Here is a 57,671-nt window from a genome sequence, read left to right as displayed (position 1 = left end):
AGCTCAACGCGTTGCCCGCGGTCTGAGCACGCCGTCCCCCGGGCGGGACGGGAAGAGGTCGCGCGTGTCGCGGCCGGAACCCGTACCGTTCGGGGGGCAGTGCCGGGAGTGACGAGCGAGTCGAGCGCCCCCGGCGCACCGGGGCGTCGGAGTCCCGCGGCGTCGGTGGCGGCAGGTACGGTCGGCGAGCGCCCGATCCTCGGCCGGCAGCGCCGGGAGGGTCGTCCTCGCGGCACCCGCCACCAGCGGGACCAACACGGGCACTTCAGTGACACATCATCCGCAGGTCCGTACCCCGGAGGACCTGCTTCCCCCGAGGTGGAGGTCAGCAGGTGGCACGAATCGGTGAGAGCGGTGACCTGCTCAAGTGCTCGTTCTGCGGGAAGAGCCAGAAGCAGGTCAAGAAGCTCATCGCTGGGCCCGGCGTCTACATCTGCGACGAGTGCATCGACCTCTGCAACGAGATCATCGAGGAGGAGCTCTCGGAGTCGTCGGACCTGAAGTTCGACGAGCTGCCGAAGCCCCGCGAGATCCACGACTTCCTCGAGCAGTACGTCATCGGCCAGGAGAAGGCCAAGCGCACGCTCGCGGTCGCCGTCTACAACCACTACAAGCGGGTGCAGGCCGGCGGTGAGCGCTCGGGCCGGGACGACTCGGTCGAGCTCGCCAAGTCCAACATCCTGCTGATGGGCCCGACCGGCTGCGGCAAGACGCACCTCGCGCAGACCCTCGCCCGGATGCTCAACGTCCCGTTCGCGATCGCCGACGCCACGGCGCTGACCGAGGCCGGCTACGTCGGCGAGGACGTCGAGAACATCCTGCTCAAGCTCATCCAGGCCGCCGACTACGACGTCAAGCGGGCCGAGACCGGGATCATCTACATCGACGAGGTCGACAAGATCGCCCGCAAGAGCGAGAACCCGTCGATCACCCGCGACGTCTCCGGCGAGGGCGTGCAGCAGGCGCTGCTGAAGATCCTCGAGGGGACGACGGCGTCGGTGCCCCCGCAGGGCGGCCGCAAGCACCCGCACCAGGAGTTCATCCAGATCGACACGACGAACGTGCTGTTCATCGTGGGCGGTGCCTTCGCCGGCCTGGAGAAGGTCATCGAGCAGCGGGTCGGCAAGCAGGGGATCGGCTTCGGCGCGGAGATCCGCGGCAAGAAGGAGATCGAGGCCTCCAGCGCCTTCGCCGAGGTCATGCCCGAGGACCTGCTGAAGTTCGGCATGATCCCCGAGTTCATCGGCCGGCTCCCGGTGATCACCAGCGTGCAGGCCCTCGACCGGGAGGCGCTGATCCAGATCCTCACCGAGCCGAAGAACGCCCTGGTGCGCCAGTACCGGCGGCTGTTCGAGCTCGACGGCGTGGAGCTGGAGTTCAGCGACGACGCCCTCGAGGCGATCGCCGACCAGGCCATCCTCCGCGGCACCGGCGCCCGTGGGCTCCGCGCGATCATGGAGGAGGTGCTGCAGTCGGTGATGTACGAGGTGCCCAGCCGCGACGACGTCGCCTCCGTGATGATCACCAAGGAGGTCGTGCTGGAGCACGTCAACCCGACCATCGTGCCGCGCAAGCCCACCCGCGAGCGCCGCGAGAAGAGCGCCTGAGACACAGCCGCACCACCGACGAGCCCGTCCCCGACCCCGGGGGCGGGCTCGCTCGCGTCGGTGGCCGGCGAGCGCTGCGCCGACGCCGCATCCAGGGCCCTGGAACCCGGCCTCGGCGCACACGCCGGCCGGTCGTCCACAGATCTCGGCGCCGGTCACGACAGAGATCCGGTTGCGGTCACCGTCGCCGGATGACCCTCGATCCCGCAGCTCTGTCGGCCCGGACGGATGGACCACCTGGGAGGCGCTCACCGCCCGGGTCGACCGCGGCACGGTGGCCCGGTGGGTGTCCACCGGCTGGCTGGCACGGATGCAGCCCGGCGTCTACGCGCTGCCCGCGGTCGCCGGCGACCGGCGGCTCCGGGTCGAGGCCGCCGTCCGCAGCTGCGGTGGGGTCGTCAGCCACCGGTCCGCCCTGGCGCTCTGGGAGCTCGCCCCGCCCGGTGGTCCCGTGCACCTCACCGTGGGCCACACCCGCAGCGGGCGGGGCACCCCGGGTGTCGTCCTGCACCGCACCCGCTCGCTGGAGGACAGCGTCCGGCGGATCGACGGCCTCCCCGTCTCCTGCCCCGAACGCGCCGTGGTCGACGCGTGGGGCAACCCGGCCGGCCTCACCCGGGCCGACGTCCGAGCCGCAGCCCCAACGCCGCCGGCGGGCCGGGGTGGCGGGGGGCTGGCACAGTCGGGGGAGTGCGCGTCCTGACGTCCCTGCCCGAGGCCGCGCGCGAGGCGTTCCGGGCCCGCGTGTCCGGCGACCCGACCGGCGCACCCGAGTGGGTCCGCGACATCGCCCGGGTCGGCACCGGCCCCGGCTGGTTCGAGCCCGACGGCGTGGTGTGGCGGGTGCACGGCGACCTGTCCACGCTGGTCGGCGGCGTCGCGGCGCTGCTGGGCCAGGCGGCGCACCCCCTCGCCCTCGCCGGCGTGCAGCGGCACTCGGCCTACCGCGAGGACCCGTGGAAGCGGCTGGCCGGCACCGCGCGCTGGCTGGTCGTCAGCACCTTCGGCTCCGAGGAGCTCGCCGAGCGCGAGTCCGCCCGGGTCCGCGGGATGCACGAGACCGTCCGCGGCCGGGTCCGCGGCCGGCCCTACTCCGCGTCGGACCCCGGCCTGCTGCGCTGGGTGCACCTCGCCTTCACCGACGCCTTCCTCGCCGCGCAGCAGGCCGTCGGCCGCGACCTGAGCCCCCGGTACGGCCGCGGCCGGCCCGACGTCTACGTGCGCGAGTGGGCGCGCAGCGCGCGGGAACTCGGCACCACCGACCTGCCGGAGAGCGCCGCCGAGCTCGCCGAGGCGCTCGCCGCGTACCGGCCGCAGCTCGCGCCCGTCCCCGACTCCATGCGCGCCTTCGTCACCGCCCCGCCCGGGCTCAGCCCGCTGGAGCGGGTCTTCTACCGCGGCCTGGCCGGCGCCGCGGCCCAGCTGGTCTCACCCGCGCTGGCCGGGTGCGCCGGCGTCCCCGGCCGCGGACGCGGCGGGGCGGCCCAGGTCGCCGTCGCCCGCGCCCAGCTCCGCGGGCTGCGCCTGGCGCTGGGCGACCACAGCCCCTCGGAGGAGGCGGCCCGGTGGCGGCTGGGATTGGGCCCGGCGCCGGGCTGGGCGCGGGAGACGGCCGCCTAGGTCAGGCCTCCGCGGGCGGCGCCAGCACGACGTCGACGGCCAGCGGTCCGGAACCGGCGACGACGGTCAGCGCCGCGATGCGCCCGGCGTCCACCAGGTCGGCGCGGCCGGCCTCCAGCAGCGGCACCTGCGCCTCCGGTGCGGTCACCGTCGCCGACTCGACGTCGGCCCGCATCGAGACCTTGGCGTCGGACTTGGCCTTGCGGACCCCGGCCAGCGCCGCGGCCACCACGGGCACGACCTCCGGGTCGCCGCCCGCGGGCAGCTCCGCGGCGGCCGGCCACGGCGCGCGGTGCACCGAGCCGCCCTGCCACCAGGACCAGACCTCCTCGGTGACGAACGGAAGCACCGGCGCGAACAGCCGCAGCTGCACCGCCAGCGCCAGCGCCAGGGTGGCCTGCGCCGACGCCGCTGCCGCCCCGGTGCCGTAGGCGCGGGACTTCACCAGCTCCACGTAGTCGTCGCAGAACGACCAGAAGAACGCCTCGGTCACCTCGAGCGCGCGGGTGTAGTTGTAGGCCTCCATGGCCGCCGTCGCCTCGTCCACGACGCCGGCCAGCCGGCGCAGCAGCCCGAGGTCGATCGGCTCGGTGACCTGCTCGCCGCTCAGCCCGGCGGTGACCCCGAGCCCCAGCACGAACTTGCCGACGTTGAGGATCTTCATGGCCAGCCGCCGGCCGACCTTCATCTGCGCCTCGTCGAACGGCGAGTCCGCGCCCGGCCGAGCGCCGGCGGCCCGCCACCGGACGGCGTCGGTGCCGTAGCGCTCGAGGACGTCGATCGGCGTGACGACGTTGCCCTTGGACTTCGACATCTTCTTGCGGTCGGGGTCGACGACGAAACCGGAGATCGTGGCGTGCGTCCACGGCACCGCACCGAACTCGAAGTGCGAGCGGACGACGGTCGAGAACAGCCAGGTGCGGATGATGTCGTGCGCCTGGGGCCGCTGGTCCATCGGGAAGACGTGGGCGAACAGCTCCGGGTCGGTGTCCCAGCCCGAGGCCACCAGCGGCGACAGGGACGACGTCGCCCAGGTGTCCATGACGTCGGGGTCGGCCACGAACCCGCCGGGCACGCCGCGCTGCGCCTCGGTGTAGCCCTCGGGCACGTCGGACGACGGGTCGACCGGCAGCGCCGACTCGGGAGCCAGGAGCGGGTCGTCGAAGTCGGGCTCGCCGGCGTCGTCGAGCCGGTACCAGACCGGGAACGGCACGCCGAAGAACCGCTGGCGGCTGATCAGCCAGTCGCCGTTGAGGCCCTCGACCCAGTTCTCGTAGCGAAACCGCATGTGCTCGGGCACCCACTGGATCTCCCGGCCGCGGGCGACCAGCGCGTCCCGCAGCTCGGCGTCCCGCCCGCCGTTGCGGATGTACCACTGCCGCGTGGTGACGATCTCCAGCGGCCGGTCGCCCTTCTCGTAGAACTTGACCGGGTGGGTGATGGTCGTCGGCTCGCCGTGCAGGTCGCCGGACTCGCGGAGCATCTCCACGATCCGCTGCTGCGCGCTGTACGCCGTCTTCCCGGCCAGCTCGGCGTAGGGCCCCGCGGGGACGCCGTCGGGGGCCTCGGCCACGAACCGGCCGTCCCAGCCGACCACCGCGCGGGTGGGCAGCTGCAGCTCGCGCCACCAGGTGACGTCGTTGAGGTCGCCGAAGGTGCAGATCATCGCGATGCCCGAGCCCTTGTCCGGCTCGGCGAGGCGGTGGGCGACCACCGGCACCTCGACGTCGAACAGCGGGGTGCGCACCGTCTTCCCGAACAGCGGCCGGTACCGCTCGTCGTCGGGGTGGGCGACCAGCGCGACGCAGGCCGGCAGCAGCTCCGGCCGGGTGGTCTCGATGAAGACCGGGCCGTCGGCGGAGGAGAAGGAGATCCGATGGTAGGCGCCCGGGCGCTCGCGGTCCTCCAGCTCGGCCTGGGCGACGGCGGTGCGGAAGGTGACGTCCCAGAGGGTCGGCGCCTCCTGGGCGTAGGCCTCGCCGCGGGAGAGGTTGTGCAGGAACATCCGCTGCGCGGTGGCCCGCGAGGTCGCCGAGATCGTCCGGTAGACGTTGGACCAGTCCACCGACAGGCCGACCTGGCGCCACAGCTGCTCGAAGGCGCGCTCGTCCTCCTCGGTCAGCCGCTCGCACAGCTCGACGAAGTTGCGCCGGCTGACCGGCACCTGGTCCTTGCCCGGCTTGGCCGGCGGCTCGAAGGACGGGTCGTAGGGGAGCGAGGGGTCGCAGCGGACGCCGTAGTAGTTCTGCACGCGCCGCTCGGTGGGCAGGCCGTTGTCGTCCCAGCCCATCGGGTAGAAGACGTGCCGGCCGCGCATCCGCTGGTAGCGGGCGACGATGTCGGTGTGGGTGTAGCTGAACACGTGCCCCACGTGCAGCGACCCGCTGGCCGTCGGCGGCGGGGTGTCGATCGAGTACACCTGCTCGCGCGACGCGGCCAGGGCGGCGGCGCGGTCGAAGGCGTAGGTGTCCTGCTCGGCCCAGCGGGCGACCCAGGTGGCCTCGAGACCGTCGAGGGTCGGCTTCTCGGGTACGCCGGACCCGGCTCCCGGGGTGGTGCTGACCGGGGTGGCTGAGTCGGTGACCATGGCCTCATCCTAGGAACCCCAGCCATCCCAGGAACCCGGCGGCTGGCATCCTGGAGAGGATGAGCAGTGACCTGACCCGCGTCGAGGAGGAGCTGCTGGCTCGCTGGCCGGAGACCCGGCTGGAGCCCTCGCTGGGCCGCATCGCCGCCCTGGTCGACCTGCTGGGCAACCCGCACCGGGCCTACCCGGTGGTGCAGGTCGCCGGCACCAACGGCAAGACGACGACGGCGCGGATGGTCGACGAGCTGCTGCGCGGCTTCGGCCTGCGGGTGGGCCGGTTCACCAGCCCGCACCTGCAGTCGGTGCGCGAGCGGATCGTCCTCGACGGCGAGCCGGTGAGCGCCGAGCGCTTCGTCGAGACCCACTCCGACATCGCGCCCTACGTGCAGATGGTCGACGCCGCCGGCGAGCACCCGATGAGCTTCTTCGAGGTCATGGTCGGCATGGCCTACGCGACCTTCGCCGAGGCGCCGGTCGACGTCGCCGTCGTCGAGGTCGGCATGGGCGGCAGGTGGGACGCCACCAACGTCGTCGACGCGCGGGTCGCCGTCGTCACGCCGGTGGACCTCGACCACGCCGAGTACCTCGGCCCCGACGTCACCACGATCGCCGGCGAGAAGGCCGGGATCATCAAGCCCGACGCGATCGCCGTCCTCGCCCACCAGCAGCCGGGGGCGCTCGACGCGCTGGTCCGCCGCGCGGTCGAGGTCGAGGCCGTGGTCGCGCGCGAGGGCACCGAGTTCGGCGTGCTGGACCGCCGGGTCGCCGTCGGCGGGCAGCAGCTGCGGCTGCAGGGGCTGGGCGGTGAGTACGAGGAGCTCTTCCTCCCGCTGTTCGGCGCGCACCAGGCGCAGAACGCCGCGACCGCGCTGGCCGCCGTCGAGGCGTTCCTCGGTGCCGGTGCCGCCACCGGGCCGGTCGACCAGGAGACCGTGCGGGCCGCGTTCGCCGCCGTGCGCTCGCCCGGCCGGCTGGAGCGGGTCCGCACCAGCCCGACGGTGCTGGTCGACGCCGCGCACAACCCGGCCGGCATGGCCGCGACCGTGGAGGCGATCCGGGAGTCCTTCGACTTCACCCGGCTGGTCGGCGTCGTCGGGGTGGTGCACGGCAAGGACGTCGAGGGGATGCTGCGCGAGCTGGAGACCGTCTGCGCCGAGCTGGTCGTGACGCAGAACGGCTCGACGCGGGCGATGCCGGCCGACGAGCTCGGCGCGCTCGCCGTCGACGTGTTCGGCGCCGACCGGGTGAGCGTGTCCCCGCGGCTGGTCGAGGCGCTCACCGAGGCGATCGAGCTGGCCGAGGCCGGTCCCGACGACGCCCTGGGCGGCTCGGGCGTGCTGGTCACCGGCAGCGTGATCACCGCCGGCGAGGCCCGCACCGTGCTCGGCGGCCGGTCGTGACGGCGCCCGACCCGGTCCGGGCCGGGAGGGCGCTGCGCGGCGCGGCCGCCGCGGTGCTGCTGCTCGAGGGGATCGCGGTGCTGTTCGTCCCGCGGGCCATCGCGCAGACGGCGGGCGGCCTCGACGGGACCCGGCTGACGATCCTGCTGGTGCTCGCCGTCGTCCTGATCCTGGCCTCGGGCATCCAGCGGCGGCCACGCGGGCTGGAGATCGCCACCGTCCTGCAGGTGCCCCTGCTGCTCACCGGGCTCATCGACTCGTCGATGTGGTTCGTCGGCGGCGTCTTCGTGCTGATCTGGCTGTACCTGCTGCAGGTCCGCAAGGACCTGCTCGGCTCCCCGTTCCGCGAGCCGGCCGCGCCCGCCGACTGACCCGGGCGGGCGGCTCAGGCGGCCGACGCGCCGTCGAGCCCCTCGCGGAGCCGGACGACGTCGGTGCCCAGGTGCCGCAGCACCCGCTCGACCACCGGGTCGGCGACCGCGAGGACCCCGACGACGAGGTGCCCGGTGTCGATGACCCGGTCGCGGCGCCGGCGCGGCTGGGCCAGGACGTGCCGCAGGGCGCTCTCGAGCGCCCGCTTGGCGCCGCCGCTGAACGGGATGTGCCCGGTGCGCCCGAGCGGTCCGCGGTCGAGTGCGCCGGGGCCGAAGGCGGACTCCGCCGCCGCGCGCACCTGCTCCAGGTCGATCCCGACGGCGGCCAGGGCGTCGGCGTCCAGCGGCCCGACCGACCGGGTCAGCGCGTCGCGGACGGTGGCGTGGTCGAGGCCCACGGACCGCAGGGCCGCCCCGCCGCGGCCGGGGTCGCGGGCCAGCGCGAGCAGCAGGTGCACCGGCTCGATCTGCTCGGCGCGCAGGTCGCGCGCCTCCTCCTGGGCCACGACGACCGCGTGGCGGGCCTCGTGGGCGAAGCGTTCGAACACCTCAGACGTCCTTCCTGCTCCGGGCGTGCTTCTTGTGGACGGCCTGCCGGCTGACGCCGAGGGCCCCGGCGATCTGCTGCCACGACCAGCCGCGCGCCCGCGCGTTGCCGACCTGCAGCACCTCGAGGCGCTCGGCCAGCTCGCGCAGCGCCCGGACGGCGCGCAGGCCGGTGTCCGGGTCGTCGGCCGCGGCGGCGGTGGTGACGTCGGTGGGAGTGGCCATGCGTCAACTCTGGTTGACAGTCGCCGGCTTGTCAACACGGGTTGACACGCGCCGTCCCGTAGGGTGCCGCCTCGTGACTGATCGCACCCTGGTCCTCGTCAAGCCCGACGGCGTCGCCCGCGGCCTGGTCGGGGAGGTCGTCTCCCGCCTCGAGGCCAAGGGCCTGCGCCTGGTCGCCGCCGAGCTGCGCACCCTGACCCGCGAGGTCGCCGAGGAGCACTACGGCGAGCACCGTGAGAAGCCCTTCTTCGGCTCGCTGGTCGAGTTCATCACCGGCGGCCCGCTGCTCGCCCTCGTCGTCGAGGGGCCGCGTGCCGTCGAGGCCTTCCGCGCGCTGGCCGGCGCCACCGACCCGGTGAAGGCCGCGCCCGGCACCATCCGCGGCGACTTCGCCCTCGAGGTGCAGTCCAACATCGTGCACGGCTCGGACTCCGCCGAGTCCGCCGCGCGCGAGATCGGGCTCTTCTTCCCCGGCCTGGTCTGACAGAAGGACCCCCTTGCCCCCCACCGCTCGCACGCTCGCGGCGGGACCCTGCAAGGGGGCCTGACCCGGCCCCGGCGGCCGGGGACAGCATGGGAGGCATGGTGGAGTCGCTGGTCCGGGCACGGGGCCTGGTGAAGCGGTTCGGTACCCACACCGCGGTCGACGGGATCGACGTCGACATCGCGCCCGGGGAGTCCTTCGGCTTCCTGGGGCCCAACGGCGCCGGCAAGAGCACGACCATGCGGATGGTCGGCGCCGTCTCGCCGCCGACCGCGGGGGAGCTGCGGATCCTCGGCATGGACCCCGCCGTCGACGGGCCGGCCATCCGCGCGCGCCTCGGCGTCGTCCCGCAGACCGACAACCTCGACCTCGAGCTCACCGTCGAGGAGAACCTGCTGGTCTACGGCCGGTACTTCGGCCTGCCCCGCGCGACCGTGCGCGAGCGGACCGCGGAGCTGCTGGACTTCGTGCAGCTCACCGACCGCGCGAAGGACCGGGTCGAGCCGCTGTCGGGCGGGATGAAGCGGCGGGTCACCATCGCCCGGGCTCTGGTCAACGAGCCCGACGTCGTCCTGCTCGACGAGCCCACCACCGGCCTGGACCCCCAGGCCCGGCACGTGCTCTGGGAGCGGCTCTACCGGCTCAAGCAGCGGGGCGTGACCCTCGTGCTCACCACGCACTACATGGACGAGGCCGAGCAGCTGTGCGACCGGCTGGTCGTCATGGACCGCGGCCGGATCGCCGCCGAGGGCAGCCCCGCCGAGCTGATCGCCACCTGGTCCACCCGCGAGGTGTGCGAGCTGCGCTTCCCGCTGACCGAGGGCGGGGCGGGGCCGGCCGCGCACGCCGACGCGCTGGCCCCGCTGGTCGCCCGCGGCGCCGCCGAGCGGGTCGAGGTCCTGCCCGACCGGCTGCTGCTCTACACCGCCGACGGCGACGCGGCGCTGTCGGAGGTCCTCGCGCTCGGGCTGCGGCCGCTGTCGTCCCTGGTCCGGCGCAGCTCGCTGGAGGACGTCTTCCTGCGGCTCACCGGCCGCACGCTGGTGGACTGACGTGGTCCCGTCCCCGGCCGCCCGCTCCTTCCTGGCCCAGCGGCTCACCGCGCACCGGCACTTCTGGCGCAGCAGCGCGCTCGGCAGCGTCCTGGAGCCGGTGCTCTTCCTCGCCGCGATGGGGCTGACGCTGGGCAGCCTGGTCGACCGCGGGCCCGGCGTCCCCGGCGGCGTGGGCTACCTGGCCTTCCTCGCGCCCGGGCTGCTGGTGGCCGCGGCCATGCAGACCGCGACCGGCGAGTCCTCCTACCCGGTGCTCGGGGCGCTGAAGTGGGACCGGCTCTACGACGCGGTGCTCGCCACCCCGGCCCGCCCGGTCGACGTCCTCACCGGCCACCTGCTCTACGTCGCCTTCCGGGTGACGACGTCGGCCGCGGCGTTCCTGGTGGTCCTGGTGCTCTTCGGCGCGGCGGCGAGCCCGCTGGTGGTGCTCGCGCTGCCGGTCGCGCTGCTCACCGGCCTGGCCTTCGCCGCCCCGGTCACCGCCATGGCCGCCCGGCTGGAGGAGGACGCCGCCTTCGCCGCGCTGCAGCGGTTCCTCATCGTGCCGATGTTCCTGTTCAGCGGCACGTTCTTCCCCGTCACGCAGCTGCCGGTGGCACTGGAGTGGTTCGCCTACGCCACCCCGCTGTGGCACGGCGTCGCGCTGGCCCGCGACCTGGCCCTCGGGGCGGCGGAGGCGGGCTCCGCCCTGCTGCACCTCGGCTACCTCGCGCTGTGGACCGTCGCCGGCACCTGGCTGGCCGCCCGGGCGCTGCAGCGGCGGCTGGTCCGGTGACCGGCGTCCCGACGGCGACCCGCCCGGTCTCGCTGCTGCTGCGGGTCGTGCCGCTGTACCCGGTGTCGCCACGGCGGGCCGGGCAGCTGGTGTACCGCAACCTGCTGGTGGCCCGGCGCAGCTGGCTGGTCTTCGTGTCCGGGTTCGCCGAGCCGTTCTTCTACCTGTTCTCGATCGGCGTCGGGATCGGCGCGCTGGTCGGCGACGTCGTCACCGACACCGGCTCCGCGCTGACCTACCAGGAGTTCGTGGCCCCGGCGCTGCTCGCCTCGGCCGCGATGAACGGCGCGATCTACGACGCCGTCTTCAACCTGTTCTTCAAGCTGCGCTACGCCAAGCTCTACGACGCCGTCCTGGCCACGCCGGTGTCCGCGGCCGACGCCGCGGTGGGGGAGACGGTGTGGGCGCTCATGCGCGGCGCGGTCTACTCCGCGGCGTTCCTGCTCGTCATGCTGGCCATGGGCCTGGTCGGCTCCTGGTGGGCGCTGCTGGCGCTGCCGGCCGCCGTCCTCATCGGGTTCGCCTTCGCCGCCGTCGGGCTGGCCGCGAGCACGTTCCTGCGCGGCTGGCAGGACTTCGAGTTCGTGCAGGTCGCGATCCTGCCGCTGTTCCTGTTCTCGACGACCTTCTACCCGCTGTCGACCTATCCGCGGCCGCTGCAGGTCGTCGTCGAGTGCACGCCGCTCTACCACGGCATCGAGCTGGTCCGCGGGCTGGTGACCGGCGACGTGCGGTGGGCGCTGCTCGGCTCGGCGGCCTACCTCGTGGTGATGGGGCTGGCCGGGCTGGCGCTGGGCGCCCGCCGCCTGGAGCGGCTGCTGCTCGCCTGAGCCGCGCCCGGCAGCGGGTGGCCGGCGCGCACGAGCCGCTCGACGGTCGCGGCGGGGACCGGGGAGCCGAACAGGTGGCCCTGGGCGGCGTCGCAGCCCAGTGACCGCAGCGCGGCCAGCTGCGCGGGCTGCTCGACCCCCTCGGCCACGACCTGCAGGCCCAGGCTGTTGCCCAGGGCGATGACGGCGTCGGCCACCGAGCCCGCCGCAGCACCCGCGGCCAGCAGCGCCACCGCCGACGGGTCGATCTTCAGCCGGTCCAGCGGCAGGTCCTGCAGCCGCGACAGCGACGACGCGCCGGTGCCGAAGTCGTCGATGGCCACGTGCACGCCCAGCGCCCGCACCTCGCGGATGCCGGCCGCGGCGTCGGGACCGGCGGCCACCGCCTCGGGCACCTCGATCTCCAGCCGTCCGGGGTCCACGCCGGCGTCCCGGGCGGCCGCGGCGATGCTCACGGCCAGGTCGCCGGTGGCCAGCCGGCGGGGCGACACGTTGACCGCCACGCGCAGCGGCGGCAGGCCGGCGTCGTCCCAGGCGCGCAGCTGGGCGCAGGCCTGGCCGATCACCCAGTCGTCGATCTCGTCGATCACGCCGGTGGCCTCGGCGACCGCGATGAACCCGGCGGGCTCGACCAGCCCGCGGGAGGCCGACTCCCAGCGCGCCAGCGCCTCGACGCCGGTCACCGCGCCGCTGCGCAGGTCGACCTGCGGCTGGTACAGCACCCGCAACTCGCCGGTGCCGACGGCGGCGCGCAGGTCGCGGACGAGCTCGTCCTGCGCGGCGACCTCCTCGCGCATCCCGCGCTCGAACACCCGCACCCGGTCCTTGCCGCCGGCCTTCGCCACGTACATCGCGAGGTCGGCGTCGCGCAGCAGGTCGTCCATGCCGCGGCCGTCGGTGGCGTCGGTGAACGTCATGCCGACGCTGCCGCCGACCGTGAACCGCTCGCCACCCCACTGGACCGGCCGGCGCAGCGCGCTGATCAGCCGCTCGGCCACGGTGACGACGTCGCGGCGGCCCTCGACGTCCTCCATGAGCACCACGAACTCGTCGCCGCCGAGCCGGGCGACGGTGTCGGCGGGCCGCACGGAGGACTCCAGCCGCCGGGCGACGGCGACGAGGACGGCGTCGCCCGCCTCGTGCCCGGCGGTGTCGTTGACCGTCTTGAAGTCGTCGAGGTCGAGCAGCAGCACCGCGTGCCGGCGGGCCCGGCGGTCGGCGAGGGCGTGCTCGAGCCGGTCCTGCATCAGTGCCCGGTTGGCCAGCCCGGTGAGCGGGTCGTGCAGCGCCATCCGGGCCAGCTCGCCGGCCTGCTGCTCCAGCTGGCGGGCCGTCGCGCGGGCCTCGACCTCGCCACGCTTGCGACCGGTGATGTCTCGGGTGATGGCCGCGACGCCGGTGGGCGTGCCGTCGTCGCCACGGATCACCGAGAGGGTGACCAGCGCGTCGAACTCCGAGCCGTCCCGCCTGCGCTGCCGCCGCTCCACCGTGCCGCTGGGCAGCGTGGTGAGGTCCGCGGGCAGCTCCTGCCCGGCCGACAACAGGGAGGCGTGCCGGCCGAGGACCTCGTCCGCGGACCAGCCGTAGAGCCGCTCGGCGCCGGGGTTCCAGGTGGTCACCCGCCCGTCCGGCGTGGCGGTGACGACGGCGTCGTCGGTGGTCTGGACGACGGCGGCCAGCCGGGCCATCTCGTCGCGCTGGGCCGACAGGGCCGCGGTGCGCTCGGCGACCAGCGCCTCGACGTGCTCGCGCCGGTCGTCGAAGTGCTGCCAGGCGACCAGGCAGGCCCAGCTCTCGACCAGCACGAACGCGGCGTGCAGCAGCGCCATCGGCAGGACGTCGGACCCGTGCGCGAAGACCGTGTGCGGCAGCAGGGTGCCCAGCAGGAGGTGGTGGGCGGCCACGAAGACGACGGCGAGCAGGAACGGGGCGCGCGCCGCGTACAGGGCGGCCAGGGGCAGCAGCGCGAAGAAGAGGAAGTGCGCCTCGGTGGCGCCGTCGGACAGGTGGACGCCCACCGCGGCCGTCGTCATCAGCCCGAGCGCGGCGGCCGCGGCGCGGGTGTCGCGGCTGAGCGAGGGTGCCCACGCGGCGAGGGCGAGCAGGGCCGGGGGAGCGGTGTACAGCGCCGCGGAGGCGAGGTCGTGCCCGCGGAACAGCGCGTAGACCGGCACCGCCGCGAGCAGGACCAGGAGCGTCCGGACGACGACGGTGTGGTGGGCGGTCCACTGCTCGGGCTGCATCGCCCGGCCGGGAGGGAGCACCACGGTGGACCAGCCGCGGGGTCGGGTGGGGAGGACGCGTTCCGCGTCTGTCAGCACACCGGTGTCCCGGGTCGGCCGGACCATGCTCTCTCCTCCGAGACCGCCCCCGCTGGTGACGGTCAGTGTACTGGCGCTCACGCACCGGCGCCGGTCGACGGGGACGGGACCCGGTCGGAGTCCCGGGGGGCGTCTACCCTGGACCGGTCATGAGCGGAGAGAGCCTGTACCCCCGTCTCGAGCCCCTGCTGGCCCAGGTGCAGAAGCCCATCCAGTACGTCGGCGGTGAGCTGAACGCCCAGGTCAAGGCCTGGGACGACGTCGCCGTGCACTGGGCGCTGATGTACCCCGACGCGTACGAGGTGGGGCTGCCCAACCAGGGCCTCATGATCCTCTACGAGGTGCTCAACGAGCGCCCCGACGCCCTGGCCGAGCGCACCTACGCCGTCTGGCCCGACCTCGCCGCCCTGATGCGCGCGAACGGCGTCGGCCAGTTCACCGTCGACGCCCACCGCCCGGTGCGCGACTTCGACGTCCTCGGCGTCAGCTTCGCCACCGAGCTCGGCTACACCAACCTGCTCGAGGCGCTCGACCTCGCCGGGATCCCGTTGCACGCGGCCGACCGCGACGAGACGCACCCCGTCGTCGTCGCCGGCGGGCACGCGGCGTTCAACCCCGAGCCGATCGCCGACTTCGTCGACTGCGCCGTCCTCGGCGACGGCGAGCAGGCCGTCGGGGACGTCACCGACGTCGTCGCGGCGTGGAAGCAGCAGGGCCGGCCCGGCGGGCGCGAGGAGCTGCTCGCCCGCCTCGCCCGCGTCGACGGCGTCTACGTGCCGCGCTTCTACGCCGTCTCCTACGGCCCCGGCGGCGCGATCGCCGCGGTGACCCGCACCCGTCCCGACGTCCCGGCGCGGGTCGGCAAGCGCACCGTCATGGACCTCGACGAGTGGCCGTACCCGAAGACGCCGCTGGTCCCGCTCGCCGAGAGCGTGCACGAGCGGATGAGCGTGGAGATCTTCCGCGGCTGCACCCGCGGCTGCCGCTTCTGCCAGGCCGGGATGATCACCCGCCCGGTGCGCGAGCGGACGATCACCGGCATCGGGTCGATGGTCGACCAGGGCCTGCGCGCGACCGGCTACGAGGAGGTCGGGCTGCTGTCTCTGTCCAGCGCCGACCACTCCGAGATCGGGCAGGTGGCCAAGGAGCTCGCCGACCGCTACGCGGGCACCAACACCGGCCTGTCGCTGCCGTCGACCCGCGTCGACGCGTTCAACGTGACGCTGGCCAACGAGCTGTCGCGCAACGGCCGCCGGTCGGGGCTCACCTTCGCCCCCGAGGGCGGCAGCGAGCGGATCCGCCGGGTGATCAACAAGACCGTGTCCAAGGAGGACCTGGTCGCCACCGTCACCACGGCCTACGCCAACGGCTGGCAGCAGGTGAAGCTCTACTTCATGTGCGGGCTCCCCACGGAGACCGACGAGGACGTGCTGGAGATCGCCGAGCTCGCCGTCGAGGTCATCCGCGCCGGCCGCGAGGCCAGCGGCCGCAAGGACATCCGCTGCACGGTCTCCATCGGCGGGTTCGTGCCCAAGCCGCACACGCCGTTCCAGTGGGCCGCCCAGGCCAGCGCCGAGACCATCGACCACAGGTTGAGGGTCCTGCGCCAGGCGATCAACGCCGACCGGCGGATCGGCCGCTCCATCGGCCTGCGCTACCACGACGGCAAGCCCGGCGTGATCGAGGGACTGCTCTCCCGCGGCGACCGCCGGGTCGGCCGGGTCATCGAGCGGGTGTGGCGCGAGGGCGGCCGGTTCGACGGGTGGAGCGAGCACTTCTCCTTCGAGCGGTGGACCGCCGCGGCCGCCGAGGAGCTCGCCCCCCTCGGCGTCGACCTGGACTGGTTCACCACCCGCGAGCGCACCCAGGACGAGGTCCTGCCCTGGGACCACCTGGACTCCGGGCTGGACAAGGAGTGGCTCTGGGACGACTGGCAGGACGCGCTGTCGGAGGAGGAGGTCGCCGACTGCCGGTGGACGCCCTGCTACGACTGCGGCGTCTGCCCGACGAACGGCACCGAGATCCAGATCGGCCCCACCGGGCGCAGCCTGCTGCCGCTGACCGTCGTCGGTCGCTGAGGCCCGGAGGACACGCCGTGGCCCGTTCTCCGGAGGGTCCGCCTCCGCCGCCGACCGTGCAGAAGCTGCGGCTGCGCTACGCCAAGCGCGGCCCGCTGCGCTTCGCCTCTCATCGCGACCTCGCCCGCGCGCTGGAGCGGGCGCTGCGCCGCGCGCAGGTGCCGATGGCCTACTCCGCCGGCTTCACGCCGCACCCGAAGATCAGCTACGTCGGTGCCGCGCCGACCGGGGCGGCCAGCGAGGCCGAGTACCTGGAGATCGGCCTGGCGCGGCGGTGCGATCCCGAGGCGGTGCGGACCGCGCTCGACGACTCGCTGCCCCCGGGCATCGACGTCGTCGAGTGCGTGGAGGCCGCGGAGGGCGGCGGCTCGCTGGCCGACCGCATCGACGCCACCCGGTGGCGCGTCGAGCTGCCCGGCATCGAGCCGGCGGAGCTGGAGTCGGCCGTGGCCGCCCTCCTCGCCGCCGCCGAGGTCACCGTGGCCAAGCGCACCAAGAACGGGCTCCGCGACGTCGACGCCCGCGCTCCGATCGCGTCCGCGTCCGCGGGCGGGGCGGCAGGATGTGCCATACTGCACGTGGTCGTCCGGCAGGTGACGCCCGCTGTTCGACCTGACGACGTGGTGGCCGCTCTCGCTGCCGTCGCCGACCTGCGCCCGCCGTCGCCCCCACGGGCCGTGCGTGAGGCGCAGGGCCGGCTCGACGACAGCGGGACCGTGGCCGATCCGCTCGGTCCCGACCGTGCGGCGCGCGCCCGCTGCCAGGGGGAGCACGCCGCCGTCTGACCGGGGAGCCCGGCCGCTCCCGCGCCGTCGAGCGACACGGCTGCCAGACGTGCCGCACCGGCACCACCCGAGACCCTCTGCACCACCGCACCACCTGCAGTCCGCACCACCTGCAGTCCGGCCCCGGCCGCGGCGACCGTCGCGCGGGACCGACCCCAGACTTCGCGAGCCGGACTCGCCGCCGTACCCCGTGCGGCCGCCCGGTCCGCCCAACCCGTGCACCTGCGCGGCTGCTCGTCCCCGCTGGGGATCGGCGCCCGGGAGCACCACACAGGAGGCGAGCCCTCGTGGCCGACCAGGACAGCGACACGACCAGCGAGACCCCTACCAGCGAGGACGCGGGCGCGAGCACGCCGGTCGCCCTCCCGCCCGGCGACGCGCCGGTCGAGGAGGTGCTGAGCGGGGACGCGGCGACGGGGGAGACCCCCGACGAGGAGCCGGCGGGGACGGCCGCGGCCGAGCCCCGGGCCGAGGAGCCGGCGGAGCCGGAGGACGAGGAGGAGCCGGTCCGGTCGCCCTTCGGGGCCCAGTTCAGCTCCCCGGAGCCGACGGCGGTCATCGCCCGGCCCCGCCGCCGCGCCACCCGCCCGGCCGGCGCGGCCGACCCCGGTGTCCTCGCGTCCGGTGCCTTCGAGCCCGGCGCCTTCGAGCCGCTCCCGCCGGTCGCCCCGGCGATCCCGGCCTTCGTCAGCTTCGTGGCCCCCGAGGCCGAGGTGGCGCCCGCCCCGCGCCGGCGCAGCCGCCGGCCAGTGGCCGAGTCGCCCGACGTCGAGGACGTCGAGGACGTCGCCGCCCCGGTCGAGGACGACGAGGAGACCCCGGCGCCGCGCTCGCGCCGCGGCCGGTCGCGCCGCCGCGGCGGGGTCGCCGAGAGCCGGGACGACGAGCAGGTCACCGTCGACGCCGCGATCGACGCGGCCGTCGACACCGGCGTCGACGCCGACGAGGACACCACCGACGAGGACACCACCGACGACGCCGACCGTGACGACGCCGACCGCGACGATGCCGACCGCGACGATGCCGACCGTGACGACGCCGACCGCGACGACTCCGGCGGCAGCCGCCGGCGCCGCCGCGGGCGCCGCGGCCGGGGCCGGGGCCGCAACGGGGACGAGTCCGCCGACGCCGAGGACGACGCCGCCGAGCCCGTCGCCGGCGACGGCACCGCCGACGACCGGACCGCCGACGACGAGGACGACGAGGACGCCGACACCGGCGAGGACGCCGAGGGCGAGGACGGTGCCGAGGCCGGGTCGAGCACCCGCCGGCGCCGGCGTCGCCGTCGCCGTGGCGGGGAGGCCGCCGCCGAGCCCGCTCCCGAGGACGACGACGACCGCCCGGAGCGCGCCGGCCGCAACGGCCGCAGCACCAGTGACGACGACGTCCGCGGCGTCGCCGGCTCCACCCGCCTGGAGGCCAAGCGCCAGCGCCGCCGCGAGGGCCGGGACACCGGCCGCCGCCGCGCGCCGATCCTGACCGAGGCCGAGTTCCTCGCCCGCCGCGAGGCCGTCGAGCGCCGCATGGTGATCCGCCAGCGCGGCGAGCGCACGCAGATCGCCGTCCTCGAGGACGGCGTGCTGGTCGAGCACTACGTCACCCAGGCGCAGGCGACGTCCTTCGCGGGCAACGTCTACCTCGGCCGGGTGCAGAACGTGCTGCCCAGCATGGAGGCTGCCTTCGTCGACATCGGCAAGGGCCGCAACGCCGTCCTCTACGCCGGCGAGGTCAACTGGGAGGCCGCCGGCCTGTCCGGCAAGCAGCGCTCGATCGAGCAGGCGCTCAAGTCCGGCGACAAGGTGCTGGTGCAGGTCACCAAGGACCCGATCGGGCACAAGGGGGCGCGGCTGACCCAGCAGGTCAACCTGCCCGGACGCTTCCTGGTCTACGTGCCCGGCGGCTCGATGACCGGCATCAGCCGCAAGCTGCCCGACACCGAGCGCCAGCGGCTCAAGGACGTCCTGAAGAAGATCGTCCCCGAGGACGCCGGCGTGATCATCCGGACCGCCGCGGAGGGCGCCTCGGAGGAGGAGCTCACCCGCGACGTCGCCCGGCTGCAGGCGCAGTGGGAGGTCATCAGGCAGAAGTCGGAGTCCTCGAGCAACGCCCCGTCACTGCTCTACGGCGAGCCCGATCTCGCCATCCGGGTCATCCGCGACGTGTTCAACGAGGACTTCAGCGAGCTCGTCGTCCAGGGCGACGACGCGTGGGACACCGTCGAGGCCTACGTCGCGCACGTCTCCCCGGAGCTGACCGGGCGGCTGACCCGGCACACCGGCGAGGGCGACGTCTTCCGCGACCTGCGCGTCGACGAGCAGCTGGCCAAGGCGCTCGACCGCAAGGTGTGGCTGCCCTCGGGCGGCTCGCTGGTCATCGACCGCACCGAGGCGATGACCGTCGTCGACGTCAACACCGGCAAGTTCACCGGCTCGGGCGGCAACCTCGAGCAGACCGTCACGCGCAACAACATGGAGGCGGCCGAGGAGATCGTCCGCCAGCTCCGGCTGCGCGACATCGGCGGCATCATCGTCATCGACTTCATCGACATGGTGCTCGAGAGCAACCGCGACCTGGTGCTGCGCCGGCTCACCGAGTGCCTGGGTCGCGACCGCACCAAGCACCAGGTGGCCGAGGTGACCTCGCTGGGCCTGGTGCAGATGACCCGCAAGCGCGTGGGGCAGGGCCTGCTCGAGGTCTTCTCCGAGCCGTGCGAGCACTGCCGCGGCCGGGGCGTCCTCGTGCACACCGACCCGGTCGACGACCGCCGTCGCGGCGGCAACGGCTCCGGCTCGGGCGGTCAGGGCTCGGGCGGTCAGGGCCCGGTTGGGCAGGGCGCCGGTGGCCGGCGCGACCAGAACGGCCGCAAGGACGCCGACCGCAAGGACGCCGACCGCAGGGAGCCCGAGCGCACGGAGGCCGCGGCCGCGGCGCCCGAGACCGGTCCCGAGGCGGTCTCGGCCGGCGAGGGCGAGGGGCAGCGCTCCGGCGGGGGCCGGCGCAACCGCGGCCGCCGCAACCGCGGCCAGTCCGGTGAGGAGCGTGCGGCCGAGGACGCCGCGGTGCTCGCCGCCGCCTCCGTCCCCGAGCCGGCCGAGGACGACACGGCCGGCGACCCCGCCGGGGACGACGCCGCCGAGGTCGAGGTCACGGTGCAGTTCGGGTCCGAGGTCCCGGGCGCCGAGGTGACCGAGCCGGAGGAGGCCCCGCAGGTCCAGGAGCCGGCCGCCGACGACGTCGACGACGACGACGAGCAGGCGGACCCCTCCCTGCTGGTCGCCGACATCCCGGCTCCCGTCGGGGCCGAGCCGGCCGCGGTGGACCATGGCGACATGACCGAGCCCGAGCCCGAGCCCGAGCCCGAGGCCGTGACCGAGGAGGACGCCGTGACCGAGCCCGACGACGTGCCGGAGCCCCAGGTGCCCGCGGGCGCGGGTCCCGACGACCCGGCGCCGGCCTCCGACCCCCAGGCACCGGCCGGGGACTCCGAGGCGCCGGCCGCCGACGACGGCACCGGCACCGCGGTCGGCGGGGCGCGCCCGCGCCGTCGCCGCGCCGCCAGCCGCCCGGCCGGCCCGCCGGCCAGCTGAACGAAGGACCCCGTCCTCCCCGCCCCTCGCGAGCTCGGGGCGGTACCCGGGACGGGGCCACGGCCGGGCCCACGTTCGACCCGGTCCCGGCCGCTCGGGTACGCTGGTCGGGTTGCACCGCCCCGGACCGGACCCCGGTCCCGCGGAGGCGGTGCGGCCCGTCCAGCACCCGGCGCCCGCGCCGGGGTGCGCGCAGGACGCATCGCGGGACAGACAGCAGCGATCGAGGAGTCAGTGGTGTACGCAGTCGTGAAGGCCGGTGGCCGGCAGCACAAGGTGGCCGTGGGCGACCGGTTCACGGTCAACCGTCTCGTGGGTGAGGCGGGCGACTCCGTCACCCTCCCGGCCCTGCTCCTGGTCGACGGCGACACCGTCACCAGCGACGCGCAGGCGCTGGCCGGCGTGACCGTGACCGGCGAGATCATCGGCCACGGCAAGGGCCCGAAGATCCGCATCCACAAGTTCAAGAACAAGACGGGTTACCACAAGCGTCAGGGCCACCGTCAGCCGCTGACCGACGTGGTCGTCCGCGACATCACGAAGGGCTGACGACGACATGGCACACAAGAAGGGCGCCTCGTCCTCCCGCAACGGCCGCGACTCGAACTCCCAGCGCCTCGGCGTGAAGCGGTTCGGCGGCCAGGTCGTCAAGGCCGGCGAGATCATCGTGCGCCAGCGCGGCACCCACTTCCACCCGGGTCTGGGCGTCGGCCGCGGCGGCGACGACACGCTGTTCGCGCTGGCCCCCGGTGCGGTCACCTTCGGCACCCGGCGTGGTCGCAAGACCGTCTCGATCACCACGGTCGACGCCTGAGCCCACCGGGCTCGGAGACACACGTACCGCCACGAGCGCACGGGCCGTCCGGCCCGTGCGCTCGTCGGCGTTGAGCAGGCAGTGAGCAGGTAGAGCAGACATGGCCGCATTCGTCGACCGCGTCGTCGTGCACGTCGCCGCAGGCAACGGCGGCCACGGCGTCGCGTCCGTGCACCGCGAGAAGTACAAGCCCCTCGGTGGTCCCGACGGCGGCAACGGCGGTGACGGCGGCGACGTCGTCCTCGAGGTGAACCCCAGCGTCCACACGCTGCTGGACTTCCACCACCGGCCGCACCAGCGGGCCGCCAACGGCCGTCCCGGCGCCGGCAGCAACCGGCACGGGGCCAACGGCGAGGACCGGGTCCTGCACGTCCCCGAGGGCACCGTGGTCAGCGTCGGCGGCGAGGTGGTCGCCGACCTCGTCGGCGCCGGTACCCGCGTCGTCCTCGCCTCCGGCGGCCGGGGTGGGCTGGGCAACGCCGCGCTGGCCAACCCCCGGCGCAAGGCGCCCGGCTTCGCGCTGCTCGGCGAGCCCGGGGAGTCCTTCGACGCCGTCCTCGAGCTCAAGAGCGTCGCCGACGTCGGCCTCGTCGGGTTCCCCTCGGCGGGCAAGTCCTCGCTGATCGCGGCGATGTCCGCGGCCCGGCCCAAGATCGCCGACTACCCGTTCACCACGCTGGTGCCCAACCTCGGCGTGGTCCGCGCCGGCGACGTGGTCTTCACGATGGCCGACGTCCCCGGGCTCATCCCGGGCGCGGCCACCGGCAAGGGCCTGGGGCTGCAGTTCCTCCGGCACGTGGAGCGCTGCGCGGTGCTGGTGCACGTCGTCGACATGGCCACGCTCGAGCCCGGCCGCGACCCCGAGAGCGACATCGAGGCCCTCGAGCAGGAGCTGGCCGAGTACGGGGGCGACGAGCTCGACCTGGTCGGCCGGCTGCGGGTCGCCGTGCTCAACAAGATCGACGTCCCCGACGGCCGGGAGCTGGTCGACCTGGTCCGCTCCGGCCTGGAGGCGCGCGGGCTGCAGGTGTTCGCGGTCAGCGCCGCCACGGGCGAGGGGCTGACCGAGCTGGGCTACGCGCTGGCGGCCGCCGTCGCGGAGTACCGCGCCGCCCTGCCGGCGCCCGAGCGCACCCGGGTCACGCTCACCCCGCGCGCCGTCGACGACTCCGGGTTCACCGTCACCCACGACCCCGACGACGAGACCTTCACGGTGCACGGCGTGAAGCCCGAGCGCTGGGTCCGGCAGACCGACTTCACCAACGACGAGGCGGTCGGTTACCTCGCCGACCGGCTCAACCGCCTCGGGGTGGAGGACGAGCTGGCGAAGCTCGGCGCGCAGGAGGGCGACACGGTCGTCATCGGCGACGTCGCCTTCGACTTCCAGCCCAGCCTGCCCGCCGGCACGCCGGTGGCCGAGGAGACCGCGGGCCTCGGCGGCCGCGGCACCGACAGCCGCGTCGACGCGCCGCACCGCGTGCGTGCGGCCGAGCGGCTGGCGGCCAAGAAGGCCCGCCGGATGCCCTACGAGATGACCGAGACCTGGTCCGACGGCGACCTGCCCGACGGCGACCTGCCCGACGGCGACCTGCCCGACGACGACCTCCCCGGGGACGGGGACGCTCCCGCGGACGACGACGCGTGAGCGCCCGTCCCCGGGTCGCCGGCGCCGGTCGCGTCGTGGTCAAGGTCGGCTCGTCCTCGCTGACCACGCTGCCCGGCGGGCTGGACGCCGCCCGGCTCACCGCGCTGGTCGACGTCCTCGCCGCGGTGCGGGCGCAGGGCCGCGAGGTGGTGCTGGTGTCCTCCGGCGCGATCGCCGCGGGCCTGGCCCCGCTCGGCGTCGAGGGCCGGCCGCGCGACCTCGCGACGGCGCAGGCCGCGGCCAGTGTGGGCCAGCTGCGGCTGGTGCAGACCTACGCCGACGCCTTCGACCGGCACGGCATCACCGTCGGGCAGGTGCTGCTGACCGCCGACGACCTCACCCGCCGGGGCCACTACCGCAACGCCCGGCAGACGCTGGAGCGGCTGCTCACCCTCGGCGTGATCCCGATCGTCAACGAGAACGACACGGTCGCCACCGAGGAGATCCGGTTCGGCGACAACGACCGGCTGGCCGCCCTGGTCGCGCACGTGGCCGCCGCTGACGCGCTGGTGCTGCTCTCCGACGTCGACGGCGTCTACGACGGCGACCCGCGCACCGGCCCGGCGCAGCTCGTCGACACCGTCCGCGGCACGGGCGACCTGGCCGCGGTCACCCTCGGCACCGCCCGGCGCAACGGCGTCGGCACCGGCGGCATGGCCACGAAGGTCGAGGCGGCGTTCATCGCCTCCGGCGCCGGCGTGCCGGTCGTGGTCACCTCGACCCCGCAGGCCGCCGCCGCGCTGGCCGGCGAACGGGTCGGCACGCTGTTCGAGCCGTCGGGCCGCCGGCCCTCCGGCCGCCAGTTCTGGCTGCGCTACGCCAGCCGCCCGCGCGGGCGGCTGGTCCTCGACGACGGCGCGGTGCGGGCCGTCCGCGAGCGGCACGCCTCGCTGCTGGCCGCGGGCGTCACCGCCGTCCACGGCGACTTCCTGGCCGACGACCCGGTCGAGCTGGTCGGTCCCGACGGCACCGTCGTCGCCCGCGGGCTAGTCGCCTACGACGCCCGGGAGCTGCCGGCGCTGCTGGGGCGGCGCACGCCCGACCTCGACCCGGAGTACCGGCGCGAGGTCGTGCACCGCGACGAGATGGTGCTGGTCGGGCGCGCGCGGGCGGCTGGGAGACTGCCCGGGTGACGATCCGCCCCATCCGCGAGCTCGGTGACCCGGTGCTCCGCACGCCCGCCGACGAGGTGCGGGCCTTCGACAAGGACCTGGCCGCCCTGGTGCGCGACCTCGAGGAGACCGTCGACCACCCCGGCCGCGCCGGGCTGGCCGCCCCGCAGATCGGGGTGAGCGCCCGGGTGTTCAGCTACAACGTCGACGGCGAGATCGGCCACCTGGTCAACCCGCGGATCGTCGAGCTGTCCGAGGAGATCCAGGACGGCGACGAGGGCTGCCTGTCCATCCCGGGGCTGTGGGCGCCCACGGTGCGGGCGATGGAGGCCGTCGTCGAGGGGTTCGACGTCCACGGGGAGCCGCTGCGCCTGTCGGGCACCGGGCTGATGGCGCGCTGCCTGCAGCACGAGGTCGACCACCTCGACGGGAAGGTGTTCCTCGACCGGCTCACCGGCGAGGCCCGCAAGACGGCCCTGCGGGCCCTGCGCGCGCGCTGAGCCGTACGGTCGGGCCCGTGACCGATCTCGCGACCCGCGCCCGGACCCTGCTCGACCTGCACACCGCCCCGGAGATCCTCGTCCTCACCAACGTGTGGGACGTCGTCTCCGCCCAGGTGGTCGCCGGCACCGAGGGTGTGCGCGCCCTCGCCACCGCCAGCCACGGCATCGCCTCGACCTTCGGCTACGAGGACGGCGAGAACATCCCGCTCGACCTGCACCTGGACATGGTCGGCCGGATCACCGCCGCCGTGGACCTGCCGGTGAGCATGGACATGGAGGCCGGCTACGGCGACGCCGGCGAGACCGCCCGCCGCGCCATGGAGAAGGGCGTCGTCGGCGGCAACCTCGAGGACCAGATGAAGCCGCTGGACGAGGCCGTGGCCGCCGTCGAGGCGGTCGTGCGCGCCGGGCGGGACGCCGGCGTCGACTTCGTGCTCAACGCCCGCACCGACGCCCTCCTGCGCGGCGGGCCCGGCGCCGACCGCTCCGAGCTGGTCGCCGAGGCCGTCCGCCGCGGGCAGGCCTTCCTCGAGGCCGGCGCCCCGGTCGTGTTCGTGCCCGGCCTGGTGGCCCGCGAGGAGATCGAGGCGGTCGTCGAGGGCCTCGGCCGCAACCGGCTGACCCTGATCAGCGTGCCCGGTGCCTCGCTGCCGGCCCGCGAGATGCAGGAGCTCGGCGTCGCCCGCGTCTCCACCGGCCCGTTCACCCAGCGGGTGGCACTCACCGCGCTGCAGGACGCCGTCGTCGAGATGGTCGGCGGCGGCGTCCTCCCGGCCGGCACCCGCGCGCTCAACTGAGCCCGGTCGGCGTCGGCCCTCGGGGGCCGGCCCCGGACTCGGTCAGACGGCGACGCCGGTCCGGGGGAGCACCAGGCCGCGGACGTCGAACGGCGTGACCACCGTGGGACGGCGTGACCGCCCCTGCAGCACCTCGGTGGCCACCGGCCCGACGACCTCCGCGCTGTAGCGCTCGAAGACCTCGCGGGACTCCCAGACCTCGATCACCTGGAACCCGTCCGCGGTCTCCCGCGCCAGGTGGACCAGCAGCCCGTCGACGACGCCGCCGGTCCGGTCCAGCAGGGCCCGGTGGACGGCGTCGTAGAGCTCCACCGGCTCGGGCACGTCCATGGTCACGGCCCACGTCATGGCGTCCTCCTCATCGGGTCGTCGCGACGGCCGACTGCCGCCGCGAGTCGGTCGGCGCCCTCACCGGAGAGCCGGCCGACCGTGGCGGTGCGGCCGGTGAGCAGCAGGAGGAGGTCGCCGGTCGTCCCCTCGACGGGGGCCCCGTCCCCCAGGACGAGGTCGCTGTCGGTCGCGCGGAGCCGCAGTCCGGCCAGCCGGCGGCGGGCCCGGAACGGGAAGGACAGCTGCCAGACGCGGGTCGCCGAGACGGCCGCGGCGGCCGGTGGCACCGGTCGGGTCCGCCCCAGCGGGATCGCGACGTCCTGGCCGTGCACGAGGACGTCGGTGAGCGGCTCGACGGGGGAGACGAACGGCGCCGTGCGTCGCGAGCCGACCATCGCCCGGATGCGCCGGCCGTACTCCGCGGTCGGCAGCGGGCCCACCCGCAGCGCGGAGTCCCGGATCATCCGGTCGAAGCTGCCCCGCGCCCGGACGCTCTCGACCAGGGCCGGCCGCAGGCCCATCTGGGCGAGGGTCAGGTGCGCGGCGACGTCGCGCACCCGCCAGCCCGCGCAGAGGGACGGCGTCTCCCACTCGGCCGGAGAGAGGTCGTCGAACAGGTCGGCCAGGCTCGCCCGTTCGGAGTCGATGGTGCGCCAGACGTCGTCGAGGTCCATGACGGCCTCCCGAGAATTGGTACGATCCCCTGACTATTTCGTCAGAAGACCTGACCATCGTCAAGAGGAAACCGTGAGTCCGCACGACGACGGCCGCCAGAACCTGGCGCTCCTGTGCTTCTACCCCGCCCGCGCCATGGAGGCCCGGGTCCTGGCGGCGATGGCCGAGGCGGGGTTCGACGACATCACGGCCGCCCAGGGTCGCATCGCCGCGCGGATCGGCCCCGCCGGGACCCGGCTGACCGACCTGGCCGCCCAGGCGCTGGTGACGAAGCAGACCGCAGGCCACCTCGTCGACCAGCTCGAGCGTGCCGGCTACGTCCGCCGGGTGCCCGACCCGACCGACGCGCGCGCCCGGCTGGTGCAGATGGCCGAGCGGGGGTGGGCGGTCGTCGCCCTCGCCCGGCAGGTCGAGGCCGAGGTCGAGGCCGAGTGGACGGCGCACCTGGGGGAGGAGGCGACCGCGCAGCTGCGCGCGGCCCTCACCCGGCTGCGCGAGGTGACCGACCCCTACCGCTGAGCGGCGGCGGCCGCCGCGGCGCAGGCGCTGCAGGTGCCGAACACCTCGAGCTGGTGCTGCACGTCGGCGAACCCGTGCTCGGCGGCCACCCTCGCCGCCCAGCGCTCCACCGGCGGGTCGGCGACCTCGACGGTGGCGCCGCACGAGCGGCAGACCAGGTGGTGGTGGTGCACCGGGGAGCAGCGCCGGTAGGCCGCCTCGCCGTCCTCGCTGCGCAGGACGTCGACCAGGCCGTCGTCGACGAGGGCCTGCAGCGCCCGGTAGACGGTGGCCAGGCCGACCGCGTCGCCGCGCTCGCGCAGCAGGGCGTGCAGGTCCTGGGCGGTGCGGAACCCGTCGAGCTCGTCGAGCAGCGCCAGCACCGCCGTCCGCTGCCGGGTCTGCCGGCGGACCGGGACCTCCGGTGCGCTCACGGTCGCTCCCTCCCCGCCGGCGGCGTCGCGACGGCGGGCTCGCTGTGCTCGTCGTAGTGGACGCCGGTGCCGGTCCGGTGCGGCGCGTGCAGGTGCCCGTCGTGGTCGTAGTCGACGTGGTCGCCGTGCAGCACCGGCCGGTGCCCGCAGCCCTCGCCGTGCTCGTGCGGGTGGGCGGCGTGCACGTCGGTCCGCCGGCCGTGCCGCCGCCGGGCCGTGGCGTCCCGCAGGGCCACGGCGACGGTGACGGCGAGGAACAGCGCGATGGCCAGCAGCACGATCGTGCCGCCGGACGGGGTGCCGGTGTAGTACGAGGCCGCGGTGCCCGAGACGCTGACCACCACGCCGATCGCGCAGGCGAGGTACAGCGTGCTGCGGAAGCTGCGCCCCACCAGCTGGGCCACGGCGCTCGGCAGGATCATCAGCGCGCTGATGAGCAGCAGCCCGACCACGCGCATGGACAGCACGACGGTCGAGGCGACCAGGACCGCCAGCACCACGTTGAGCGGCAGGACGGGCAGGCCGACCGCGCGGGCGTACTCCTCGTCGTCACTCACCGCGTACAGCCGGGAGCCCAGCAGCCACACGACCGCCAGGACGACGACGGTGATGGCGGCGAACACGGCCACGTCGGACGCCGTCGTCGTGGTGATCGCGCCGAACAGGTAGGCGTCGAGGTTGGTGGCCTGCCCGCGGGGGGCCAGCGAGAGGAGCACGACGCCGCCGGCGATGCCGCCGTAGAAGAGGACGGCGAGGGCGACGTCGCCGCTGGTGCGCCCGCGCGCGCGGACCAGCTCGATGAGCACCGCGCCCAGCACGGCGGCGACCAGCGCCGTCCCGACCGGCGCGCTGGAGGTGAGCACCCCGACGCCGACCCCGGTCAGCGCGACGTGGCCGAGCCCGTCACCGAGCAGCGACAGCCGGCGCTGGACGAGGAAGACGCCCACCGCGGGGGCGACGAGGCCGACCATGAGCGAGGCCAGGAGCGCCCGCTGCATGAAGCCGTAGTCGAGCAGTTCCACCTCAGCGGCTCCCGTCGCGGACCCGGGCGGCGTCCGGTGCGGGCCGCGGCTGGTCGAGTCGGTATCCCCGGACCGGCGGCACGGTGGCCTCGTCGGGGTGGTGGCAGTCGGGCCCGGCGGCCGGACCGGCGCCGCTCAGCGGGCCGTCGTAGGTCAGCCGCCCGGAGTCCACCACGACGGCGCGGCGGAGCACGCCCGCCAGCGGGCCGGTCTCGTGGGTCACGACGACGAGTGTCGTGCCGGCCGCCGACACCTGCGCCAGCACCGTGGCCAGCGCCGCCTGGCTGGCCGCGTCGACGCCGGCGGTCGGCTCGTCCATCACCAGCAGCTCCGGCTCGGCGGCCAGCGCGCGGGCCACGAGCACCCGGCGCTGCTGCCCGCCCGAGAGCGAGGCCACCGGGTCGTCGAGCCGGTCGGCCAGGCCGACGGCGTCGACCGCCTCGGCGACGGCGGCCCGGTCGCGGGCGACCGGCCGGCCGAACAGGCCCAGCCGCGGCAGCCGGCCGACGCCGACGACCTCACGCACGGTGGCCGGCATCGCGCCGCTGACGGTGTGCCGCTGGGGGACGTAGCCGACCCGGCCGTGCTCGCGCAGCCGGCCGACCGGGGCGCCGAGCACCTCGACGCTGCCGCCGAGGACGGCGGCGAGGCCCAGCACCCCCCGCATGAGGGTGGTCTTGCCCGAGCCGTTGGACCCGATGACCGCGACGGCCTCGCCGCGCCGGACGGTCAGGGAGGCGTCGCGCACGATGGCGACGTCCCCGTACCCGACCGTGGCGCCGGTGAGGCAGAGCGCGGGGTCGCTCATGCGCAGCCCTGTCCCTCCTGCAGCGTCGCCAGGTCGGCGCGCATGACCGCCAGGTAGTCGTCGCCGGCCGACTCGTCGGTGAGGCCCTCGATCGGGTCGAGGACGGCGGTCTGCACACCGGCCTCCCGGGCGACGGTCTCGGCGACGGCGGGGTCGACGAGGGTCTCGGTGTAGACGGTCGTCACGCCGCGCTCCTGCACCAGACTAGAGATCTCGGCGAGCTGGGCCGGGCTGGGCTCGCTCGACGGGCTCAGCCCGCTGATGCCGACGACGTCGAGGCCGTACCGCTCGGCCAGGTAGCCGAACGCGTCGTGACTGGTGACCAGCGTGGGAACCGCGCAGTCGGCCAGGCCCTGCTCCATCTCGGCGTCGAGGGCCTCGAGGTCGGTGCGCAGCGCCGCGGCGTTGTCGCGGTAGGTGTCGGCGCCGTCGGGGTCCACCTCGGCGAGCCGGTCGGCCAGCGCGTCGCCGACGTCGGCCAGCCGGGTGGGGTCGAGCCAGAAGTGCGGGTCGGTGACCTCCTCGCCCTCTGCGTGCTCCTCCTCGCCCTCTGCGTGCTCCTCCTCGCCCTCTGCGTGCTCCTCCTCGCCCTCTGCGTGCTCCTCCTCGCCCTCTGCGTGCTCCTCCTCGTCCTCGTGGCCGTGCTCCTCCGTCGTGGTCAGCGACAGGCCGGCCGCGGCGCCCGCGTCCCACGCGGCGTCGCCGGCCTCGACGACGGCGTCGTCGAGCGCCGGCTGGAACCCCTCGAGGTAGACGACGAGGTCGGCGTCGGACAGCGACGCGACGTCCTGCGGGGTGAGCTCGAGGTCGTGCGGCTCGGCGCCCGGCGGGGTCAGCGAGGAGACGTCGACCCGGTCGCCGCCGACCCGCTGGGCCGCCCACTGCAGGGGGTAGAAGGCCGCCTCGACCGAGACGCCGTCCGCGGCGGCGGCCTCGTCGTCACCGGAGGAGCCGCAGGCGGCCAGCAGGAGGGCGGTGGCGGCCGCGGTGGCCGAGGCGAGGACACGCGTCGTCGTGGGCATGAGAACCATTCTCACACACCGTGCGACGCGACCGGGCGGAGGGGCCGGCGCGTACCCTGCGGGGCGTGTCCGACGCCGCCGACCTGCCGCTGATCGGGGCCGCCGCGCTGCGTGCCCGCGCCGCGTCCCGGGTGCTGCGCACCCTGCCGACCGACGTCAAGGACGCCGCGCTGTCGGCGATGGCCGACGCGCTGGTCGGGCGCAGCGACGAGGTGCTGGCGGCCAACGCGCGCGACGTCGACGCCGCGGCCGCCGACGGGACCCCGGCCTCGGTGCTCGACCGGCTGCGCCTGGACGCCGGGCGGGTGGCCGGGGTGGCCGCCGCGCTGCGCGAGCTCGTGGCGCTGCCCGACCCGGTCGGCGACGTCGTCCGCGGCTCCCGGCTCCCCAACGGGCTGCAGCTGCGGCAGGTCCGGGTCCCCTTCGGCGTGATCGGCATCGTCTACGAGGCGCGGCCCAACGTGACCGTCGACGCCGCGGGCCTGTGCCTCAAGAGCGGCAACGCGGCGCTGCTGCGCGGCTCGGCCTCGGCGTACCGGACCAACGCCGCGCTCGTGGCCGTCCTGTCCGACGCCGGGCAGAAGGCGGGCCTGCCGGAGGGCTTCGTCGAGCTGCTGCCGGCCGACCGCGCGTCCGTCGGGGAGCTGCTCGGCGCCCGCGGCCACGTCGACCTCGTCATCCCGCGCGGCGGCGCCTCGCTCATCCAGCGGGTGGTCCGCGAGGCGCAGGTGCCGGTGATCGAGACCGGCGTCGGCAACTGCCACGTCTACGTCGACGCCTCCGCCGACGCCGCGACGGCCGAGGCGATCGTGCTCAACTCCAAGACCCACCGGGTCAGCGTCTGCAATGCCGCCGAGACGCTGCTGGTGCACCGCGACGTCCCGTTCCTGCCGCGGCTGCTGGGCGCGCTGGCCGACGCCGGGGTCACCCTGCACGGCGACGAGGCCGCCCGCGCCGTGCACGACGCCGTCGTCCCGGCCACCGACGAGGACTGGGCCACCGAGTACCTGTCGATGGACATGGCCGTGCGCGTCGTCGACGACCTGCCCGCCGCGCTCGAGCACGTCGCGCGGTGGGGGAGCGGGCACTCCGAGGCGATCGTCGCCGACTCCGCCTCCGCCATCGCCGCGTTCACCGCCGGCGTCGACGCCGCCGCGATCCTGGTCAACGCCTCCACCCGCTTCACCGACGGCGGCGAGTTCGGCTTCGGCGCCGAGATCGGCATCTCCACGCAGAAGCTGCACGCGCGCGGGCCGCTGGGCCTGCCGGAGCTGACCAGCACCACCTACGTCGTCACGGGCAGCGGCCACACCCGCTGACCCGGTCCCCCTGTTGAGGAGCCGCATGCCCCGCCCGCCGACGCAGATGCCCCAGTTCTCCTCGGTCGCCGACGTCGGCAAGCGGCTGTCGACCGCCGGGTACCTGCCCGACGCGCAGATCGCGACGACGGTCTTCCTCGCGGACCGGCTGGGCAAGCCGCTGCTGGTCGAGGGGCCGGCGGGCACCGGCAAGACCGAGCTGGCCAAGGCGCTGGCCGCGGCGACGGGCTCGGAGCTGATCCGGCTGCAGTGCTACGAGGGCCTCGACGAGGCGCGGGCGCTCTACGAGTGGAACTACAAGAAGCAGCTGCTGCGCATCCAGGCGGCCCAGGGCGGCGACGGCACCGACTGGGACACCGTGCACGACGACATCTTCGGCGAGGAGTTCCTCCTCTCCCGTCCGCTGCTGACCGCGATCCGGCGCACCGAGCCGACCGTGCTGCTCATCGACGAGACCGACAAGGCCGACGTCGAGGTCGAGGGCCTGCTGCTGGAGGTGCTCAGCGACTTCCAGGTAACCATCCCCGAGCTCGGCACCGTGGCCGCCACCCGGCGGCCGACCGTGGTGCTCACCTCCAACGCCACCCGTGAGCTGTCCGAGGCGCTCAAGCGGCGCTGCCTGTACCTGGCGCTGGACTACCCGTCGGCCGAGCGGGAGCGGGAGATCGTGCTCTCGCGGGTGCCCGACCTCGCGCCGGGGCTGGCCGAGCAGCTGGTGCGCACCATCCGGGCGCTGCGGGCGATGGAGCTGAAGAAGTCGCCGTCGATCTCCGAGACCCTCGACTGGGCCCAGACGCTGCTCGAGCTGGGCCTGGACACCCTCGACGAGACGGCGGTGCGCTCGACGCTCGGCGTGGTGCTCAAGCACGCCAGCGACCAGGAGCGCGCAGCCGCCGAGCTGCGGCTCAACTGATGTCCGCGCCGTCGGCTCCTGCCCCCGGCGGGCTGGCCGGGCACCTCGACGGGTTCGTGCGCGCGGTGCGCGAGGCCGGCATCCCGGTCGGCATCAGCCAGGCCGTCGACGCCGCGGAGATCCTCACCGTCGTCGACCTGCTCGAGCGCGAGCAGCTGCGGCACGGGCTGGCCGCGGTGCTGCTGCAGCGCGCCTCGCAGCGGCCGGCCTACGACACGCTGTTCGACCTGTGGTGGCCGCTGTCGGACCGCCCGCGCACCGGGTCGGCCGCCGCCTCCGAGGAGGGGGAGGACGGGGAGCCCGGCGCCGACGACGGCTCGACGATGGACCTGCCCGACGGGCACGGCGACGGCGACTCACGTGACATCGCCCAGCGGATGCGCGAGCAGCTGGCCCGGCTCCTGATGGACGGCGACGACGAGGCGCTGCGCCGGTTCGCGCGCCAGGCGGTCGAGCAGCTCGGGCGGGCGCCGGCGTCGCCGTCGGGGCAGGCCTACTTCGGCTACCGGGTGATGCGGGCGCTGTCACCGGACACGCTGGTCTCCCAGCTGCTGGCCGGGCTGCTGGGCGACGGCGGCCGCGGCGGGCTGGCCGAGCAGGTCGCCCGGCAGACCGTCCGCGAGCGGCTGGCCGCGTTCCGGAGCGCGGTCGACGCCGAGGTACGGCGGCGCGCGGCGACCGAGCGGGGCCGCGAGCGGGTCGCCAAGAGCGCGGTCCGGCCGCTGGCCGAGCAGGTCGACTTCCTGCGGGCGCAGCAGTCCGACCTCGCCGAGCTGCGCCGGGCCGTCGCACCGCTGGCCCGGCGGCTGGCCGTGCGGCTGTCGGCGCGACGGCGGATGGGGCGCCAGGGCCGGCTGGACTTCCGCAAGACGGTGCGCGCCTCGCTGGGCACCGGCGGGGTGCCCGTGGTCACCCACCACCGGCCGCGCAAGGTGCACAAGCCCGAGCTCGTGGTGCTCTGCGACGTCAGCGGCTCGGTGGCCGGCTTCAGCCACTTCACGCTGATGCTCACCCAGGCGCTGCGCGAGCACTTCTCCGGCGTCCGGGCGTTCGCCTTCGTCGACGCCACCGACGAGGTGACCCGCTTCTTCCGCCCCGGTGCCGACGTCTCGGCCGCCATCGCCCGCATCGGGCGGGAGGCCGACGTCGTCGCCTTCGACGGCCACAGCGACTACGGCAACGCCCTGGAGGTGTTCGCCGACCGCTGGCCCGCAGCCGTCGGGCCAAAGACGTCGCTGCTGGTGCTCGGCGACGGGCGGACCAACTACCGCCAGCCGGGCCTGCCGGTGCTGGGCGACCTGGTCCGCAAGGCCCGCTCGGCACACTGGCTCAACCCGGAGCCGCGGCGGCTGTGGGGGAGCGGTGACTCCGCCGCGGACCGCTACGGCGAGGTCATCGACATGGTCGAGTGCCGCAACGCCACCCAGCTCGCGGACTTCGTCACCACGCTCTGACGGCCGGGCAGTCGCGGCGACACGCTCAGAGGGGGTGTTCCGGGCCGCGGCGTAACCGTCGGGCCGTCGGGCCGTTGGTCAGCGCGGGCACCGGTCGCGACACCGGTGCCCGGCCCGGACGCCGTCGTCGCGGACGGCGGCCGGGCCGTGCGACCGACGGCACGGGGGTGCCGGTCGCAGCCGGACGTCCTGTCCCGGCGGCCGGGTGCGGCGTCCCGCGCCCGGCCGTCCGCCGTCCGCGTCTGATCTGGGCTCCTCGCGGACCGGTCCTCGCGGGACCGGTCCAGCCGGGCCGCCACCGGAGTGCCCGGCTAGGCTCGATCGGTGGCTGGGACCCGGATCGGCGTGATGGGCGGGACGTTCGACCCCATCCACCACGGCCACCTGGTCGCCGCCAGCGAGGTCGCGGGGCTCTTCGGCCTCGACGAGGTGGTCTTCGTCCCCACCGGGCAGCCCTGGCAGAAGAGCGAGCGCGAGGTCAGCCCGGCCGAGGACCGCTACCTCATGACCGTCATCGCCACCGCCTCCAACCCGCGGTTCTCCGTGAGCCGCGTCGACGTCGACCGCGACGGCCCCACGTACACGATCGACACCCTCTCCGACCTGCACGCCCAGCGTCCCGACGCCGAGCTGTTCTTCATCACGGGCGCCGACGCGCTGTCCCAGATCCTGAGCTGGCGCGACAGCGACCGGTTCCTCCGGCTGGCCCACTTCGTGGGGGTCACCCGGCCCGGGTTCACCCTCGCCGACGGCCACCTGCCCGAGGGGGCGGTCAGCCTGGTGGAGATCCCGGCGCTGGCGATCAGCTCCACCGACTGCCGCGACCGCGTCGCCCGCGGGATGCCGGTCTGGTACCTGGTCCCTGACGGCGTGGTGCAGTACATCGAGAAGCGGGGCCTCTACCGCTCGGCGCCGGGCGGCCGGCGCACCCCGGGTCCCCGTGCCGACCGGCCCGCCCACGACCGTCCACCGGCACCCGACGCCGGCACCGACACCGGCACCGACACTGACGCCACCGACCCATCTGCTGCCCACCTCCGGGAGGTACCCCGATGACCGCCTCCGCCGAGGCCCGGGAGACCGCGCTGCTCGCCGCCCAGGCCGCCGCGGACAAGCTCGCCACGGACGTCTCGATCGTCGACGTCAGCGACCGCCTCGCCATCACCGACGCCTTCGTGCTCGCCGCGGCCCCCAACGAGCGCCAGGTGCAGGCGATCGTCGACGAGGTCGAGGAGCGCCTGCGGCAGCACGGCGTCAAGCCGGTCCGCCGGGAGGGCGTCGCCGAGGCCCGCTGGGTGCTGCTGGACTTCGTCGACGTCGTCGTCCACGTGCAGCACGCCGAGGAGCGCGCGTACTACGCCCTCGAGCGGCTGTGGAAGGACTGCCCGACGATCCCGTTCGTCGACCGTGCCGTCCCGGCCGCGGCCACCGGCAGTGCCTCCAGCGGCAGTGCCTCCAGCGGCAGTGCCTCCACCGGCAGCGCCTCCAGCGGCAGCGGCACCCTGTCGGCCGACGACGTCGACCCGGGCAGCTCCGACCCGGTGTCCCTGGTGCCCGACCCGACCGAGGACCTCACCGAGGACGACCTGGCCGACGAGGACGTCATGGACGGTGACCCCACGCAGGACCTCACGCTCGACGACGGCGCCGGCTCCGTCCCGGGCTCCGCGCCCGAGGGCGGGGACGCGGGGACGACCGGCCGGTGACGGCTCTCGCCGCGCTCGACCTGCCGGTGCCCCGGCTGGTCGTCTGGCGGCACGGGCGCACGGACTGGAACGCCACGGGACGCTTCCAAGGACAGCTGGACCCGCCCCTGGACGCCGAGGGCCGGGCGCAGGCCGCGCGCACGGCACCGTACCTCGTGGCCACCGGGCTGAGCCCCGGGAGCACGGTCGTCGTCGCCAGCGACCTCGTGCGCGCCGCCGACACCGCGACCGCCCTGACCGACGTGCTCGGCGTGCCGCTGCGCCTGGACGAGCGGCTGCGTGAGCACGGCCTGGGCTCCTGGGAGGGGCTCACCCGCGACGAGGTCGCCGAGCGCCACCCCGAGCAGTACGCCGACTGGCTGGCCGGCCGCCCTGTGCACGGCCGCGGTGGCGAGCAGTCCGCCGACGTGGCGCGTCGCGCACTGGACGCACTGCAGGACCTGCCGCCGGCGGAGGTCGCCGTCGTCGTCACCCACGGTGGCACCGCCGGGCGGCTCATCGAGGCGCTGCTCGAACTCGGCCCGCAGCACCGCCGGGTGTTCGGGCCGCTGGCCAACTGCGGCTGGAGCGAGCTGGCCCGCCAGGGGGAGCGCTGGCGGCTGATGCGGCACAACACCGTCGTCACCGCGCTGCCCGGCAGGCTGGAGGGACCGGCACCCGGCAGCCCGGCCACTGCTCCGGCGGATGCCGCGGCCACGCCGGAGGGTGCCGCGCCGCCGCCCCCTCAGGACGCCGACGCGGTCCTCTGACCCTGCTCGAGGGACACCGGCCGCCCGTCCGCCGGGCGCGGGCTAGCCTCCCCTGATGCCCGTCGCCGTGGTCACCGACTCCACGGCCTACCTGCCGGCCGACGTCGTGGCGCGCTACGGCATCGAGGTGGTGCCGCTCTACGTGGTTCTCGCCGGCCACTCCGGCCGCGAGGGTGAGGAGATCACCCCGGGGGACGTCGCCCGGGCACTGACCACCCGCGGCCAGCAGGTGTCCACGTCGCGGCCGACGCCCGGTGACTTCGTCGCCGCCTACCGCCGCCGGCTGGCCGAGGGCGCCGACCGGGTGGTCTCGATCCACCTGTCCGCGGAGCTGTCGAGCACGTGCGACGCCGCCCGGCTGGCCGCCGCCCAGGTCGGCGAGCACGTCGTCACCGTCCTCGACTCGCGGTCGGCGGCCATGGGCACCGGCTTCGCCGTCCTCGCCGCCGCCCGCTGCGCCGCCGATGGGGGCGACGCCGACGAGGTCGCCGCCGTCGCCACACGCACCGCCGCGCGCACGCGGACGTTCTTCGTCGTCGACACGCTCGAGCACCTCCGGCGCGGGGGGCGCATCGGCGCCGCGGCCTCGCTGCTGGGGACGGCGCTGGCGGTGAAGCCGGTGCTGCACGTCGCCGGGGGGCAGGTCGTCCCGCTGGAGCGGGTCCGCACGTCCGCCCGCGCGCTCGCCCGGCTGGTGCAGCGCGCCGCGGAGGCCGCCGGCGGTCCCGGTGCCTCCCTCGCCGTCCACCACCTCGCGGCTCCCGACCGCGCTCAGAAGCTGGCCGCGGAGCTGCAGCGCGCGGTGCCGGACGTGCGCGAGCTGTTCGTCAGCGAGTTGGGCGCGGCGATCGGCGCGCACGTCGGCCCCGGCGCGGTGGGCGTGGTGGTGACCCCGGCCGAGGACGGCGACCGGGACTGAGGGCGAGGTGGCGGACACGGGCGCAGCCTGCACCGGCCCGCCGTCTCCCGGGCCCAGGCCGTCCACAGCCGGCCCGGCCGTCCACAGCCTGCCGCCCCGCGGCTTCCCGGCCGGGCGGTCTGCCTAGCGTCCGCCAGGTGCGCCTGACCTCCCGTCGCGATCCCGCCGCCGACGTCATCCGTGCCCGTCTCCGGGTGCTGCTCGACGAGGGCCGGCGCTCCGGCTGGCTGCCCGACGACGACCCGCTCGAGGACCCGCCCCGCACCGGCGTCGCGCTCCTGCGCCCCACCGCGCACGACCCCGACGACGCACCCGACGACGCCTCCGGGGACGACGGCGAGGAGCACCTGCCCGGTGGCCTCGGCCGCCACCAGGCACCGGGGCGGGCCGTCCGCGTCGACCCGGGCCGGCGCGGCAACGCGGCGCTGTGGCTCACCGGCCTGCTCGCCGCCCTGGCGCTGAGCGGCTGGACCTGGCTGCAGCGGCCGGAGGTCGCGCCGGCACCGGAGCCCACCGTGGTCCCCGCCGTGGTTCCCGCGGTCGAGGACGACAACGAGGGGACGGCGGTGGGCGAGGCCGCCGAGGTCGCCGAGGCCCGCGGCACCGTGGTGGTCTCGGTCGTCGGGCTGGTCGTCTCGCCGGGCCTGGTGACGCTGCCGGAGGGCGCGCGGGTGGCCGACGCGGTCGCGGCGGCCGGCGGCTTCCTGCCCGAGGCCGATCCCGCGTCGGTCAACCTGGCCGCGGTCGTCAGCGACGGCCAGCAGGTGGCCGTGGGCGTCCCGGGCGTGGCGGCACCGGCGTCCGGCCCCACCGGCGGAGCGGCGCCGGCCGGGCCGCTCGACCTGAACGCCGCCACGGTCGCCGACCTCGATGCCCTGCCCGGCATCGGGCCCGTCCTGGCGCAGCGCATCGTCGACCACCGCGAGCAGCACGGCCGGTTCACCAACCGACATCTGTGCGGATGGGCATGTGTTAAGCCGGCGGAGAGCCCTACACCGGCTGCTGGGCATGCGCGAGAGCAGCTGCTTCTCGCAGGTCCCGTGCCAAAGGTGTGCGACCCGCTGTCACTGGCCATGGTCGTCCCGTACTCGCCGTGCCGGAACGCCTGGCGGACGAAACGACGCCGCGCCCAAACGGGTCCCAATGATGCAGCGAGCTTCGGACGCTGACCGTGGGGGTACCGGGATGTGTAACTCGTCGGTCACGGCAGCGTTCGTACTGACGGCGGTCCTGGGACTTCTAGGGATGGGCGCCGCTGTCGCACCCGCCCGAGCATTCCCGATTGCGAGGACGCCCTCACCGTGGACCCGCCCGCAGCCGTCGTGGACCCGCCCGCAGCCGTCGCCGGGAGTGAGGTGACCGTGAGCGGCCGCTGCTCCGGGGAGTCAGACGGCGTTGATACGTCCTTCCCCGGTGCCACGGACCTGAGCCTGGCGGGAACCGTCATCGCCTCCGACGTCCCGGTCATCGACGAAGAACTCGAGCAAGTCACTGTCCCGATCACGGCTGGCCTGGCGGACGGGACGTACGACATGGCCTCGAGCTGCGGTCGCACCACGCCCGTTACCAAGCCTTTCACCGTGTTGGTGTCCCCATTCCTCAGCCTCGCGCCCGATCGTGTCGCGACCGGCGAGGAGGTAACGGCGACTGGCACTTGCCCCGTCAGCCGGGTTCGCCGGTCAGCCTCATCTGTGAACCTGGCCCTAGGGGACGACGGCGCCTTCGCGCCCGCGACGCTCGACGGCGCGACGGGCGTGCTTGCCCCGGTGACCGTTTCCGTGCCGGCCGACGTCTCCCCGGCCGACTACAGAGTCATCTCCTCGTGCGGTGGCAGCGCCCCCCTCACGATCCTGACGCGAGGTGCGCCCACGACCGAGGGCCCTCCAGACCCGCTGGTCGTCGTCCCAAACCTCGTCGGCTTGACCGAGCAGGAGGCCGTGGCCGCCCTGCATGATCAGTTACGCCTGGCCGAGCTGGCTGGCTCGGAAGAACGCGTCGTCCGGCAGGACCCGCTACCCGGCGATGAGGTGGCCCGGGCACCTCCGTGGCTGCGGAGCTGGAGGCCGCACCGCGGGTTGTCGATGGGCAGTCCTTTTCGTGGTGGATCCCCGTGGTTGTGGCCGCCGCTCTAGCCCTGGCCGGGCTGCTCGCCGCGACGGTCGGCTCGCCGCAAGCCCGCCGCCGTCGACGGGAACGTCGCTGGCTCCACGAGCAGGCCCGCACCGAGGTCGCGCGAACGGCTTGGTCCATCCCGGATGCCTCAACGCGGTTGTGGCAAGCCTGGACCTGCTTTTCGAAATCCGTCGTGAGCCGGCTCAGTTGGATCTTCAGGAGGTGCGCGATGCCCGTAGCTGAATCGAGGAGCCCGACAAGCGTGCGGGCGCTTACAGCCGGCGGGGCCGACACTGACACCATCCTCGCGGCCATGGCCAGCGAGCTGCTGGCCGAGAGGATGGCGGAGGCTCGGATGGGCGGTCAGTATCGGCTGCTCGAGGCGACGTACCGGCTGCTCGACAGGCGGATTCTGGATGCTGCGGTGACCTGCCTAGACCAAGACGGTGCAAGACCGCTCGCCCGCTGGCTGGCCACGCTTCGAGAGCTGCGGCGTGCAGCGGAGACCACGCGCAGCAGCCCAGTGAAGCCAGAGGCCATGGTCGTGCTCACGGACGGGGACCGGCTGACCTCAAGTCAAACTTCCAAGGTTCTGGTTTACGTCGGGGGGACGACCTTCCGCGTCCCGTTCCGTCTGGAGCTTGTCGTAAACCTCGGGCAGACCTCCGTGGTTATTCGCCTGGGCGCCATCGAGGAGGTAGCACTCAGCAGCAACGCTTGCGGCTTCTTTCTCATTCGCCGACGCCTCGCCGGCCCTATGGAACGGAGCCGCACCGTCCCTAGCCCTGCACCTGCCGGTCCGGTCGCCCGTCGTCCCACTGGTTCCACTGGCGCGAGCGGGGCAGGACGCCGGTGGCGCCGACTAGAGACCTTCAGCTTGTTTTGCGATACAAGGGATGCCGCCATAGGCGCTCCGAACGTCACCAAGATAAGTCTACGCTGCGATGAATGCCTGGCCGCCTCACCCGCAACCCAAACATGCTTGTTGACACGTAACGTGGGCAGCACGTCGTGATTTTTTCTCTAACCAACTCAACCGGTCGCCACCCGCTGACTGGGTTCAGCCTGCTGCTACTTGGACACGGATTTGCTCTCGGCCATGAGTTTGTCGATGTGGTCAAGGACGCATGGCACCGCATCCTGTCGGTTCCGCCGTTCAACGACGTGCTGACCCTCGAGCCGGCGAAGCGGACAATTTCGGTGTATGCGGACCAGCAGGCTGGCGATCTCGGTCTGGAACAGTTCGGCGCCCACCTTGAGATAGTCGAGGCCAAACAGGACAATCTCCGCAACTATCTGGCCACGACGAGCCTGCGGGTACTCGGGGAGGGTAGTGTCACCGAAGAGTCGGCCATACGCGTATGGCCCGAGCAGGGTCGGCAAGGCCGAGTTGGCTCCCTGGTCGCCGTACTTGTCAAGGGCGACCAGCCGGCCGAGCTGTACCAGCTGACGTCGACGCCGCGGTACCCGGTGCCACTCGTCGCCGTGGTCGTCGCCGGCGAGCATTGGGGCAAGGTGCTCGTCCGCGGGGTCGCCCAGACGTTCGCCCAACTGTCCGACGAATTCGAACTGCCTGGGCTGGAATTTCGCCGTGCTCCACTGACCCTGGTGGAACCGCGGCCGAACATCCTCGTACTGACCGAGTCACAGCGCGCGGAGTTGGCCGCCGGCGGGCGGGCGCAAGAGGTCATCGGCTTCCCACCCGGTTGGGGCATCGACCGCAAAACCACGCTCACGTTTCACCCCCACCAGGGCGAGGAGCCGGACGAGAGCACTATCAGAAAAGCGACTGGACGAACCCAGCTAGTGGAAGGCGGCGCCGGTTACCGATTCGGCGTATTGCGAGGTGACTTCGACTGCTTGATGCGCCGGCAGCCCAACTCAACGGCACTACCCATCCAGGCCCCTGGCGTGGAATTCTGCCGACCATGTTGGGCCGCTCTACGCGAGCAGCTCAACAGTTGGCGGGACACAAACCTCGGCCGCCGCCCGCGGATCTTGATCGACTCGCAGCGGCCGATCTGCGACACCGTAGGGTGGAAAACGGGAGAGTCCAAGCCTGCGACCGATCCGTTCGACCTCGAGGTCGGCACACAGCCAGCGTGGGCCTGCAGCGTCGAACCTGGGCCCGCGCAGGGGTTGCGACTGGTCAACGTACGACTCAAGAACCGGCCCGGCGACCCGTTTTCGCAGGTCGAGGAGATCTTCAGCCGGATTGAGTTCAGCGCGCCGCGGGTGAAGTTCGCCGGGGAACAGGAACAAGTGTTGCCCTTCGCCCAGGCCTTTGCCAATACAGCCGAGGCACCAGAACTACAGGTGCTGACTGACGCCACTAGCAACAGCACGACGGGCGGGTTCCTCGGTGCAGTGCGACTCGCCCTAACCTGGCGGATTCCTGGACATTGGAGCGTCGAGGCGGTGCTGAGCGTCACCTTTAAGGACAAGAACAACGACTTCGACCCTGGCGGAGCCGCCATCGGAAACAAGTTGTATCCGCAGATGTCGATCCGCTACCGGCGTCCGCCCAAATCCGAGACGGGACGGCTGTCCAAGATCGACTGGCTGGCTGGGTCTATCAGGTTGCACCCCAGCAACGTGTTCCCGACCGACCTGCCGGTCCATGCCGATCTGCACCACTTCCTCACGGGGACGCAGCAGATAACGCTGACAACGGACAGCAATTCCAGCGACGACGACAGCACCTATAAGTGGGATCGAGAGGACGTATCAGAAGTCTTCATTCAATGTAGCGGCGAGGCGGTCCCCGAGTGGGGGCTGTGGGGAGCCGAGTGGGAGAGCGGCCGACTTCTAGCCACCGTCCTGGACCCCTCTCTCGGCAATTTTCTTCCTGATCGGCTTGCCCTGAAATTCGCCGGCGCGGTCGCTCGGCGGGGGCACCTGACTCGGAACCTGCCAGGTTTGCCTCATTGGTCATGGCTATTCGATTACGTGACCCCACTGTCGAGCGGCAGTCGGCGATTCGTCGCTGTTTATCGTCGCGGCGAGCTAACCGGCGCCAACCTCGATGGCGGCCTCGACCGCGAGATCAAGGTGCGGTGGCCGGCCGGGGACGAGGAGTACACCATGACGGTCGAAAAATGGGGTCGGCAGGGCGCATACGATAATCTGCATGTCCATCCCGGCATGGGTCTGCACGGTGGGCGGGAGGTTGTACCGGCGCCCTTCTGCGCAGACCTATGCACCCATCTGCACTGGCGCTGGGGCGCGGTCACCCAGTCCGGACAGCTGCCCGCGACGCCGGGGGCGCTCGACCGGCCCCAGTTTCTCGGTTGGGGCAGGACGGGCCGGCTCGACCAGGGCGCACATACCACGCTCGGCGCGCCGCTCGTGCCGCCCAACCAGCACGTCGAGGTAGCCCTAGACCTGGGTGCGCGGTCGGTCAGCTATGAGGTGAGGGCTCATGACCCCGACTTCGACGCGTACCAGGTGATCCTCGAGCAGGGCACCGGGGTGCTCTACACCTACGGCGGTATGCAGGTGGCTGACTTAGCCAATCTGGCCGGAGCGCTCGGGGTGTTCAATCCAATGCAGATCCAGGACCGCAAGAGCGAGCTGGCGCAGCTTGCGGCCACCGATCCTGCCCGGTTCGACCGGGTGATTCGGGTTATGTTCCACGAAATCTACGACCGAATCCGCTGGTACGACGTCTCTTTGCATGACGATGTGTCGGCCAACACCCAGCAGGTGCCAGACCAGCTCGGGGTGCAGCGATCACTGGAAGAACTCTGATGGCTGGCACAGATTTCGTGGTCAATCTCGCCCGCACGTTGCGCGAGGTGCTGCGGCCCCTCGAGGAGGCGGTGGCCACACCAGACACGTTCCGGCTACTCCTGCTTGACCACGGCTGGCGGGTAGCCGAGGACGCCGATGATCCGGTGCAGGTGTTCGTCGCGGCGCTCGGCTTCGAGCGGCGGCTCGCCGACCTCGTCGAGGCCTTGGACGGGCGCGTGGGCGTCAACGACCTGGCGATGGAGGACGCGCTCGATACGCTCGACGCCGCCATCGCCCTGTTCGCAGTACTGCATGATCTTACGACCGACCAGCCCACCGGCCCGACTCCACTGGACCGGCCGGAGTTCTGGCGGACCTTCCCGGTCGACCTTGCCGCAACTCTGTTCGCCAACCACCTTGAGCTGCACCATCCCGCGCTGTTCGCGTCCCTGCTCCTCGCCGGGGTCATCGAGCTGCAGCCCGTGGCCGCCGATAGGACGCCCGGCCGGATCGGGTATACCCGCATCGAACTGCGCTGGGAGCGCCTATCCCAGCTGATTGCGGATCCGGCGGTGCTGGCCGCCGAGGTGTACGGCTGGGGCGGGCCCCTGGACCACGAGAAACTGACCGCCCGGCTGGAGCGGGCTGCGCATGCTTTCGGCATACCCGCCAGCCGCCGCATGGCACACCATCCGCTGATGATGACCTATTTCGCGGCCGACAATCCCGCGCTGGACCGACTGCGCGAGGTCCAGGTCCCGCTAGTCAGCTGGCGTGAGGTGGACGGGGCCCACGTCGAGCTAGGCCTGTCCTTGTTGCCTATCCCACCCGCTGACCAACCTCGGCTAGCGCCGAATGGACTCCTGGTTAGCCTGTACGCCGAAGGCGACTTCGGCACCACCATTCCGGCCGGCGGTCTCTTCGAACTGGAGTTGGCCGGCGGACTTGCCGCCGACAGCGCGGTGGGCGTAGAGCTGCGGCCTGGCTCGGTTACTCCGCGGCTGGCGGGCGCACCGGCGGTCCTCGACGCCGGCGCAATCCTGCGTGGTGCTCCACTAAAGCCGTGGCTCCTCGTTGGCGGCCGAGACACCAGCCGGGTCGAAGTTGCCGATGTCGCCTTCGGCTTGCAGCTTCAAGGCTCAGCCACGGCGCCGGACCTGCGGGTGGTCCTTGGCACCACGGTCCTGCGTGCGGTCCTCGATCTCGCCGGTGACGACGACTTCCTCAGCCTGCTGCTGGAGGGGAAGGCGCCCAGCCTGACAGTCGGGCTAACCCTGGTGTGGTCCTCCCGGCACGGCCTGATCCTTCAGGGAAGCGGCTCGCTGGCGGTCGCAATAGCGACGAGCATTCAACTCGGCCGTGTCAAGATCACCCAGCTGGAGTTCGAAGCCGTGACCTCCGGGTCAGGCCTCGCCGTGGGCGCCTCGGCGCGGATCGAGGCTGAGCTCGGGCCAGTACTTCTCAGCATCGACGGAGCCGGGGTCGAGCTGGGCTTCCAACCGCTGAACGGTGGCCCGCCCGGCGCATTCGGCGATCTCGACCTGTCCCTGGGCTCTCGGCCGCCGAGAGGCGCGGGAATGGTCGTGGCCGCCGGTCCGGTTTCCGGCGGTGGGTTCGTTGGCTACGACGAGGGCAGCGGCCGCTATTCCGGCGCGCTCGCGTTGCGGTTGCAGCAGGTCAGCGTACGGGCGGTCGGGGTGCTCGACACCAGGTTGCCTGGCGGGCAGCCGGGGTTCTCGCTGCTCGTGATGCTGTCGGCGCGTTTCTTTCCCGGGATCCAACTCGGCTTCGGCGTCACGCTGATCAAGGTTGGCGGGCTCGTCGGGGTCAACCGCCGGATCGACGTGGACGCGTTGCATGAGCGGTACGCGAGCGGCACGGCCAGACGTCTGCTGTCATCCGAGGATCCGCTGCGTGACCTGCCAGCGGCGCTCACCGAGCTGGACGCGGTGTTCCCCCCGGCTGAGAGGGTGTGTGTAGTCGGCCCGACGCTGCAGTTGCAGTGGGCCAAGATCGTGACGCTGGACGTCGGGGTGTTCTTGGAGTTCCCCGGGCCGACGCGGGCGGTGGTGCTCGGCACGGCTCAGGCCAGTGTTGAGAACCCGCTGGCGGAGGGGCCGCTGCTGCGGCTGCGGTGTGACTTTGTCGGCGTGTTGGATCTGGTGCACAGCACGTTCGCGTTCGACGCGGTGCTGGTCAACTCGCGGCTGCTGGAGACCTTCCCGGTCACCGGCGGGCTGATGCTGCGTGCCAGTTGGGGTGCCGAGCCGTACACGTTGTTCAGTGCCGGCGGCTTCCATCCCGAGTTCGCGCCCGGATCGCTCGTAGTGCCGCGAACCTTGACGCGGCTGGCCTTATCGTCCGGATCTGCCGACAGTGCCCTGCGTCTGCGTCTGGAGGGGTACTTCGCGATCACGCCGAACACGGTGCAGTTCGGCGCGTCCGCGGAGGTTGTCGCCCAACTCAAGGGGGACTTGCGGGTACGCGGATTCTTCCAGTTCGACGCGCTGATCCGGCTCGAGCCGTTCCACTTCGAGGCCCCCTTCAGCGTCGGCATGCAGGTGCAGTGGCGGGGCCGGACCTTCGCCGGGATCACGGTCAGTGGAACCCTGTCGGGGCCCGGGCCGGTCCGGTTCACCGCCAGGGCGTGCATCGAAGTGATGTGGATCGACATCTGCGCCAGCAAGACTTTCGAACTGGGCAGCGACGCACCGCCGACCGTCAGCCCGGTCTCCAGCGCGCTGGATGTGCTGGCGGCCGAGTTGCGCGACCCGGCGAATCTTCGGGCGACTGGCGAGGACGTGAGGGTGTCTCTGCGCCCGCTGCCCTCCTCCCCGAGGCCGGTGCTGCCGCCGACCGGCATCGTGTGGGAACAGACCCGCGCGCCGCTGGGGCTGCTGCTGGAACGGTTCGAGGGGTCGCCTCTGCGGCGTGTCGAGACCATCACCGCCAGCGGTGCCGAGGTGTCGGGCGAGGAGCTGGACTGGTTCGCCCCGGGCAGTTTCACGGAGCTGACCGAGGCGGAGGCGCTGACCCGCCGATCGTTCGAGCGTCTGCCGTCGGGGGTGCGGCTGGGGACGGGCCCGGACGCGGTGTCTATTGAGATATCGCACCCGGTGGAGGTGGAGGAGATTCGGCTGCCGGCGCCAGAACCGCCCCGGAGGCGCGCTGAACCTCTGGAGGCGCCGCGGTGGCTGGTGGAGGCCGCTCTGGTACGGGAAGGCCGTCTCGATGGGGGGCGCCGTGCGCCGGAGATCGAGATTCGACCGGAGCTGTGGCAGGTGCTGGACCTCGCCGGTCAGCCACTGGCTGCCGCCACGGGAGAGGCCCAGGCGCACCAGCTCGCCCGGGCCGCGCGCAACGCCGTCGCCGTGCCAGTCGGAGACCTCCTCACCCTTACTGACCTGTGAGGAAACGATGGTTACCCAAGTCATCTTTCGGGGCTGGCGGCGAGCAGCCGTCGGCGCACTCGTCGACGGCGTCGAGAAGGCCCGGCCACGGGCCAGGACGACGGTACAGCTCACGGGCACCGACCCGACTGGTGGCGTCACAGGCAGCAAGACCGCCCAGCTCACGGTGCTGCTCGCCGGCCCGGGCGACGTCGACGGGCTGCACCGCGGCGCGATCACCGGCCGTTTCCCGTCACCCGGCGCGATCGACGCCGAGACCACCATGTGCCCGTACGTGGAGTTCGCCGACCCGACGCTGCCCTGGCGGTACACGCCGCAGCGGACCCCCGCCGCGACCGAGCGCCGGCTGCGTCCGTGGCTGGCGCTGCTGGTCGGGACAGACGAGGAGATCGAGGTCGCCGGCGACACGGTGACGCTGGCCAAGTCGATGCTGCGCGACTATCCGCTCAGAAAGTCGCCGACCTGGGCGCACGTGCAGGAAGTGGGTGACCACACGCTGGCTCGGCTGCTGTCCCGCCGCGGCCCGCTCGCGTCCGGCGCCCGGCACACCGCGGTACTGGTACCCATGTTCGTCGTCGTGGACGGCGAACTGCGCAACGCGTGGAGCACAGACCAGGCCGGCCCGGTCACCCTCCCGGTCTATGCAACCTGGCAGTTCCGGACCGGACCCGGAGGTGACTTCCGCACCCTCGCCGACCGGCTCGGATCCCTCGCCGACAAGCGGCAGCCGGGCGACCCGGACCCCTCCATCGGTCGGACGCAGCTGATTTACGAGCGGCTGAAGGACGTGCCGCCGATGACGCTCGCCGGGGCGCTGACCGCGATCGGCGCGCCTCCTGACGACCCGCTGCCCGACAAGGTGTTCAAGGATCTCGCACTGCTGCGGACGCCGGAAAAGGACAAGACCGGCCGGCCGATCGTCGGGCTGCCCCACTACGGCAGCGCCTGGCACGACGACGCGGACCAGGCGGCCTGGGGTGCGGCGCTCAACGGCGACCCGCGGCACCGTGGGGTGGCCGGACTCGGATTGCGACTGGCCGTCGAGTTTCAGGAGGAGCTGGCCGAGCAGGCGGCCGAGCAGGCTGGTGCGCTCGAGGTGACGGCGGAACGGGTGCGGCACCTCAACCTGGGACTCGCCGCGTCCGAGGCGCTGTGGCGGCGCCGGTTCCCGGCCGATCCCCAGCGACGGATGTGGCTGCTCGGGCCCGCCCTGCCGCGTGTGGTGACCGCCGCCGGCCCGGTCGACGCACTCGCCACCGCCGACGACCGGCCCTTGCCGCGGGGCTGGTTCTCCCCCGCCATGCGCCGCGTGCTGCGCTTCGGCCCGGCGCGAACCGCGCTGACGGAACCGGTGGCCGCAGACCCAGCAGAGCTGACCCCAGCCGCCAACCGGCCGCCCCCGCCGGTACCCCTCGTCGAGGCCGGCCTACCACCCTTCGCCGCTATCGCTATCGACGCCGACGAATTTGAAGAGCAGCGTCTCACCCGCGCCACCCGCAAGAGCCCCCACCCGCTCGCAGACCACATGCTCCCCGCCACGCTCTCAGCACTCAGCAAGGACCGCTTTCCTACCCACGAAAGCGACCTTGACGAGGTGCAACGCCGTACCGACCGCCAGATGGGTGAAGCGCTGCTCCCGCGAATGCCGTGGATACCGTTGACCCTTTTGCTCGCCGCTCTCGGGGAGAGCGAGGACGACCCGAAGTTCGACGCGGCGACTGCCAAGCCGCTGCTCGAGGCGCTCAAGAACCGGTTTGACGACCTCATCGACGATCCCGAGGACCTGCAGAAACTGCTCGACGATCTCGGCGACAAGCCCGAGCCGCCGCCGCTATCGCGGCCGATAGCGCTCGACCGGTTCGCGGCCGAGCTCGCCGACGCGTTCGACCCGAACAGGGCGGAGGCGCCGGCCCGGCGCCGAGTCCTGGGCACCATCAGCGGTCTGACGGTGACTCGACCACCAGACCAACCACCGGAGCCGCCGGAGCCGTGCCCCGGCCTGAACGTGCCGGTGTGGCTCAAGCTCGCCGAGATGGCCCCGGATTGGTTGCTACCCGGGGTGGGCCAGCTGCCCGAGGACTGCGTGGTCCCGGTCGGCAGCAACCCAGTCTTCGTCGACGCCTTCCTCGCCGGGTTGAACACCCGGCTGTTGGAGGAGCTTCGCTGGCGCAACTTCCGCGTCGCCAGTGGCTGCACGCCCGTGCGCACCTTCTGGTTCCGGGCCGACAACACCAGCGGGGATCGGGCCGGCGACATCGTCGGCATCCAGCGCTGGACACCCACCAGCGGGCTCGGCGACGTGCAGCACCGGCCGGGCGACGTGCAGCACCGGCCGGCCGGGTTGACCGGAGGCGACCTGGTGCTGGTGTTCCGTGGCCAGCTGTTCCACCGATACCCGAACACCATGCTGTATCTGGTTTCGGCCCTCCAGGGCGGCCAACTCGACTTCTCGGTGCCCCCGGCAGGCGACGCGCGCCGCATACTGCCGACGTTTCAGGGCCGTATCGGCGGGGACGTCACCTTCTTCGGCTTCCTCGGCGTGCCGCCGGAGGACGTGCTCGGCCGGTGGGTGGCGTTGGAGGAGCCGCCGTCTGGGTTCCGGTTCCGCAACGACGTGCCGGAAGCCGGGGAAGCCGACACGTTTCGTGACGGTGCCGAGTTCGCCGACCGCGCCTTCGACGACCCGGTGCGCGTGCTGATCCGAGGCGATCACTTGGTCCCCGGGGGCGGGCCGTGACGACCGCCGTGCTGTTGCCGCTGCGCCTGGAGACCCGCTTCGACGGCAACAAGCTGCGGCTGCGGGTGATTCCGGACGAACCCTGGTTCGACCGGCATGACCCGCTGCCGTCCGCGGCCGAGCTGAGGAGCCTGGAGCGGTTTCTCGCGGTCGCCGGTGACGACCACAAGCGTCCCGAAGCACGGGGCGCGTGGCGTGTCTTCGCCGCCGAGCACGGGCCGGGCCGGGCGGCCTGGCTGGTGCGGACGTTCCCGCCGGACCCCGGTCTGGGCTCCGGGCGCGTCGCTCGGCCGGACCGGCTGCGCGAGGACTCCCTTTTTACCGAGCTGGTCGACTTCCCCGACCAGCTGCAGGTGTGGCTCGCCCGAGGCGGCGAGCGCCCGGCGCACGCGACAACGCTGCTCCTGGTCGACCCCAGCAAGCGCCGCATGGATCCGGGTGACCCGGACGACCCGGAGGAGCGGCGGTGGTGGGAGTCCTGGGACGTCGCGGTCGAGGCCGGCCTGGCCACAGAGATCGACCTGGGCGAGCGCACCGACGACATCGACGCGCTCTACGTGGTCGGGCTGGGCTCGATGACACCGGCGACGCTGTTCGCCCGGCACCGCGACGCCGGCCGGCTCGGTCTGCTGGCGCCCGGTACTCCCACCAACACCGTCAACGGCGCGGCGGCCGCCGATCTGGGCCAGGACCCGATGCCGTGGCTGGAGCTGCTGCACCGCTCCGCGGTTCCCCGCGAGCGGCAAATCAGCCTGGCGCTCACCGGAGATCGGGAGTTGCTCGGCCCGCTGCCCGGTGACCCCCGGCCGCACCAGACCCGGGCCCGGCTGCTGCTGACCGGCCTGTGGCCGGCACTGTGTGGGCACACCCTCACCGACGTGCTCGGCCTGGGCCAGGCCGTCGACCGCGTCGCGGCGTGGGCCGCGAACAACGTCGACCCGCTGGGGCCGTACCCCACGCTGCGTGTCGGTAGCCAGCCATACGGGCTGCTTCCGGCGACCTCAGTGGCCGACTGGGTGCCGGCCGAGGACGACCCGCCGGCCGAGGACATGCTGCGCGGGCCGCTGGTCACGCTGCGGGCGCGGTGGGCCGAGGCCGCCCGGTCCTCCGGGCGCGGCACCGTGCACGGAGCCAGCGCCGAGCACCTGCTCGAGCTGCTCGCCCGGCCACCGGCCTCTCCCGGGTATGCGCTGCGGCGGATGCATCCGACGGAGTTGTGGTTCACCGGGCTGTTGGGCACCAACCATGCGATCACCTGGCCGGGGCTAATCGCCGAGTGGGAGCGGACCTATCCGCTCGTCGCCGAGCTCGGCATCCGACCCCGACGGCGGTACTCCGCCCGCGGAACACATCACTCGCTGCAACTTCCCCTCGTGACGCCCATCGGGTTATCGGAGGGGGAGATCGCGGGTGGCCTGCTCGGTAGCCTGGTCCGCCTCGCGGGCCAGACGCCCACGGCGTTCGCCTCCACCCGCACGGTGACGGAGGCGGTGGGGCAGCGGCTCAGCAGCCTGCTGCTACGGCTGGCCGTCTACTCCCTGCAGGTCGCCCTCGGTGACATCGGCCGCCACAAGCTCGGCGTCCCGGCGGGCACGCTGGATCCGGTCGCGGCGCGGCCCGACGTCCCGCAGGTGCTGTCCGAATGGATCCGCGCCGTCACCCCCGATGACCTCGCTGCCGACACCGAGCCGGCCATCGCGCTGCGCCGCCTCACTGATGCCTTGGAGACGCTCGGGGAGGTCCCGGACACCGATCTCGAGCGGGTGCTGCCGGCCACGATTGATTGCGCCAGCCACCGGATCGATCCCTGGGTGGTCGGCATCGCCCGCCGCCGCCTACAGAGCCTGTCGTCTCGACCGCCCCGCCTCGGCGGCTACGGCTGGGTCGACCGCCCGCGGCCCGGGCGGCCGGGGCCGACCGCGGGAGGGCTCCTGCCCGCTCCGTCCCACCCGCAGGCGCTGACCGCCGCGTTGATCCGCGACCGCGCCATCAACGACCCCGAACCCGGCCGCTGGCACATGGACGTGACCTCCGACCGGGTGCGGCGCGCCGCCCGGCTCGCCGACGAGGTCCGCGGCGGCGCCCATCCGGCTGAGGTGCTCGGCCGGGAGGTGGAGCGGGCGGTCGGCGACCCGATCACGATCGAGACGTTGCGCGACCTCTTTCCGATCCGAGACGAGCACCGCGGTCGGCGGGTCTGTGACGGCCAACGCGTCCTGGCCGCGAATCTGGCCCCGCTCCGGTTGCCCGTCGACGTCCTCGACGAGCTGGCACGGCTGCGCGAGGCCGTCGAGGTCTACGCCGACCTGCTGGTCGCCGAGGCCGTCCACCACGTGGTAGACGGCCGCGCCGCGCTGGCCGGCGCGGCCCTGGACGCCGCGGCCGGGCTGGCCCGGCCACCGGTCCTCGACGTGCTGCAGACCCGCCGGGACGGCCGCGCGGTCCAGACCACCTGCCTGACTGCCCTCCCCGACGTCACTGCGCCATCGCTGCCCGACGATCCCCTCGCCCTGGCGGAAACCCGGCCCGCGCGGGTCGGCGACCCGGCCACCGCCGCGCTCCTGATCGCGCGGCTCGGCCCGGCGAGCCAGTGGCGATGGCAGCTCAGCTTGCCCGACGGTACGACGGCGACCATCCGGCTGGCCGACCTCGGCCTGGAACCGGCCGACGCGCTCGCCCTCCCACTTGGCACGCTGGAACGGCTGCTCACCGAGACAGCGTCCGGCTCCGGCACCACGGTCACCGACCGAGACGGCGGCATCCGCTACGAGCGCGCCGTCCGTCTGGTCGCCCTGCTCGGCCGTATCCCCGCCGTGGCCGAAGACACCACCGAGACCCCCACCGCCATCCCCGCTGATGCAACGGGAGCCGAAGTTGCTGAGCTTCGGGAACGCCTGGGGAAACTGCGGGCGATCGCGCACGCACTGACCGACCGGCTCACCGCGGCATCCGGCGCCGGCGCCGACGAACGGCGAGCAGTCCTGCGGCTGGCCACCGGCTGGGGCATCGCCCCCGAGCCGGACCCAGCAGCGGTCGATCCGCTCGCCGACCAGATCCACCGGGCCCATCGCCAGCTACAGGAGCGCCTCGCCGCGGCACCCGACGACGCCGCGGCCGAGGCGCTGGACCCGGCCGGGCTCGCCGCGGCCATCGCCGCGCTGTCCTCGCCCACCGGCCAGATCGCCATCCTCGGACGACTCCGCCGCGACGCCCTGCCGCCCCTGCACGACGTCGCTGCTGTCGACAGCGACGGCGGCGGCCTGAACACCGCGTGGTTGTCCCACGTCGCGCCGGTACGGCCACCGCTGGCCCGGCTGGAGGCGTTCCAGCTGGCCGCCGGCACCCCGGCCGGCAGCGGACCGCCCTGGACACCCTGGACGAACCGCCCCGCCGACCCGTGGCAGACCGACCCCGAGGACAACCGCCGCCTCGTGGTCGCCTACGCGCCGCCCGATGTGAACCTAGCGGAGGCGGCGCCCGACCGGATCCTCGCCGTCGGGCTGCTCGACCGCTTCGCCGAGACCATTCCCAGCGCCGAACACACCGCCACCGCGGCGTTCGGCTTCGACGCCCCAGGGGCGCGGGCCCCGCAGGCCATCCTGCTGGCCGTCCCACCCGACCCCGACCGCCCGCTGGACGAGGCCACGCTGGTCAGCATCGTCGCCGAGACCCGTGAACTGGCTCACGCCCGGATGGCGACTCCAGCCGACCTCGACGAGATCGCCGGGGTCGCCCCGCTGCCGCTGCTGCCGGCCACCGGGGACACCTCCAGCGGTTTGGAGATCTGATGCCCTACCGCTACGACCTCGTGTTTCGGCTCGAGCCAACCCACCACTACGCCGACCTCAGCCGCGGCCTGGCCGCAGAGGTCGCCGACCCGGTCTGGTTCCTCGGCCGGCAATGGCAACTCGGCGAACACCACGGCGAGGACGCCGCCTCACCGGTCCGGGTTGAGTACCAGGCCAGCCGGGTGGCGATCAAGCCCGGCGCGCCCAACCCGCACCAGGACCCGCGGGTTGTGCCCGCGGAGGCCATCATCGAGTCCGAGCCGGACGACTTCTGGACCGTGGGACGCCGCATCACCCTCGGCCGCGCCGTCGCGCGCGCCGCCACCGACGCCGGCCACTCCCTACCCGAAGACGCCAAGTACCGGCTCAAGAACCTGCCGGTCCCCTACGACGTCCTCAACGGCACCGGCCTCGACGGGCGATTGCTGTTTAAGGATCGCGGTCCGCTGGAACTGCTGGACGAGTGGTTCCCCGAGCGCCCGCCTCGACCGGCACCCCGCGATCTGTGGAACTCCGCCGAACTCGCCTACGACGCCGACTTCCGCGCCGGCCCCACCACTCTCACCCTGCGCCGGCACGACGGAGGCAGCCTGGACTGGTGGTCGGTCGACGCCAGCGCCCCCATACCCGAACCGGATCCGCTACCCCGCGCGACCAAAGTCCTCGCAACCAGGATCCAGTACCCGGGCGCGCCCCACCCGCGCTGGTGGCAGATCGAGGACACCCGCACCGACCTCGGCGCCTACGCCCCCGACCGCGGCCACCTCGCCACCGTGCTGCTGCTCGATCTCGTCAGCTCACACTCCGACGACTGGTTCACCTTCCCCATCCCAGTCGAGGCCGGGCACATACTCACCCTGCACCACGTCACCGTCATCGACGCCTTCGACCAGCCGTGGACCCTCCAGCCTCCCGACGACGGCTGGACCCTCTTCGCCGTCACCGGGCTGAACCCACGGTCCTTGGTCCTCTGGCCGGCCGTCCCGACCGCACTTGCCGGGCCGGTCACGGACCAGGTCGACTTCGGCGTCGACGAGGACGCGAACCTCGTATGGGCGGTAGAGCGGCGGATCGCCGGACGCGACCAACCCACCCTCGGTCCAGGATCCGACGACCAGCCCGATGTGGTCGCGCAGGAAGCCGACGCGACCGTTCAGCCCCGCTACGCCTACCGCGCCAGCAGCGAGGTGCCACCGCACTGGCACCCGTACTTACTCGAGGGGGGCGACGGGCAACCCCGACGATTGGTGCAGGGCCGACTGGCAGACCTGAGCAAGAGGCCTGCCGACCCCATGCCACTGCCGGAAACCACTCTGCTGCAGCCGAACCCCAGGAACCAGGAGTCGAAATCTATTCATCGAATCGAACCGGCCGCCATCCCGATCGACGGCCTCCAGCTCGAGCGTCGCCACATGCTCGGGCGCCGCACGGATGGGCGGCCAGTCCTATGGAAACAGCGGCGCCGCGTGCCACTCGCAGTATCCCCCACCATGCGGCTGCAATTTGACGTCCTGATCCAGCAGTGAGCACAAAGGGACGTACGACGTAGTCAGTCTCTGGTTCAGGTGGCAGAGCGAGTGAGCCATTCCCAGTAACAACTCGGCCCGGTCTATGATCATGTGGATCGGCCGTGCTGGTGATGAAGGAGCACGAGGGCGGCGGCGGTGATCGCGCCGATCCGCCACGGGCAGAGGCTGACCCGCCGCAGTGCCTTAAGGTGGTCTTGAGCAGCGAGTTGCCGCGTTCGGCGGCGGCGCGGGTGGCCGTGTGCAGCAGGTTGACGGTGCGCTGGTCGTCGGTCAGCGGCGCGTCGGAGGTCTTCTTGATCGGTGTGGTCAGCGCGGCCCGCTCGCCCTCGTAGCCGAGATCGGCCAGGGCGGCGTGCTGGTCGTCGGTCCACTCGGCCAGCAGCGGCAGTGCCTCGGGATGGGTGCGCAGGCGGTGGTGTCGTGCTCGCGGCCGGGCCGGACGTCCGAGGTCCAGAGCGGCCAGCCGTCGGGCGTGGCGATGACCTGGACGTTGCCGCCGTGGGCGGCGTGCTTGCCCGACCACCACAGGTCGACCTGGCGGCCGGGCCGGGCGGTCCGGGGGGTCGGGCCGGGAACGTGGCAGCGGTCGGTGCGGACCAGGGTGCCGTCCACCGTCACGTAGGCATGGCCGGCGGCGCGGGCGGCCTACGGCTTCCGCAACCTGGACAAGCAGCGCCGCGAGTACGGTTCGCCTGCACCCGGTCCAATCGCCGGGTCACCGCCTGCTGAGGTGTCACTTCCCCAAGTCCGAAGAGCCGGGATCAGATAGTCCCCTGCGCGATACCCGCCGGGCTCCAGGTCGAATAACGTCCCGCCGCAGCCGTGGACTAGATCATGCAGGTGCTGCAGCACCGCCGTGTCGGCGTTGACCTGGTGGGCGTATACCTTGTGTTCGGGGGCGTAGCTGACCTTAATCGTCGTGACGGCGATGACCGCCTCAATCGTCGACGGTGGTAGCGGCACCTTCCGGATTCATCCAACTCGAACGGCCGACGGGGGACCCCATGCACCGCCGACCATGCCTGGCTATCACCGCCCTGTCCGTGCTACTCGCCGGCTGCGGCTCCTCGGGCGCTGCGGACATCCCGGCTTCCAGGACCGGGACAGTGAGCGCGGACGATGTCCGCCCGGGGATCTCCGCCGAGGACTGCGACAACCCGGATGCCGCCCTCATCCAGGCGGAGTGGAAACAGTTTTGCGCTGACCCGGCGCCTGAGTCCGACGAGGGGAGCGAGATCTCCTCGCTCAAGCTGACCAACGGTGAGCCGGCGACCTTCGCTGGCGGCGAGGTCGTCACGGTCACCGTCGAGCCCTGGACCCCACCGAGCAAACTCGGCGGCTAGCCAACTCCACCGGACGCGCTTGACGACAGCTACGCGAAGATCGCGACTGAGGTCGAGGACCGGCGCGCGGTACCCATCGAAATCTCGACCATGGTCATCGGCGGCAAGTACACCTCCGTCCGGCCAGTCGTGGGACTGGTCGCTGGGCTGGGAAACCCGCACCGCCGAAGGCCCGATCCAGCCCGGCAGGCGGGTTTGCACGAGGAAATCTACATGGCGCCCGAGGACGATCCCGGCAAAGAGATGTTCTCTACCGTGATCACTCCCCGCGTCGCGGCGAGGCTAAGCTCGACCGCAGCGACACGCCCGAGTCCTACGACCAGCACGTCGCACTCCCCTGACTGCTCCGCCAGCTGACCGCAAACATGACGAGGCGGCCCCCTTCCCGCCGCTCGTGACGCGGCCGATCGGCCAGTCGCGCGTCCTGGCACGCCTGCCAGCGCGGTCCTAGTTCGACGACCAGCTCGGCCAACACTTCCCGGGACAGTCCCGTCACCCGGCGATCGGCGACCGCGGCGGCACGAGCCAGCGTCCTGGACACGCCACGACCCTGCTCCGTCCTTGATGAGTGAGCCGCCCCGCTAACCATGCACACGAAGTCATTAGCCGGGGCAGGCACCGGGCGGGTCGGGCCGATCACTCGCAGGTGGTCGGGCTTGTCGAGGGGAGATATTCAAAGCGGATGGAGTCGCTCTCGTGGACAACTATGATTGGGTCGCGGCCGCGTTGCCAGTATTCCGGTAGTAGGAAGTGGCGACTACCGGACCGGATGAGGTAACGCAAGCCGCTGTAGCAGTGACGATAAGCGGAATCCTCGCTTTCGACGTCCTGCGCTGTTAGCCCGGTTCCACGCAGGTGTAGCTCCTGCTCACTTAGGAGCACTACGCCCGGGCGCGCGTCGAGGTCGCGCTCGATCGCGGTCGCGCTTTGAAGGCCGCGGTAGCTGGCATAGCTGGACACCAGCCAAATAGTCAATAGCAGGAGCACTCCTGCTAGAACGAACCAAGCCGCTCTAGGAATGGAGTAGGTCTCTCGTTTCGCTGGTGATAAAGCTTGACCCAGCACCACGGCGCCGTAGGCGATCATAGTTGTGCTGCCGAGCAGGTCGGCGGGAACGACCGGCCACGCCGTCCGGAAGGTCACTAAGCGGACGATGGCAGCTAGGCCGACGAGCATGCCGAGCAGGCCAAATATTACGAGGCCAAGGCCTAGCGCTTTGGCATGCATTGAGTCGACGATTCGTCGATGCAGGAGAATGACTCCAAAGCCTAGGACGCCGGCCGCGAGGAGAGGGAAGTATGTCGACCGGACACTTCGAAGCAAGTGGTCCTGAAATGATAGATCTAGTAAGCCGATCTCGATACCAAAGTATCGGTAGGTTGCCGCCGCCCTGCTCCACCCGAAGTAGTACAACAGTGCGCCGAAGAGGGTGGCCGCTCCGGCGATATTGGCAACCAGCTCAATGTAGTGCTGGGCCGAGGGCGTGGTTCCCGGCTGAGCAGTCGGCTCAGTTGCGACCTCGACACGACGTCCCCTCGGCGGAACCCGGCGCTGGCCTGTTTGGCGAGTGCGGGCTCGGGTTAAGCCGCGTCGCACGCTGACTCGAGAGCCGCTCGAGCGTCCGCAAGCTCGCCGAGGCTTACTGGGTCGCCTGCGATGAGTGCATCGTGTACCGCGCCCTGCTCCGCCCGCAATCGATCACTGGCGTCCAGGACGGGCCCAGGGGGCAGGTCCTCAAGCTGTTGCCCAATTTGAATGCGGGCGTCGTCAAACAGAGTGGCCACGTCCTCGCGTGCCTCTGATGTCTGCTCTTCTTCGGGGCGTCCGACAAGGTCATTAAATGCAACTACCGCGTCCTCGTCGGCGCGCAGAATAAAGAGACAGGCTGTGGCGACCTCGTCTTCAGATGTCTCCTCTGGCGGCCCATCGACCCCGCCGGCCTGGTTGTCCTGGTTGTCCTGGTTGTCCTGGTTGTCCTGGTTGTCCTGGTTGTCCTGGTTGTCCTGGTTGTCCTGGTTGTCCTGGT

At 73.1% G+C, this 57,671-nt stretch carries 47 protein-coding genes and 1 pseudogene (1 of these 48 cut by a window edge); 35 read left to right on the top strand and 13 right to left on the bottom strand.

What is annotated here, in order from left to right:
* From BM414_RS21800 to BM414_RS21785, 4 genes are all read left to right on the top strand, one after another.
* Positions 1–26 carry the 3' portion of an ATP-dependent Clp protease proteolytic subunit gene (locus BM414_RS21800; RefSeq protein WP_093582931.1) on the top strand. The gene continues 604 nt to the left of window position 1, outside the view, so only the last 26 of its 630 coding nucleotides appear in the window; its start codon lies beyond the left edge, outside the window; its stop codon occupies positions 24–26.
* Positions 27–332: 306 nt separating this feature from the next.
* Entirely contained in the window at positions 333–1,607 is a 1,275-nt protein-coding gene (gene clpX / locus BM414_RS21795; protein WP_093582929.1) for an ATP-dependent Clp protease ATP-binding subunit ClpX, read from the top strand.
* 286 nt (positions 1,608–1,893) lie between these two features.
* Entirely contained in the window at positions 1,894–2,310 is a 417-nt protein-coding gene (locus BM414_RS21790; protein WP_139245979.1) for a hypothetical protein, read from the top strand.
* On the top strand, positions 2,298–3,227 hold the full coding sequence (locus tag BM414_RS21785; RefSeq protein WP_093582925.1) for an oxygenase MpaB family protein: 930 nt from the start codon (positions 2,298–2,300) through the stop codon (positions 3,225–3,227). Before BM414_RS21790 ends, BM414_RS21785 begins: the two co-directional genes overlap by 13 nt.
* A gap of 1 nt (position 3,228) precedes the next feature.
* Here BM414_RS21785 and valS read toward each other — a convergent pair whose 3' ends face one another.
* A complete protein-coding gene (valS, locus tag BM414_RS21780; RefSeq protein WP_093582923.1) occupies positions 3,229–5,814 on the bottom strand; it encodes a valine--tRNA ligase in 2,586 nt (861 codons plus the stop codon).
* Positions 5,815–5,873: 59 nt separating this feature from the next.
* Here valS and BM414_RS21775 point away from each other — a divergent pair, with 59 nt between their 5' ends.
* Together BM414_RS21775 and BM414_RS21770 are read left to right on the top strand one after the other, a co-directional pair.
* A complete protein-coding gene (locus tag BM414_RS21775; protein ID WP_093582921.1) occupies positions 5,874–7,214 on the top strand; it encodes a bifunctional folylpolyglutamate synthase/dihydrofolate synthase in 1,341 nt (446 codons plus the stop codon).
* On the top strand, positions 7,211–7,585 hold the full coding sequence (locus BM414_RS21770; RefSeq protein ID WP_093582919.1) for a DUF4233 domain-containing protein: 375 nt from the start codon (positions 7,211–7,213) through the stop codon (positions 7,583–7,585). The genes BM414_RS21775 and BM414_RS21770 overlap by 4 nt, the downstream gene beginning before the upstream one ends.
* Positions 7,586–7,599: 14 nt before the next feature.
* On the opposite strand, the gene BM414_RS21765 is transcribed toward BM414_RS21770, so the two are convergent.
* Together BM414_RS21765 and BM414_RS21760 are read right to left on the bottom strand one after the other, a co-directional pair.
* Positions 7,600–8,136: a Clp protease N-terminal domain-containing protein gene (locus BM414_RS21765; RefSeq protein ID WP_093582917.1), complete on the bottom strand. Its 537-nt coding sequence runs from the start codon at positions 8,134–8,136 to the stop codon at positions 7,600–7,602.
* Position 8,137: 1 nt separating this feature from the next.
* Complete coding sequence (locus BM414_RS21760; protein WP_093582915.1) at positions 8,138–8,359, bottom strand: helix-turn-helix domain-containing protein; 222 nt, start codon at positions 8,357–8,359, stop codon at positions 8,138–8,140.
* A gap of 73 nt (positions 8,360–8,432) precedes the next feature.
* Here BM414_RS21760 and ndk point away from each other — a divergent pair, with 73 nt between their 5' ends.
* From ndk to BM414_RS21740, 4 genes are all read left to right on the top strand, one after another.
* A complete protein-coding gene (gene ndk / locus BM414_RS21755) occupies positions 8,433–8,843 on the top strand; it encodes a nucleoside-diphosphate kinase (protein WP_245784894.1) in 411 nt (136 codons plus the stop codon).
* Positions 8,844–8,941: 98 nt separating this feature from the next.
* Positions 8,942–9,895 carry an ABC transporter ATP-binding protein gene (locus BM414_RS21750; RefSeq protein ID WP_093582912.1) on the top strand — a complete coding sequence of 318 codons (954 nt, stop codon included), beginning with the start codon at positions 8,942–8,944 and terminating at the stop codon, positions 9,893–9,895.
* Between the two features lies 1 nt (position 9,896).
* Positions 9,897–10,673: an ABC transporter permease gene (locus BM414_RS21745; protein ID WP_093582910.1), complete on the top strand. Its 777-nt coding sequence runs from the start codon at positions 9,897–9,899 to the stop codon at positions 10,671–10,673.
* Positions 10,670–11,503 (top strand): ABC transporter permease, encoded by an 834-nt coding sequence (locus BM414_RS21740; protein ID WP_093582908.1) that lies wholly within the window; start codon positions 10,670–10,672, stop codon positions 11,501–11,503. The genes BM414_RS21745 and BM414_RS21740 overlap by 4 nt, the downstream gene beginning before the upstream one ends.
* On the opposite strand, the gene BM414_RS21735 is transcribed toward BM414_RS21740, so the two are convergent.
* Positions 11,431–13,851, bottom strand: coding sequence for a putative bifunctional diguanylate cyclase/phosphodiesterase (locus BM414_RS21735; protein WP_093582906.1), 2,421 nt, complete (start codon positions 13,849–13,851; stop codon positions 11,431–11,433). The two genes, BM414_RS21740 and BM414_RS21735, sit on opposite strands and share 73 nt — an antisense overlap.
* 122 nt (positions 13,852–13,973) lie before the next feature.
* Between BM414_RS21735 and BM414_RS21730 the strand changes: the two genes are divergently transcribed.
* The 9 genes from BM414_RS21730 (at position 13,974) to BM414_RS21690 (ending at position 25,145) form a co-directional block, all read left to right on the top strand.
* Positions 13,974–15,902: a TIGR03960 family B12-binding radical SAM protein gene (locus BM414_RS21730; protein ID WP_093582905.1), complete on the top strand. Its 1,929-nt coding sequence runs from the start codon at positions 13,974–13,976 to the stop codon at positions 15,900–15,902.
* 17 nt (positions 15,903–15,919) lie between these two features.
* A complete protein-coding gene (locus tag BM414_RS21725) occupies positions 15,920–16,687 on the top strand; it encodes a TIGR03936 family radical SAM-associated protein (protein ID WP_093582903.1) in 768 nt (255 codons plus the stop codon).
* 287 nt (positions 16,688–16,974) lie between these two features.
* Entirely contained in the window at positions 16,975–20,274 is a 3,300-nt protein-coding gene (locus BM414_RS21720; RefSeq protein WP_093582901.1) for an Rne/Rng family ribonuclease, read from the top strand.
* Between the two features lie 237 nt (positions 20,275–20,511).
* Positions 20,512–20,823, top strand: a complete 312-nt coding sequence (gene rplU, locus BM414_RS21715) for a 50S ribosomal protein L21 (RefSeq protein WP_093582899.1) — start codon at positions 20,512–20,514, stop codon at positions 20,821–20,823.
* 7 nt (positions 20,824–20,830) lie between these two features.
* Positions 20,831–21,088: a 50S ribosomal protein L27 gene (gene rpmA, locus BM414_RS21710; RefSeq protein WP_093582897.1), complete on the top strand. Its 258-nt coding sequence runs from the start codon at positions 20,831–20,833 to the stop codon at positions 21,086–21,088.
* 100 nt (positions 21,089–21,188) lie between these two features.
* Positions 21,189–22,733, top strand: a complete 1,545-nt coding sequence (gene obgE / locus BM414_RS21705) for a GTPase ObgE (protein WP_093582895.1) — start codon at positions 21,189–21,191, stop codon at positions 22,731–22,733.
* Complete coding sequence (gene proB / locus BM414_RS21700; protein ID WP_093582893.1) at positions 22,730–23,866, top strand: glutamate 5-kinase; 1,137 nt, start codon at positions 22,730–22,732, stop codon at positions 23,864–23,866. Before obgE ends, proB begins: the two co-directional genes overlap by 4 nt.
* On the top strand, positions 23,863–24,345 hold the full coding sequence (gene def, locus BM414_RS21695; protein ID WP_093582891.1) for a peptide deformylase: 483 nt from the start codon (positions 23,863–23,865) through the stop codon (positions 24,343–24,345). The genes proB and def overlap by 4 nt, the downstream gene beginning before the upstream one ends.
* A 17-nt stretch (positions 24,346–24,362) precedes the next feature.
* Positions 24,363–25,145, top strand: a complete 783-nt coding sequence (locus BM414_RS21690; protein ID WP_093582889.1) for an isocitrate lyase/PEP mutase family protein — start codon at positions 24,363–24,365, stop codon at positions 25,143–25,145.
* A gap of 42 nt (positions 25,146–25,187) precedes the next feature.
* Here BM414_RS21690 and BM414_RS21685 read toward each other — a convergent pair whose 3' ends face one another.
* Complete coding sequence (locus BM414_RS21685; protein WP_093582887.1) at positions 25,188–25,493, bottom strand: hypothetical protein; 306 nt, start codon at positions 25,491–25,493, stop codon at positions 25,188–25,190.
* A complete protein-coding gene (locus BM414_RS21680) occupies positions 25,490–26,149 on the bottom strand; it encodes a maleylpyruvate isomerase family mycothiol-dependent enzyme (protein WP_093582885.1) in 660 nt (219 codons plus the stop codon). Before BM414_RS21680 ends, BM414_RS21685 begins: the two co-directional genes overlap by 4 nt.
* Before the next feature lie 73 nt (positions 26,150–26,222).
* Between BM414_RS21680 and BM414_RS21675 the strand changes: the two genes are divergently transcribed.
* Complete coding sequence (locus BM414_RS21675; RefSeq protein WP_217644870.1) at positions 26,223–26,669, top strand: MarR family winged helix-turn-helix transcriptional regulator; 447 nt, start codon at positions 26,223–26,225, stop codon at positions 26,667–26,669.
* Here BM414_RS21675 and BM414_RS21670 read toward each other — a convergent pair.
* The 4 genes from BM414_RS21670 to BM414_RS21655 are packed head-to-tail and all read right to left on the bottom strand — an operon-like array spanning position 26,660 to position 29,934.
* Positions 26,660–27,082, bottom strand: a complete 423-nt coding sequence (locus BM414_RS21670) for a Fur family transcriptional regulator (RefSeq protein WP_093582883.1) — start codon at positions 27,080–27,082, stop codon at positions 26,660–26,662. The two genes, BM414_RS21675 and BM414_RS21670, sit on opposite strands and share 10 nt — an antisense overlap.
* Positions 27,079–28,104 (bottom strand): metal ABC transporter permease, encoded by a 1,026-nt coding sequence (locus BM414_RS21665; RefSeq protein WP_093582881.1) that lies wholly within the window; start codon positions 28,102–28,104, stop codon positions 27,079–27,081. Before BM414_RS21665 ends, BM414_RS21670 begins: the two co-directional genes overlap by 4 nt.
* A gap of 1 nt (position 28,105) precedes the next feature.
* The gene (locus BM414_RS21660) at positions 28,106–28,912 is read right to left on the bottom strand and encodes a metal ABC transporter ATP-binding protein (protein WP_093582879.1); all 807 of its coding nucleotides are present in this window, start codon (positions 28,910–28,912) and stop codon (positions 28,106–28,108) included.
* Positions 28,909–29,934 carry a metal ABC transporter substrate-binding protein gene (locus BM414_RS21655; RefSeq protein ID WP_093582877.1) on the bottom strand — a complete coding sequence of 342 codons (1,026 nt, stop codon included), beginning with the start codon at positions 29,932–29,934 and terminating at the stop codon, positions 28,909–28,911. The genes BM414_RS21660 and BM414_RS21655 overlap by 4 nt, the downstream gene beginning before the upstream one ends.
* A gap of 65 nt (positions 29,935–29,999) precedes the next feature.
* On the opposite strand from BM414_RS21655, the gene BM414_RS21650 reads away from it, so the two are divergent.
* The 14 genes from BM414_RS21650 to BM414_RS21580 all read left to right on the top strand — a co-directional run bounded on the left by BM414_RS21650 (position 30,000) and on the right by BM414_RS21580 (position 54,299).
* Positions 30,000–31,253 carry a glutamate-5-semialdehyde dehydrogenase gene (locus BM414_RS21650; protein WP_175551726.1) on the top strand — a complete coding sequence of 418 codons (1,254 nt, stop codon included), beginning with the start codon at positions 30,000–30,002 and terminating at the stop codon, positions 31,251–31,253.
* Positions 31,254–31,278: 25 nt separating this feature from the next.
* Positions 31,279–32,166 carry an AAA family ATPase gene (locus BM414_RS21645; protein WP_093582875.1) on the top strand — a complete coding sequence of 296 codons (888 nt, stop codon included), beginning with the start codon at positions 31,279–31,281 and terminating at the stop codon, positions 32,164–32,166.
* Positions 32,166–33,620 carry a vWA domain-containing protein gene (locus BM414_RS21640; RefSeq protein ID WP_093582873.1) on the top strand — a complete coding sequence of 485 codons (1,455 nt, stop codon included), beginning with the start codon at positions 32,166–32,168 and terminating at the stop codon, positions 33,618–33,620. The genes BM414_RS21645 and BM414_RS21640 overlap by 1 nt, the downstream gene beginning before the upstream one ends.
* 324 nt (positions 33,621–33,944) lie before the next feature.
* Positions 33,945–34,676, top strand: a complete 732-nt coding sequence (nadD, locus tag BM414_RS21635; RefSeq protein ID WP_245784893.1) for a nicotinate-nucleotide adenylyltransferase — start codon at positions 33,945–33,947, stop codon at positions 34,674–34,676.
* On the top strand, positions 34,673–35,326 hold the full coding sequence (gene rsfS, locus BM414_RS31015) for a ribosome silencing factor (protein ID WP_245784892.1): 654 nt from the start codon (positions 34,673–34,675) through the stop codon (positions 35,324–35,326). Before nadD ends, rsfS begins: the two co-directional genes overlap by 4 nt.
* Positions 35,323–36,075, top strand: a complete 753-nt coding sequence (locus BM414_RS21625) for a histidine phosphatase family protein (RefSeq protein WP_093582869.1) — start codon at positions 35,323–35,325, stop codon at positions 36,073–36,075. The genes rsfS and BM414_RS21625 overlap by 4 nt, the downstream gene beginning before the upstream one ends.
* Before the next feature lie 55 nt (positions 36,076–36,130).
* Positions 36,131–36,994, top strand: a complete 864-nt coding sequence (locus tag BM414_RS21620; protein WP_093582867.1) for a DegV family protein — start codon at positions 36,131–36,133, stop codon at positions 36,992–36,994.
* Between the two features lie 137 nt (positions 36,995–37,131).
* The gene (locus BM414_RS21615) at positions 37,132–38,163 is read left to right on the top strand and encodes a ComEA family DNA-binding protein (RefSeq protein WP_093582865.1); all 1,032 of its coding nucleotides are present in this window, start codon (positions 37,132–37,134) and stop codon (positions 38,161–38,163) included.
* A gap of 132 nt (positions 38,164–38,295) precedes the next feature.
* The gene (locus tag BM414_RS21610; RefSeq protein WP_093582863.1) at positions 38,296–39,126 is read left to right on the top strand and encodes a PASTA domain-containing protein; all 831 of its coding nucleotides are present in this window, start codon (positions 38,296–38,298) and stop codon (positions 39,124–39,126) included.
* A 991-nt stretch (positions 39,127–40,117) separates the two neighbouring features.
* On the top strand, positions 40,118–42,856 hold the full coding sequence (locus BM414_RS21600) for a hypothetical protein (protein WP_139245978.1): 2,739 nt from the start codon (positions 40,118–40,120) through the stop codon (positions 42,854–42,856).
* Positions 42,856–46,248 carry a DUF6603 domain-containing protein gene (locus tag BM414_RS21595; RefSeq protein WP_093582857.1) on the top strand — a complete coding sequence of 1,131 codons (3,393 nt, stop codon included), beginning with the start codon at positions 42,856–42,858 and terminating at the stop codon, positions 46,246–46,248. Before BM414_RS21600 ends, BM414_RS21595 begins: the two co-directional genes overlap by 1 nt.
* Before the next feature lie 7 nt (positions 46,249–46,255).
* The gene (locus tag BM414_RS21590; protein ID WP_093582855.1) at positions 46,256–48,985 is read left to right on the top strand and encodes a hypothetical protein; all 2,730 of its coding nucleotides are present in this window, start codon (positions 46,256–46,258) and stop codon (positions 48,983–48,985) included.
* Positions 48,982–52,773 (top strand): hypothetical protein, encoded by a 3,792-nt coding sequence (locus tag BM414_RS21585; protein ID WP_093582853.1) that lies wholly within the window; start codon positions 48,982–48,984, stop codon positions 52,771–52,773. The genes BM414_RS21590 and BM414_RS21585 overlap by 4 nt, the downstream gene beginning before the upstream one ends.
* Positions 52,773–54,299: a hypothetical protein gene (locus BM414_RS21580; protein ID WP_093582851.1), complete on the top strand. Its 1,527-nt coding sequence runs from the start codon at positions 52,773–52,775 to the stop codon at positions 54,297–54,299. Before BM414_RS21585 ends, BM414_RS21580 begins: the two co-directional genes overlap by 1 nt.
* 89 nt (positions 54,300–54,388) lie before the next feature.
* Here the strand turns inward: BM414_RS21580 and BM414_RS21575 are convergent.
* Positions 54,389–54,947: pseudogene (locus BM414_RS21575) on the bottom strand (transposase family protein); the annotation flags it as partial.
* 461 nt (positions 54,948–55,408) lie between these two features.
* Here BM414_RS21575 and BM414_RS21570 point away from each other — a divergent pair.
* Complete coding sequence (locus BM414_RS21570; protein WP_093582849.1) at positions 55,409–55,645, top strand: hypothetical protein; 237 nt, start codon at positions 55,409–55,411, stop codon at positions 55,643–55,645.
* A 636-nt stretch (positions 55,646–56,281) separates the two neighbouring features.
* Here BM414_RS21570 and BM414_RS28615 read toward each other — a convergent pair.
* Both BM414_RS28615 and BM414_RS30350 read right to left on the bottom strand, forming a co-directional pair.
* Positions 56,282–57,058, bottom strand: coding sequence for a hypothetical protein (locus tag BM414_RS28615; RefSeq protein WP_139245977.1), 777 nt, complete (start codon positions 57,056–57,058; stop codon positions 56,282–56,284).
* Positions 57,059–57,225: 167 nt separating this feature from the next.
* A partial coding sequence (locus BM414_RS30350; protein WP_217644868.1) for a hypothetical protein occupies positions 57,226–57,671 on the bottom strand: 446 nt, incomplete at its 5' end.

It is taken from the genome of Geodermatophilus amargosae (assembly GCF_900116515.1).
Lineage (GTDB): Bacteria > Actinomycetota > Actinomycetes > Mycobacteriales > Geodermatophilaceae > Geodermatophilus > Geodermatophilus amargosae.
The sequence above is the reverse complement of the archived record's forward strand: the minus strand, read 5'-3'. Positions and strand labels throughout refer to the sequence as shown.

Bases quoted from the DNA above. Each gene is read 5' to 3' on its own strand.
- valS (WP_093582923.1), bottom strand. From the start codon at position 5,814: ATGGTCACCGACTCAGCCACCCCGGTCAGCACCACCCCGGGAGCCGGG.
- BM414_RS21775 (WP_093582921.1), top strand. From the start codon at position 5,874: ATGAGCAGTGACCTGACCCGCGTCGAGGAGGAGCTGCTGGCTCGCTGG.
- BM414_RS21760 (WP_093582915.1), bottom strand. From the start codon at position 8,359: ATGGCCACTCCCACCGACGTCACCACCGCCGCCGCGGCCGACGACCCG.
- BM414_RS21750 (WP_093582912.1), top strand. From the start codon at position 8,942: ATGGTGGAGTCGCTGGTCCGGGCACGGGGCCTGGTGAAGCGGTTCGGT.
- BM414_RS21735 (WP_093582906.1), bottom strand. From the start codon at position 13,851: ATGGTCCGGCCGACCCGGGACACCGGTGTGCTGACAGACGCGGAACGC.
- BM414_RS21730 (WP_093582905.1), top strand. From the start codon at position 13,974: ATGAGCGGAGAGAGCCTGTACCCCCGTCTCGAGCCCCTGCTGGCCCAG.
- rpmA (WP_093582897.1), top strand. From the start codon at position 20,831: ATGGCACACAAGAAGGGCGCCTCGTCCTCCCGCAACGGCCGCGACTCG.
- obgE (WP_093582895.1), top strand. From the start codon at position 21,189: ATGGCCGCATTCGTCGACCGCGTCGTCGTGCACGTCGCCGCAGGCAAC.
- BM414_RS21685 (WP_093582887.1), bottom strand. From the start codon at position 25,493: ATGACGTGGGCCGTGACCATGGACGTGCCCGAGCCGGTGGAGCTCTAC.
- BM414_RS21680 (WP_093582885.1), bottom strand. From the start codon at position 26,149: ATGGACCTCGACGACGTCTGGCGCACCATCGACTCCGAACGGGCGAGC.
- BM414_RS21660 (WP_093582879.1), bottom strand. From the start codon at position 28,912: ATGAGCGACCCCGCGCTCTGCCTCACCGGCGCCACGGTCGGGTACGGG.
- BM414_RS21655 (WP_093582877.1), bottom strand. From the start codon at position 29,934: ATGCCCACGACGACGCGTGTCCTCGCCTCGGCCACCGCGGCCGCCACC.
- BM414_RS21645 (WP_093582875.1), top strand. From the start codon at position 31,279: ATGCCCCGCCCGCCGACGCAGATGCCCCAGTTCTCCTCGGTCGCCGAC.
- BM414_RS21640 (WP_093582873.1), top strand. From the start codon at position 32,166: ATGTCCGCGCCGTCGGCTCCTGCCCCCGGCGGGCTGGCCGGGCACCTC.
- rsfS (WP_245784892.1), top strand. From the start codon at position 34,673: ATGACCGCCTCCGCCGAGGCCCGGGAGACCGCGCTGCTCGCCGCCCAG.
- BM414_RS21620 (WP_093582867.1), top strand. From the start codon at position 36,131: ATGCCCGTCGCCGTGGTCACCGACTCCACGGCCTACCTGCCGGCCGAC.
- BM414_RS21595 (WP_093582857.1), top strand. From the start codon at position 42,856: ATGGCTGGCACAGATTTCGTGGTCAATCTCGCCCGCACGTTGCGCGAG.
- BM414_RS21590 (WP_093582855.1), top strand. From the start codon at position 46,256: ATGGTTACCCAAGTCATCTTTCGGGGCTGGCGGCGAGCAGCCGTCGGC.
- BM414_RS21580 (WP_093582851.1), top strand. From the start codon at position 52,773: ATGCCCTACCGCTACGACCTCGTGTTTCGGCTCGAGCCAACCCACCAC.